Origin of the sequence: uncultured Psychroserpens sp. (genome assembly GCF_947500255.1) — a bacterium.
In the GTDB taxonomy this organism is placed as follows: domain Bacteria; phylum Bacteroidota; class Bacteroidia; order Flavobacteriales; family Flavobacteriaceae; genus Psychroserpens.
Window position 1 is genome coordinate 173014 of sequence record NZ_CANMRL010000005.1, and the last position, 57671, is coordinate 230684.

The 57671-nt window shown below is 32.9% G+C and carries 52 protein-coding genes (2 of these 52 only partly in view); 26 read left to right on the forward strand and 26 right to left on the reverse strand.

Features of this window, described 5'->3' with window-relative positions:
* A protein-coding gene (gene aroB, locus Q0783_RS14430) for a 3-dehydroquinate synthase (RefSeq protein WP_298896275.1) crosses the window boundary here: on the reverse strand, window positions 1-502 show its start. Its footprint begins 575 nt before the window's first position; the window shows 502 of its 1077 coding nt (coding positions 1-502); its start codon is at window positions 500-502; its stop codon lies beyond the left edge, outside the window.
* Between the two features lie 83 nt (window positions 503-585).
* Between aroB and Q0783_RS14435 the strand changes: the two genes are divergently transcribed.
* Window positions 586-1758 carry a proline dehydrogenase family protein gene (locus tag Q0783_RS14435; RefSeq protein WP_298896277.1) on the forward strand — a complete coding sequence of 391 codons (1173 nt, stop codon included), beginning with the start codon at window positions 586-588 and terminating at the stop codon, window positions 1756-1758.
* Window positions 1759-1810: 52 nt separating this feature from the next.
* On the opposite strand, the gene Q0783_RS14440 is transcribed toward Q0783_RS14435, so the two are convergent.
* The 5 genes from Q0783_RS14440 to Q0783_RS14460 form a co-directional block, all read right to left on the reverse strand.
* A complete protein-coding gene (locus tag Q0783_RS14440; RefSeq protein WP_298896279.1) occupies window positions 1811-4153 on the reverse strand; it encodes a polysaccharide biosynthesis tyrosine autokinase in 2343 nt (780 codons plus the stop codon).
* A gap of 18 nt (window positions 4154-4171) precedes the next feature.
* Entirely contained in the window at window positions 4172-4957 is a 786-nt protein-coding gene (locus Q0783_RS14445; RefSeq protein ID WP_298757661.1) for a polysaccharide biosynthesis/export family protein, read from the reverse strand.
* A gap of 33 nt (window positions 4958-4990) precedes the next feature.
* Window positions 4991-6883: a nucleoside-diphosphate sugar epimerase/dehydratase gene (locus Q0783_RS14450; RefSeq protein ID WP_298896281.1), complete on the reverse strand. Its 1893-nt coding sequence runs from the start codon at window positions 6881-6883 to the stop codon at window positions 4991-4993.
* Window positions 6880-8004 (reverse strand): aminotransferase class I/II-fold pyridoxal phosphate-dependent enzyme, encoded by a 1125-nt coding sequence (locus Q0783_RS14455; RefSeq protein ID WP_298896284.1) that lies wholly within the window; start codon window positions 8002-8004, stop codon window positions 6880-6882. The genes Q0783_RS14450 and Q0783_RS14455 overlap by 4 nt, the downstream gene beginning before the upstream one ends.
* Window positions 8005-8220: 216 nt before the next feature.
* On the reverse strand, window positions 8221-9225 hold the full coding sequence (locus Q0783_RS14460) for a polysaccharide deacetylase family protein (protein ID WP_298896285.1): 1005 nt from the start codon (window positions 9223-9225) through the stop codon (window positions 8221-8223).
* Window positions 9226-9338: 113 nt separating this feature from the next.
* On the opposite strand from Q0783_RS14460, the gene Q0783_RS14465 reads away from it, so the two are divergent.
* Complete coding sequence (locus Q0783_RS14465) at window positions 9339-10586, forward strand: GNAT family N-acetyltransferase (protein WP_298896287.1); 1248 nt, start codon at window positions 9339-9341, stop codon at window positions 10584-10586.
* Here the strand turns inward: Q0783_RS14465 and Q0783_RS14470 are convergent.
* From Q0783_RS14470 to Q0783_RS14525, 12 genes are all read right to left on the reverse strand, one after another.
* Entirely contained in the window at window positions 10573-11604 is a 1032-nt protein-coding gene (locus Q0783_RS14470) for an ATP-grasp domain-containing protein (RefSeq protein WP_298896290.1), read from the reverse strand. The two genes, Q0783_RS14465 and Q0783_RS14470, sit on opposite strands and share 14 nt — an antisense overlap.
* Window positions 11594-12232, reverse strand: a complete 639-nt coding sequence (locus Q0783_RS14475) for a sugar transferase (protein WP_298896292.1) — start codon at window positions 12230-12232, stop codon at window positions 11594-11596. The genes Q0783_RS14470 and Q0783_RS14475 overlap by 11 nt, the downstream gene beginning before the upstream one ends.
* A complete protein-coding gene (locus Q0783_RS14480) occupies window positions 12232-13377 on the reverse strand; it encodes a glycosyltransferase family 4 protein (protein WP_298896294.1) in 1146 nt (381 codons plus the stop codon). Before Q0783_RS14480 ends, Q0783_RS14475 begins: the two co-directional genes overlap by 1 nt.
* Before the next feature lies 1 nt (window position 13378).
* On the reverse strand, window positions 13379-14488 hold the full coding sequence (locus tag Q0783_RS14485) for a glycosyltransferase (protein WP_298896296.1): 1110 nt from the start codon (window positions 14486-14488) through the stop codon (window positions 13379-13381).
* Window positions 14488-15564, reverse strand: a complete 1077-nt coding sequence (locus Q0783_RS14490; RefSeq protein WP_298896297.1) for a glycosyltransferase — start codon at window positions 15562-15564, stop codon at window positions 14488-14490. Before Q0783_RS14490 ends, Q0783_RS14485 begins: the two co-directional genes overlap by 1 nt.
* Window positions 15565-15571: 7 nt before the next feature.
* Entirely contained in the window at window positions 15572-17422 is a 1851-nt protein-coding gene (gene asnB / locus Q0783_RS14495; RefSeq protein ID WP_298896298.1) for an asparagine synthase (glutamine-hydrolyzing), read from the reverse strand.
* A 117-nt stretch (window positions 17423-17539) separates the two neighbouring features.
* Window positions 17540-18592 (reverse strand): glycosyltransferase, encoded by a 1053-nt coding sequence (locus Q0783_RS14500; RefSeq protein ID WP_298896299.1) that lies wholly within the window; start codon window positions 18590-18592, stop codon window positions 17540-17542.
* A gap of 15 nt (window positions 18593-18607) precedes the next feature.
* Entirely contained in the window at window positions 18608-19537 is a 930-nt protein-coding gene (locus tag Q0783_RS14505) for a hypothetical protein (protein ID WP_298896300.1), read from the reverse strand.
* Between the two features lie 15 nt (window positions 19538-19552).
* On the reverse strand, window positions 19553-20902 hold the full coding sequence (locus Q0783_RS14510; protein ID WP_298896301.1) for an MBOAT family O-acyltransferase: 1350 nt from the start codon (window positions 20900-20902) through the stop codon (window positions 19553-19555).
* 61 nt (window positions 20903-20963) lie between these two features.
* Window positions 20964-22088 (reverse strand): O-antigen ligase family protein, encoded by a 1125-nt coding sequence (locus tag Q0783_RS14515; RefSeq protein ID WP_298896303.1) that lies wholly within the window; start codon window positions 22086-22088, stop codon window positions 20964-20966.
* Window positions 22085-22966: a glycosyltransferase family 2 protein gene (locus Q0783_RS14520; protein ID WP_298896304.1), complete on the reverse strand. Its 882-nt coding sequence runs from the start codon at window positions 22964-22966 to the stop codon at window positions 22085-22087. The genes Q0783_RS14515 and Q0783_RS14520 overlap by 4 nt, the downstream gene beginning before the upstream one ends.
* Window positions 22959-24296, reverse strand: a complete 1338-nt coding sequence (locus Q0783_RS14525; RefSeq protein ID WP_298896305.1) for a lipid II flippase MurJ — start codon at window positions 24294-24296, stop codon at window positions 22959-22961. The genes Q0783_RS14520 and Q0783_RS14525 overlap by 8 nt, the downstream gene beginning before the upstream one ends.
* A 384-nt stretch (window positions 24297-24680) precedes the next feature.
* On the opposite strand from Q0783_RS14525, the gene Q0783_RS14530 reads away from it, so the two are divergent.
* Complete coding sequence (locus Q0783_RS14530) at window positions 24681-29069, forward strand: T9SS type A sorting domain-containing protein (protein ID WP_298896306.1); 4389 nt, start codon at window positions 24681-24683, stop codon at window positions 29067-29069.
* A 63-nt stretch (window positions 29070-29132) separates the two neighbouring features.
* Here the strand turns inward: Q0783_RS14530 and Q0783_RS14535 are convergent, their stop codons facing one another.
* Both Q0783_RS14535 and Q0783_RS14540 read right to left on the reverse strand, forming a co-directional pair.
* Window positions 29133-29507, reverse strand: coding sequence for a hypothetical protein (locus Q0783_RS14535; RefSeq protein ID WP_298896307.1), 375 nt, complete (start codon window positions 29505-29507; stop codon window positions 29133-29135).
* A gap of 21 nt (window positions 29508-29528) precedes the next feature.
* Entirely contained in the window at window positions 29529-30728 is a 1200-nt protein-coding gene (locus tag Q0783_RS14540; protein ID WP_230935251.1) for an alanine dehydrogenase, read from the reverse strand.
* Between the two features lie 88 nt (window positions 30729-30816).
* Here Q0783_RS14540 and Q0783_RS14545 point away from each other — a divergent pair, with 88 nt between their 5' ends.
* The gene (locus Q0783_RS14545) at window positions 30817-31404 is read left to right on the forward strand and encodes a hypothetical protein (protein WP_298896309.1); all 588 of its coding nucleotides are present in this window, start codon (window positions 30817-30819) and stop codon (window positions 31402-31404) included.
* 41 nt (window positions 31405-31445) lie between these two features.
* Entirely contained in the window at window positions 31446-32027 is a 582-nt protein-coding gene (locus Q0783_RS14550; protein ID WP_298896311.1) for a hypothetical protein, read from the forward strand.
* Here Q0783_RS14550 and Q0783_RS14555 read toward each other — a convergent pair.
* The 5 genes from Q0783_RS14555 to Q0783_RS14575 all read right to left on the reverse strand — a co-directional run bounded on the left by Q0783_RS14555 (window position 32024) and on the right by Q0783_RS14575 (window position 35503).
* Window positions 32024-32383 carry a hypothetical protein gene (locus Q0783_RS14555; protein WP_298896313.1) on the reverse strand — a complete coding sequence of 120 codons (360 nt, stop codon included), beginning with the start codon at window positions 32381-32383 and terminating at the stop codon, window positions 32024-32026. The two genes, Q0783_RS14550 and Q0783_RS14555, sit on opposite strands and share 4 nt — an antisense overlap.
* A gap of 155 nt (window positions 32384-32538) precedes the next feature.
* On the reverse strand, window positions 32539-33090 hold the full coding sequence (locus Q0783_RS14560; protein WP_230935247.1) for a hypothetical protein: 552 nt from the start codon (window positions 33088-33090) through the stop codon (window positions 32539-32541).
* Entirely contained in the window at window positions 33032-33175 is a 144-nt protein-coding gene (locus tag Q0783_RS14565) for a hypothetical protein (RefSeq protein WP_230935246.1), read from the reverse strand. Before Q0783_RS14565 ends, Q0783_RS14560 begins: the two co-directional genes overlap by 59 nt.
* 158 nt (window positions 33176-33333) lie before the next feature.
* Window positions 33334-33798 carry a tRNA (adenosine(37)-N6)-threonylcarbamoyltransferase complex ATPase subunit type 1 TsaE gene (gene tsaE, locus Q0783_RS14570; RefSeq protein WP_298896316.1) on the reverse strand — a complete coding sequence of 155 codons (465 nt, stop codon included), beginning with the start codon at window positions 33796-33798 and terminating at the stop codon, window positions 33334-33336.
* A gap of 151 nt (window positions 33799-33949) precedes the next feature.
* Window positions 33950-35503 (reverse strand): bifunctional response regulator/alkaline phosphatase family protein, encoded by a 1554-nt coding sequence (locus Q0783_RS14575; protein WP_298896318.1) that lies wholly within the window; start codon window positions 35501-35503, stop codon window positions 33950-33952.
* 35 nt (window positions 35504-35538) lie between these two features.
* On the opposite strand from Q0783_RS14575, the gene Q0783_RS14580 reads away from it, so the two are divergent.
* The 21 genes from Q0783_RS14580 to hisIE all read left to right on the forward strand — a co-directional run bounded on the left by Q0783_RS14580 (window position 35539) and on the right by hisIE (window position 57513).
* Window positions 35539-36759: an HD domain-containing protein gene (locus Q0783_RS14580; RefSeq protein ID WP_298896320.1), complete on the forward strand. Its 1221-nt coding sequence runs from the start codon at window positions 35539-35541 to the stop codon at window positions 36757-36759.
* A 31-nt stretch (window positions 36760-36790) separates the two neighbouring features.
* On the forward strand, window positions 36791-37819 hold the full coding sequence (lpxD, locus tag Q0783_RS14585; protein ID WP_298896323.1) for a UDP-3-O-(3-hydroxymyristoyl)glucosamine N-acyltransferase: 1029 nt from the start codon (window positions 36791-36793) through the stop codon (window positions 37817-37819).
* A complete protein-coding gene (locus tag Q0783_RS14590) occupies window positions 37806-39212 on the forward strand; it encodes a bifunctional UDP-3-O-[3-hydroxymyristoyl] N-acetylglucosamine deacetylase/3-hydroxyacyl-ACP dehydratase (RefSeq protein ID WP_298896324.1) in 1407 nt (468 codons plus the stop codon). Before lpxD ends, Q0783_RS14590 begins: the two co-directional genes overlap by 14 nt.
* 1 nt (window position 39213) lies before the next feature.
* Entirely contained in the window at window positions 39214-39999 is a 786-nt protein-coding gene (gene lpxA, locus Q0783_RS14595; protein WP_230935240.1) for an acyl-ACP--UDP-N-acetylglucosamine O-acyltransferase, read from the forward strand.
* A gap of 23 nt (window positions 40000-40022) precedes the next feature.
* Entirely contained in the window at window positions 40023-40589 is a 567-nt protein-coding gene (efp, locus tag Q0783_RS14600; protein ID WP_230935239.1) for an elongation factor P, read from the forward strand.
* 3 nt (window positions 40590-40592) lie between these two features.
* Window positions 40593-41528 carry a UDP-3-O-(3-hydroxymyristoyl)glucosamine N-acyltransferase gene (locus Q0783_RS14605; protein ID WP_298896327.1) on the forward strand — a complete coding sequence of 312 codons (936 nt, stop codon included), beginning with the start codon at window positions 40593-40595 and terminating at the stop codon, window positions 41526-41528.
* A complete protein-coding gene (locus Q0783_RS14610; protein WP_298896329.1) occupies window positions 41529-41933 on the forward strand; it encodes a nuclear transport factor 2 family protein in 405 nt (134 codons plus the stop codon).
* A 104-nt stretch (window positions 41934-42037) separates the two neighbouring features.
* Complete coding sequence (gene sucD / locus Q0783_RS14615; RefSeq protein WP_298896331.1) at window positions 42038-42910, forward strand: succinate--CoA ligase subunit alpha; 873 nt, start codon at window positions 42038-42040, stop codon at window positions 42908-42910.
* A 101-nt stretch (window positions 42911-43011) separates the two neighbouring features.
* Window positions 43012-45981: a M16 family metallopeptidase gene (locus tag Q0783_RS14620; protein WP_298896333.1), complete on the forward strand. Its 2970-nt coding sequence runs from the start codon at window positions 43012-43014 to the stop codon at window positions 45979-45981.
* 107 nt (window positions 45982-46088) lie between these two features.
* Window positions 46089-46835 carry a 3-oxoacyl-[acyl-carrier-protein] reductase gene (gene fabG, locus Q0783_RS14625; protein WP_298757752.1) on the forward strand — a complete coding sequence of 249 codons (747 nt, stop codon included), beginning with the start codon at window positions 46089-46091 and terminating at the stop codon, window positions 46833-46835.
* A gap of 16 nt (window positions 46836-46851) precedes the next feature.
* On the forward strand, window positions 46852-48885 hold the full coding sequence (locus tag Q0783_RS14630; RefSeq protein WP_298896335.1) for a VWA domain-containing protein: 2034 nt from the start codon (window positions 46852-46854) through the stop codon (window positions 48883-48885).
* 11 nt (window positions 48886-48896) lie between these two features.
* The gene (locus tag Q0783_RS14635; RefSeq protein WP_298896337.1) at window positions 48897-49712 is read left to right on the forward strand and encodes a prohibitin family protein; all 816 of its coding nucleotides are present in this window, start codon (window positions 48897-48899) and stop codon (window positions 49710-49712) included.
* Complete coding sequence (locus tag Q0783_RS14640; RefSeq protein ID WP_298896339.1) at window positions 49713-50255, forward strand: hypothetical protein; 543 nt, start codon at window positions 49713-49715, stop codon at window positions 50253-50255.
* 260 nt (window positions 50256-50515) lie between these two features.
* Window positions 50516-51373, forward strand: coding sequence for an ATP phosphoribosyltransferase (gene hisG / locus Q0783_RS14645; RefSeq protein ID WP_298896342.1), 858 nt, complete (start codon window positions 50516-50518; stop codon window positions 51371-51373).
* The gene (gene hisD / locus Q0783_RS14650) at window positions 51373-52659 is read left to right on the forward strand and encodes a histidinol dehydrogenase (protein ID WP_298896344.1); all 1287 of its coding nucleotides are present in this window, start codon (window positions 51373-51375) and stop codon (window positions 52657-52659) included. The genes hisG and hisD overlap by 1 nt, the downstream gene beginning before the upstream one ends.
* Window positions 52656-53690, forward strand: a complete 1035-nt coding sequence (gene hisC, locus Q0783_RS14655; protein ID WP_298896347.1) for a histidinol-phosphate transaminase — start codon at window positions 52656-52658, stop codon at window positions 53688-53690. The genes hisD and hisC overlap by 4 nt, the downstream gene beginning before the upstream one ends.
* On the forward strand, window positions 53690-54823 hold the full coding sequence (hisB, locus tag Q0783_RS14660; protein WP_298896349.1) for a bifunctional histidinol-phosphatase/imidazoleglycerol-phosphate dehydratase HisB: 1134 nt from the start codon (window positions 53690-53692) through the stop codon (window positions 54821-54823). Before hisC ends, hisB begins: the two co-directional genes overlap by 1 nt.
* Window positions 54823-55404 carry an imidazole glycerol phosphate synthase subunit HisH gene (gene hisH, locus Q0783_RS14665; protein WP_298896351.1) on the forward strand — a complete coding sequence of 194 codons (582 nt, stop codon included), beginning with the start codon at window positions 54823-54825 and terminating at the stop codon, window positions 55402-55404. Before hisB ends, hisH begins: the two co-directional genes overlap by 1 nt.
* The gene (gene hisA / locus Q0783_RS14670; RefSeq protein WP_298896353.1) at window positions 55401-56117 is read left to right on the forward strand and encodes a 1-(5-phosphoribosyl)-5-[(5-phosphoribosylamino)methylideneamino]imidazole-4-carboxamide isomerase; all 717 of its coding nucleotides are present in this window, start codon (window positions 55401-55403) and stop codon (window positions 56115-56117) included. Before hisH ends, hisA begins: the two co-directional genes overlap by 4 nt.
* A gap of 1 nt (window position 56118) precedes the next feature.
* Window positions 56119-56874, forward strand: coding sequence for an imidazole glycerol phosphate synthase subunit HisF (gene hisF, locus Q0783_RS14675; RefSeq protein WP_298896355.1), 756 nt, complete (start codon window positions 56119-56121; stop codon window positions 56872-56874).
* A gap of 42 nt (window positions 56875-56916) precedes the next feature.
* Entirely contained in the window at window positions 56917-57513 is a 597-nt protein-coding gene (hisIE, locus tag Q0783_RS14680; RefSeq protein ID WP_298896358.1) for a bifunctional phosphoribosyl-AMP cyclohydrolase/phosphoribosyl-ATP diphosphatase HisIE, read from the forward strand.
* Between the two features lie 87 nt (window positions 57514-57600).
* Here hisIE and Q0783_RS14685 read toward each other — a convergent pair whose 3' ends face one another.
* On the reverse strand, window positions 57601-57671 hold the 3' end of the coding sequence (locus Q0783_RS14685) for a S41 family peptidase (protein ID WP_298896360.1). 1174 nt of this gene lie beyond the right edge of the window; 71 of the gene's 1245 nt are visible here — the last part of the coding sequence; the start codon falls outside the window, past its right edge — the gene reads right to left on this strand; its stop codon occupies window positions 57601-57603.

The window sequence follows — 57671 nt, forward strand, 5'->3', positions numbered from 1 at the left end:
GTGTGTCTAAATAGGACGTATCAATGATCACCATGTCACCAGAACTGATAACGCCAACTTGATTTTTTAAAGTACCAAGATCAACACCTGTTTTTCCGCCAACAGATGCATCAACCATAGCCAGTAATGACGTTGGGATATTAATATATTTAATACCGCGTTTGAATGTGCAGGCTACAAATCCGCCAAGATCCGTCACGACACCACCACCAAGATTGAGTAGTAGGCTTTTACGATCTGCACCAAGTTCAGATAAAGCATTCCATACACCAACACAAGTTTCTATAGTTTTAAATTGTTCGCCAGCATCAATTTCAATAACCTCTATAGTTCTAGATGTATTAAGCTTTGACATAAACTTTGATAGGCAATGTTCATGTGTGTTACTGTCTACAAGGATAAATATCTTCGAGAAATTATGAGTATCAATATAAGCATTGAGCTCTAGGTAAGCCTTGGTATTAAAATGAACAGTATAGGTTTTGGTTGTTATAGAATTCATACATATTTAGAAAGTGGAAAATTAGCGACTTTTACTAACATAATAACTACTGAATAATTATTTTTGTTATATATTTTTTACAAATGGATACAAATACTCTTTTTGATAATACTGAAGTTGCTTTTGCACTCAAAAACGATTCCCAACTAGAACGCGCCTATTTTCTTTTTAAAATGATTTCTCATGAGCCTTTGGTAAGAATTGGTACAGCGGCTACTAATTTTGCTTTAAAAGCCAAATTACCTGTTGAAGGTTTAATTCGTTCAACAGTATTCGATCATTTTTGTGGTGGTGTAAACGAAGAAGATTGTTTGCCTGTAATCGATAAGATGTATACTAAAGGGGTGAGTTCGGTTTTAGATTATTCGGTAGAAGGGAAGGAAGAGGAATCAACCTTTGATGAAGCGAGAGATAAGATTATAAAGATTATCAAATTTGCAGATGAAAAGGAAGCAATGCCAATTGTAGTATTTAAACCAACAGGTTTTGGGCGCTTTTATTTGTATCAAAAGAAAGGAGAAGGACAAATATTTACGCAAGAGGAGCATGAAGAATGGAATAGAATAGTAGACCGATTTGATATGGTTTGCCAATTAGCTAAGGAAAAGGATGTTGAAGTACTGATTGACGGCGAAGAAAGCTGGATGCAAGATGCAGCAGATGAGCTTTGTGAAGATATGATGCGTAAGTATAATATAGAAAAGCCCATTGTGTATAATACCTTACAGACTTATCGATGGGATCGTTTAGAGTATTTAAAAGCAATTCACGAACGTGCAAAAAAAGGCAATTTTAAAGTTGGATTTAAAATCGTTCGAGGCGCTTATATGGAAAAGGAACGTAATCGAGCAGAGGAGAAGGGCTATAAATCTCCAATTTGCGAAACCAAGGAAATTACTGATGAAAATTTCAATACGTGCATGAGATATATTTTAAATAACTTAGCTGATATCTCCTTATTTATAGGAACTCATAACGAAGAGAGTTGTTATATAGCAATGGATCTCATGAGAGATTTGGGTATTGATAAAAAAGATAATAATGTTTGGTTTGGACAACTCTATGGAATGAGTGATCATATTAGTTTTAATTTGGCAAAACATGGTTATAATGTAGCTAAATATGTTCCTTTTGGGCCAGTAAAAGACGTTATGCCTTATTTAATACGTCGTGCCGAAGAGAATACTTCAGTTGCTGGGCAAACAAGTAGAGAGCTTAATTTGTTGAAGCAAGAAAAAAAACGCAGACGGCTTTAAGCATAAAAAAATCCGCAAGTTGTGCGGATCTTTTCGTTAGGTTATTATTAAATTAGAAGGGTTTGTACCATTTTTTCTTTCGTGTAGGGTTATTTCCATAGCCATAACCATAGCCTTTCTTTTTCACTGTTCCATTAAGTAACGTTACCATACGCGGTAAACGCTTTTCTTCATACATGGTTTGTGCGATATGCAATTGGCGCTTGTCAATATTGTTAGCACTAATAACATAAATAAAAATATCTGCATGATCGCTAATCAAAAGGGTATCTGTTACTAATCCAACAGCAGCTGTGTCAACAATAATATAATCGTATTGTTCTTTAACATTTTCGAAGAGATACTTTATGCGATCACTCATTAACAACTCTGCAGGATTTGGAGGTATGGTTCCTGAAGGAATCACATCTAAAAATTCGTTGTCCTTAACACTAACGGTAACATCTTTGATGCTTAATGATTTGTCAGAAATGAAATCGGTAAGTCCTTTATCACTTTTTATTTTCAAATAATCATTAACTCTAGGGACTCTAATATCTGTTTCTATAAGTAATGTCTTTTTCTCAGAAAAAGAGAATGAACTTGCTAGATTGGTCGTAGTATGTGATTTTCCTTCTTGGGCTGTAGTAGAGGTTACAAAAACAGTTTTACATTTTTTGTCTACTTTTTGAAGCATGAAATTAACATTAGTTCTAATAATCCTGAAGGCCTCTGCTTTAGGAGAATAATCAACTTTGTTTACCACTTTAGTTTTGGTGTCAGCCTTGGGTATATCACCAATAAAAGGTGCTTTAACTAATCGTAATACATCTTCTTTACTATGCACTTTAGTGTCAATTAGATCTTTAGCATAAATAAATGACACTGGGATTATAAGACCAATTAATATAGCAGTTAAGTAAATAATTTTCTTTTTAGGCGCTACTGGATCGTCATTTGTGTAGGCATAATCGATAACTTTAGCGTTTGCCGTAGACATACCAAGTGTAATAGCAGTTTCTTCACGCTTTTCCAGTAAATAGAGATAGAGTGATTCTTTGATATCTTGTTGACGTTTTATATCTCTGAACTGACGCTCTTTTCCTGGTGCAGAATAAATTTGCCCACGAATTCTAGAATCCTCTCTGTTTAAGTTATTTAAAGTAATTTGATTGGCATCTTTAATATTGCTTAAACTTTGATTAAGATTGTTTTTTAAGGCATTTATTTGATCATTCAGTTTAATAACCGTTGGGTTTTTGTCACTTGAATTTTTGAGAATACGATCACGTTGAAGTACCAAGTTATTATGATTCTGGGTTATTTGAGCTACATTACTATCGGTTATACCAATGTCTGCAGGTAGTAAATCAGTACCAGAATCGTTGTTGTTTAGTCGGTCACTCATAAATTCAACTAATTGCAATTGATTGCTAGTTTGATTGATCTTTGCTTCTGTTTGACGTTCACTTTCTAGAAAGATATTAGACTGAGATGATAAGGCAGTTAACCTGTTGTCTTTTTGTAATTTTTCAGCTGTAAAATCGACCTGTTCTAATTCGTTTGAAACAACATTTAAACGGTTAGTGATAAAATCTGAAGTGGCTTTTACAATGAGTTCTTTATCATTAATGACATCTGCATTGTATTTCTTAATGACCTCGTCTAATATTAAACGCGCCTTTTCTTTAATGCTTTCGTTTAAGGATAGTTTTATAACATTGGATTTATCTGTGGTTCCTATCTTAACCTTAGATAAATAAGCTTCTACAACACTGTGAATTGGTCTAATATGTATTTCAATAAAGGAACCTGGTTGAGAGCCATATGCATCAATATTTGGTGTAATAACAAAGTCGCCAAAAGACCCTTTGACACGGTCACCAAAACTATGCGTTGTGGTTTCTCCATCATCAAACTCTAAAAGTTTATTCGTATTTACTTTAGACAATTCATATTGTTGAGCAGATATAATTTTTATGTATAGTGATTTGTGCACATCGGCTAGTACAGAATCGCTTAAGAAGAAATTTATATCAACAGGAGGGTTGGAGTAGATTTCTTCTTTTTTTACTTTTCCGCTCACATAGTAGCTAATATTTAGCTTTAGATCTTTAACGACTTGAGTAAGTATAGAGCGTGATTTAATTACTTCTATTTCATCCACAACATTTGGAAGTGTAGATGAAAGTCCACCATTTTGTAAAGAAGATATTTCAGATAAACTTCTTGAGTTTTCATCTTCTTTTAATTTTATTGTAGCATTGGCTTGGTACATAAATGTACTATATCTAATTTTTACAAATGCTGCAGCTAATGCTATTAATAGACAAAAAGCGATGAGTTTCCATTTTGATAAGTATAACTCAACTAAGTTTACTATAGTGTCTTTATTTGTTAGGGAATCTTGAGACATGATACTATAAATCTATTATTAGTTTCTGAAAATGAAAATTGCAGCTACTGTTGCAAGCGTTGAGATTGCAGAAATTAAAACACCTGTATTTGGCGTATAGGAAGAGGTTTTAATTCTTGCATTATTTGGCTCTACATAAATGACATCATTCTGTGTTAAATAATACACAGGAGAATTCACAACGTTTATAGACGTCAAATCATACTTTGCATATTTTTTCTTTCCATCAACTTCACGAATTAAAAAAACGTTATCTCTCTTTCCATAAATCGTTAAATCTCCTGCCAAACCTAATGCTTGTGTCAAAGAAATACGTTCACCTTCAACAGTATATGCTCCAGGTCTGTTAACTTCTCCAAGAACCGTCACTGTAAAATTGATAAGTCGTATATTCACAATAAACTCCTTTACATATTCGCCAATCTTCTCTTTGAGCATAGCCGTTGCTTCTACGCGTGTAAGTCCGCCCATTTTTATAGTTCCAAGTACTGGAAATTCGATATTACCTTCAGGATCTAGTAAATATGTTTGTCTTAAAACGGTTGGTTGATTAGCAGCGCCTCCAGAAGTGTTATAAGCAACTGCAGGTAAATTAAACGCAGCTACAGATTCGGAAATTTCAGCAGACACATCTATGGTTAATATATCATTTGGTTTATATCTAATTTGAAAATTATTATCCAATTCACTCAAACTTACATCTGTAATTGGCTCATCTTGAAAATATACAAGCTCTTTTCTTGTTCCGCAAGATGATAGTATTACAAAAGAAAATAAAAGAAATAATTTTAAAGTGTTACTCATATTTTGATGCATAATATTTTGATTTGGTCAGATTTATTTTTTTGAATCTAAGACTTCGTATTTAGAGTTGTTAGAAATGTATTCTGGAATAATTTCTTTGATTAAAGAAACAATTTCAAGATTTTGAGACTTAGAATTTAAAGTACATAAAGTTGCAATCTTATCACTTATGGTCAAAGTGTCGATCGCTTTAGTTTTAGCAATCATAATCTTTTCATGATAAGTTGGTCTTGTGTTTTCACCATCGGCTAGTAATTCTTCATAAATTTTTTCACCAGGACGTAAGCCCGTTATTTTAATCTTAATATCTTCAGGATATCTCAACCCAGAAAGGATAACCATATTTTTGGCGAGGTCATAAATTTTCACAGACTCTCCCATGTCAAACACAAAAATCTCTCCACCATTACCCATGGTTGCAGCCTCTAATACTAACTGACAAGCTTCTGAAATGGTCATGAAATAACGAGTAATGTCTTTATGTGTTACAGTTAATGGTCCTCCATTTTCTATTTGCTTTTTGAACAATGGAATCACAGAACCATTAGAGCCTAATACGTTACCAAATCGAGTTGTTATAAATTTTGTCTTTCCTTTTCCTTGTAAGCAATTAACATAGAGCTCAGCAATACGTTTGGTCGCTCCCATAACGTTTGTTGGGTTTACAGCTTTATCAGTAGAAATGAGTACAAATTTGTTTACGCCATGTTTTACAGATAAACTAGCGATGTGTCTTGTGCCACCAATATTTACGCTTACAGCTTCGTAAGGATTATTTTCCATTAAAGGCACATGTTTGTAAGCTGCGGCATGAAATACAATTTTAGGTTTATGAATCTGAAATAGTTGTTCCATACGTCTAAAATCTCTCACATCTGCAACAATAGCTGTAAATTTCTTTACGTCTTTTTGAACAAATTCCTGTTGCAATTCATAAAGCGGTGATTCTGCAGTATCTATAAGAATCAGTTTTTTATAATTATAATTTGTCGCTTTTCTAGCTATTTCACTACCAATAGAACCTGCTGCTCCTGTGATTAAAATAATCTGATTTTCATATTCATCTAAAAGGGCTGGATTAGTTATCGAAATAGGATCGCGCCCTAGGAGATCTTCAATATTTACCTCTTTTATTTGACCAACACTTAAGTCGCCATCAATCCAGTTTTGAACAGGAGGTACGATTTTTACTTTTAAGCCAAGCTCAAATAAAAGCCCTGATATTTGCAACAATCTAGCCGACTCAATATTTTGGATAGAAATAATAACTTCCTCAACTCTATATTTTTCAATAAACTTTGGAGTGATCTTATCTAAACTATACACAGATAGTGTATTTATCTTTTTACCTATTTTTCGTTCATTATCATCAATAAAACCTATAATGACGTGACTATTCTTTGGATCATTCGTTATGGCGTCATAAGTAATCATACCAGAATTTCCTGCTCCAAAAATTAAAACACGTTTTTGTGTTTTAATATCTTGCATCAACTTATTGTACATGGATTTTATAAACAGTTTAAATCCAACGAGAAATAGAATGTTGAGAAGTAAATGAATATAGATTATAGATCCTGAAATATTAAAAATGCTTTCATAATTTAATCGTCTGCTGAAAAAGGTAGATACAATTAAAATGGTCGCTAAAATATTGACACCTATAATTATATTGATGACATCTTTAAAACCAGTAAATCTTACAACACCTTTGTAAGATCCAACAAGTAAAAAGCTAATAAGAGCAGCTAAAAATACAAACGGAATTTGTTTAAACATGACTACAAAATCAAAATCTAGATTGAAATTGAATCTTATAATATAGGCAGCAATAAAGGTAAACGCTACGATATTTAAATCGAAAAGCATTACCAACCATTTGGATGCATATCTATGTGAAATATTTTGTAGTAGACTTTTAATCATGCTCTAAAATACGTTTTTATTGCTGATGTTACTCTATTTATTTCATTTTCAGTCAAGTTAGAGCCGCTAGGTAAGCACAATCCTTTTTCAAATAAATCGTCAGAAATACCATTAAGATATTTTGGAGCATCTTTAAAAATGGGCTGTTGATGCATTGGTTTCCAAAGCGGTCTGGTTTCTATATTTACTTTTTCTAGTGCTAATCTGATTGATTCTCTCATGGTTTCAGAGGACGTTAAAAGACATGATAACCAGCGATTAGAAAAACACCCTTCAGGTTCATCAAAAAACTGAAGTTCAGCTATATCTTTTAGGTGTTCTTTATATGTATTAAAGTTTTGTCTGCGTGCCTCTACACGACTATCTAAAACTTCCATTTGACCTCTTCCTATACCAGCTAAAACATTAGATAATCTATAATTATAGCCTATAGATGAATGTAAATATTCTACAGCCTTATCTCTGGCTTGAGTAGCTAAAAAAACAGCTTTCTCTTTTAGTTCAACATTTTTGGTAACAATAGCGCCTCCACCAGAAGTTGTAATAATCTTGTTTCCATTAAATGATAACACTGCGATATCACCAAATGTGCCACACTTAACCGATTTATAAGTACTGCCAAGAGCCTCGGCACTATCCTCTAAAACTGGAATATTATAACTATTGGCTACACGATGAATTTCTTCAACATTGTAAGGCATACCATATAGATGTACAGCAATTATGGCTTTTGGTTTTTTTCCTTTATCAATACGATCTTTAATAGCTATTTCCAATTGTTCGGGGCACATATTCCATGTGTCACGTTCACTATCAATAAAAATTGGTGTAGCACCTTGATAGACTATTGGATTTGCTGAAGCAGAAAATGTCTTTGTTTGACAAATGACTTCATCACCTTGACCAACTTCTAATAAAATAAGACCGATATGAATTGCAGCTGTGCCAGAACTTAGGGCAGCAACATGACTATCTTCTTTGAGATAGTTTTGAATATCGTTTTCAAAACCATTAACATTAGGCCCTAAAGGGGCTATCCAATTAGTTTCAAAAGCATTGTTAATATAAGATTGTTCTTTTCCGCTCATATGAGGGGATGACAACCAAATTTTTGATTCCATAATCAACTTGTTAAGTAAGTTTATTACTATACAGCGTCTTGTTTAGCGAGGGATTTGGGTGAAATTTTATTGAATTACTACCTAGTTTATAGGTAAGAATCAGAAAAATTTCATGTTAAATATGCATTAATACCATAAAACCAACCAAATAAACACGATAAAAAACAATTTTTCACGTTAACTTAGAATTGTAGCTTTTGTAAGAAAAGTTTAATTTTAAGAAGTAGACTTTATTTTAGTGGCTAAACCAGTCATAGTCTCACTCTCAAAACCATACTTCTTATTGAGCTTTCGATAAGTTTTAAAGACCTCTTCGAGGTTTTTAAAATTGTCATCCATTTGAGCTCCAAAGTTATGGGGATGCCACCATAAGTGATACAGTTCATTTTTCTTAGCAGCATGAGTCATAGCTTTTTTAATTCGTCTAACTTTTAGTGGTTCTAAAAATTTGAGTTTGCTACTGTACGCTCTAAATAATCTACTAGATGGAAGGTTAAGTACATCTTTGTTTTGGTTAATCTCTTTTGTGTTATAAGTATTAGCTCCTGTTACATTGACATAGGAGTCTAAGAGTCTTAAAAATTTAAATATGTACCAACCATGATAGGATTTGGTTGTATGAATATTATAGATATATGCTTTTTCTTTACCTCTAAATGATGTTATACCATGTTTGTGGCACACATCTAAATATGGTTTATCTATTGGCTTGTCGGCCTCAATCATATTTCTAGGAAATACAATACTCTTAAGATCGATACCTAAGGGTTGGGCAATAGCTATTGCCGCTTTCAGATCTTCATCAAATTGTTCAACAGTTTGACCGTGTTCATGACAATAGAAATGGCAAAATGTATGAGTGCCTATTTCATGATTACCGTTATCTCTAATTTTTTTGATTCCAGAAATTGCATAATGGAAGGGATCATTGTCTTCATTATCACCAATAGAATCAATAAGTGGATACGGGCTAAATTTTTTATGAAGGTATGTAGGTTTATGCTTTGGGAGGTGATTTAATAAATCATTTTTGTCTTTGGCAAATAAAAAACCAACGGTAGAGAACGTGATTTTTACACCATAAGCATCGCTCATCTCTAAAAGTCTGTCTATCACTTTTCCAACATTAGCGAGATTTTCTCTGTATTCATCAACAGATTTCTTATCAAAAACTCCCCAATGAATTTCATAATCTAAAGAAATAACAAAATGACCGTTCATAGCATGATTTAAATTCGCATCAAATGTAAATAAAATTAACAGTATTTTTTAATTCTCTTAATTGATTATAACTTTATAAAAATGTTACTTTTGCATCTCGTATTTGTAATTCAATGAAAACCAACCCGTTTACATCTTCGATTTTTGAAAACACTTGGTCCAAGCACTTTAATAGAGGAAAGGATTTAGTGGCTTTTGAATTTATTAAAGGTTTGAAGTTTGTAAAGAATTCACCTAATGGGATTTATGTAAATGCTGGTAGAAATTTGACTAAGGGTTTATATTACGACTTAGATTTGACTAAGGGTGATTATAAAGGCAAGACATTTTTAATTTATGATGTGCCGTCTTATTTTGATCTGGAAGAATTTAATACGGCTTCTAATTCGTCATTACGACTTAAGACAGTATTTCAGTATCGAGGGTTTTTAATGGATATTACTTCATTTAATTCCCAAGATGAATATATAAATTCTCAATTCAGTTCGAAAAACAGAAGAGAATTTCGTTCTAATCAGCGCCGATTGGAGACCTGTTTTGATATTGATTATTCGTTTATACATGGTGCAATTTCTCAAGCAGAATTTGATGCGATTTTCAAGCATTTTTATGCTTTGCTAAGTAAGCGTTTTGCTGATAAACAAACAAACTACCACCATTTGGGCGAAAGAAAATGGAGTTATTACAAAGACCTAGTATTTAGAATGTTGCAAGAAAAGAAAGCCTCGTTGTTAGTCATAAGTAATACTAATACTCCCATAGGAATTACGCTTAATTTTCACGCTGAAGATATTCTTTTTGAGACCATTACTGTCTTTGACCCAGATTATTACAAATTCAGTATAGGTAAAACATCTATCATAAAATTGTTGGAATGGTGTTTTGAAAATAATTATAGAATTTCCGATTTTTCAAAAGGAGATTTTAGCTATAAGCACAAGTGGAGTAACCTTGTTTATGATTTTCATTATCATATTTTGTACGATTCTAAATCTATAATGTCCAGACTGAGGGCCCAATATGCTGTTTCATATTATAAATTGAAATTGTATTTAAGAGAAAAGAAGGTTAATGAATTGTATAGAAAGTATAAGTTTTTTATCACAGGAGGTCACAAGGAAAAAGACGATAAAGCCTATGAAAACTACAGGTTTGAAAAAATGAATGATTTTAATCCTTCAGAAGACTATGAGTCTTTAGATTTTGAATTAGAAATGTATCGCTTTTTACGACAATTTGTATATACGTTTATGTTTGCAAACCCTGAATCTATTAAAAACATAAAGATTTTCAAGAATAAGGTTAAAAATGAATTTGTTATTTCAGGGTCTAAAAGGTCTCAAAAAATTATTTTTGATTAGAGCTTTTTATTTCTAGCATTCTATCACATTTTGAAAATGTTACACCAGCTTTGTAATTATTAAATTGTTCCACATTTTTATTCCCTTTTAGCCATTCAATATAAATTGAAGCTGTATTAATTCCTGCTTCATGTGAAAAAGGGTAACCTCCTCCAAATCTTGGATTTAACTCTAATGTGTAAAGTTGATTGTTGGCAATAAATACGTCGCAATCCAAACTTCCTATATGTTTGAGATGTTCAGATATTTTTTTCCCAATAGCTTCAAATTTTTTATCGATTACAGATACAGCCTTATCGGTTTCTCCAGATCGCATATTTAGTTTTTCTCTTACAAAGGTTCCATAGTATTCACCACCAAAATCATTCACGATATCCATTCCAAACTCTCTACCATCCAATTTCTCTTGAATGAGAATAGCATTATCAATATCTTGCTCGCTTGCTGTATTTAATATAGACTTTTTTAGTTTTATATGTTGAAGTTTAAATGCCAATTCTAATTCTTCTCTTGATTCAGGAAAATCGATGCCTATTGAGGCACTTCCCCAACGTGGCTTAACCACTAAAGGATAATCTAACACACCATCTTTAATTGCCGTTAATGCTTGTTTAAGGTTGGTATATGTTTGTGGTGTTTGTAGTCCAATAGATTTTAAAAAATTAAATGTTTCAATTTTGTCAAATGCTATGTCAATTACTTTTGCATTAGAGACAATAATTTTTGCTCCAGTGGCTTCTAATTCTTTTTTATGCTTTGAAAGCAACGGAAGTTCTAGGTCATTTAATGATATAACAGCAGTAATATGATGATCTACAATTATCTTTTTGAGTTCGTCCAAATAGGTGTTGTCATAAATACTTGGCACTAAAATCGCCAAATCTGCATCTACCATTGCAGGCGCGGTCAGACTCATATCGGCAGCTATTACGCGACCTTCATCTTTAATTGCTTCTTTAAAGTAATTGATGAGATAATTGCGTCGACCTGCACAAGTAAATAATAGGTTAATTGCCATGAGTTGAATTTTGATTGGTTTCTGTTCCCATAAAATCAGGAACGATATCATTTTCTACACTGTAAATTCCATCTTTTTTAAACACTTTATATACTGTTAAAAATAGAATTTTTATATCTAATACAAACGACATGTGTTTTACATACCACACATCATATTCAAATTTTTGTTCCCAACTAATTGCATTTCTGCCATTTACTTGAGCCCAGCCAGTAATTCCAGGTTTAATATCATGTCGTTGTTTTTGAAAATCATTGTATCGCGATAAATATCTAATCAATAATGGTCTAGGACCAATAATACTCATATCGCCTTTAATGACATTTAATAACTGAGGTATTTCATCTAAAGAGTATTTGCGAACAAAAATCCCGGCCTTAGTTAAGCGTTGAGAAGGAGGAAGGAGTTGACCATTAGCATCAGTTTTATCGTTCATTGTCTTAAACTTGATAATTTTAAAGATGCGTTCATTTTTACCAGGTCGTTCTTGATAGAAAAAAGCTTTTCCATTATTTTTAATCATAAGGGTCAACCAGGTAATAGAAAATATTGGAAGCAGTAAAATAAACCCAATACTTGCCGATATAATATCAAAAAATGGCTTGACAATATGTTTGTATAGTCCCATTAACCTAAACTATTATAATATTTTAAAATTTCATTCCACACAAATTCTTGCTCATAACGCTCCAAAATTCTAGATCTTGTATGATTGATCATGTCCTTTCTTTTTTTAGGATTGTCAATCATGAACTGCATTGCATTTTCTAAAGCCAATTCATCTTTTACAGGTATGACTAATCCATTGACTTTGTCCTCAATGACCTCATTGCACCCATTAATATCTGAAACAATACAAGGCAAATGCATACAGCTACATTGCAGTACTACGTTAGGAAAACCTTCTCTATAGCTAGGAAATGTTAATACATCTGAAATAGCTACATACGGTCTAATATCCTTCTGCATACCAACTGCTAATATTTGATTGTTTTCTTTAATAAGTGCTTCGGTTTCTGGTAATAAAGGATCTAAATGATTCTCTCTAGGTCCAACCAGAATCAATTTACATTTGAGTTGTTTTTTTGAGAGTCGGTTAAAGGCATTCACTAACTCATTAATGCCTTTATCTCTAACTATTCGTCCGATAAATATAAAAACTATATCATCTTTAGAAATGCCAAGTTCTTCTCTAAGCTCTGTTTTGGTTTTTTCTGAAACATGCGCTGTATCATAGTGCTTTGTGTCAATACCATTAGAGCTTCCATTAGCAATAACCAATAATTTTTCTGGTGTTGTGTATTTATTTTCAATAATGATTTTTTCTAATCCGAATGAATTTGGTAGAATTTTAGTAGCACAACTATAAGTGAATTTTTCAACGGCATCTAACAACGTTCTCTTAGTGCCTGTAGTTTCCAATAAAGGCAGGCCAGCAATAGTGTGGAGTCTATGTGGTACACGAGCTAGTTTTGCAGCTAGCATACCTAATGTTCCAGCTTTAGGCGTATGCGTATGGACAATAAAGGGTTTTTCAGATTTAAAAAATTTATAGAGTTTATATGTTGCTTTTAGATCTTTTAATGGTGTAATAGTCCTAGTCATCTCTACGACATGCGTTTTGATACCTTCATTTTGTCTTACCTCTGCTAAAGCGTCACCGTCTCCTGAAACACCAATAACGTCATAATGATCACTCATAAAGCGCGATTGACCTTTTAAAAGCGTTCTCAATGACGAAGGAACTGTTGTGATGCGAATAATCTTTTGCATACTAATTGTTAATTTGATTTAGCATGGTGTTAATAAAACTATCTATTGATCTAGATCTTATATAATCATTAAAATACAATTCTCTTTGGTTATCCGAATTAATCAAACCTTTATTTAGTGCTTCTTTTAAGGCATCTACACTATGCGTTTCACAGGTTATTATCCCTTTTATATTAGAAATTTCACCAGCGCATTTTGTACTTACAACACTATCATTTTGGGACATCATTTGTAATAATACATTAGGGAAACCTTCAATTCTAGAGGATACCACACACAAACGTGCCTTATTAAAAATAGGATATACATTATTTACATAACCATATAAAATAACACGTTCCTGCAAATTTAGATGTTCAATTTGATTAATAAGTTTTCGCTCTTCCTCAGTTGTGCCAACACCAAGAATCACCAATTTCAATGTTATATCTTCAAGTAAATTGAAGGCATCAATAAGAATATCAAAACCTTTTTCGGGAATGAAACGTCCAGCAGCTACCAAGAAATTATCAATTTCAAAATCTAAGGTTTCCTGTGCCTTTGTTGAGATTTCATCTAAATTGACTGGATTTGGTATTACAACCACTTTGTCATTTTTCTTTAACCAAGGTAATGCTTCTAAGAGTTGTTCTTTCATCAATGGTGTTTGACAGATAATAAGGTTAGCTTGCTTGTAGCCCATTCGATAAGCCGTTTTGTAGAGTAGGAGTTTAAATCCTTTAAATCTTAGAAAAATAGAAGTTGATTCTCTTAAAACTAGTTTAGTGTGTTTTAGAATGTTAACATATTTCAAAAAACCAAGTAAACCGTTTATGAGTGCTTGCGAACTAATGGCATGTTCAATATGAATCGTTTTTTTTAGCCTTCTAATATATTTTGCAGCACTAAAAAAACCTCTGTAAACAGAGTTATTATCTAAATATACGATAGAGCACTTGTCTTCGAGGGATTCCCAGCCATGATGCTTTTTATTTACTAAAAAAACAACCATACAGTTTTTTCCTTGTGCTATAAAAAAGTTGATAATTGTAAATAACACTTGTTGTGCACCACCACCAATTAAATCATCTGGAAGTACAAAGAGCCAATCTATGGTTTCTTTCTTTTTCATCAGCTTTTAATTAAGTTAGTGAACACCTTTTCGTATTGCCCAATAATTTGTTCTTTGCTGAATTTGTCGGTCACAGATTTGATGATTTGTAATCTATCCAAAGGTTGCTTTTTAAGCTGATTTAGCTTTTCTTTTAATTCATTTTCAGAATCCACTAAAAACCCATTAATGCTGTCTACTACAATTTCTGATGTGCCACCAGGAGCATTAAAAGCAATAACTGGTGTTCCAACCGCACAACTTTCTAAAAGCGCATTAGGGAACCCTTCTGCATAAGAACCTTGAATAAATACAGTACTCTGTCTAAGGTGATTTTCTACAGCATTTGTAAAATCTATCCATTTCACTTTTTCAGTGAGGTTTAATTCTTCTACTTTATCCTTAATAAGTTGTTTATGAGGTCCACTCCCAATTATAGTATACATAAAATCAAAATCCAATACACTCAAGGCATCTAAAATTCTATTATGACCTTTTTCATTGTGTAATCGTCCAACAGTAATATATTGAGGAAATGGATTGTCATTTGTTTCTATTTCCGAAGACAACACCTTTGTGATAGGATTGTTGATAATATGAACTTTATGTGTAGTTTTTGGACGCAACTCTATCAATTCATCTGCCATATCTTTTGATTGACAAATAATTGCGTCTAAAAGTTTATAGCTTATTTTACTTAGTGTTTTGCCAAAAGGTAAAGTCGTATTATTATGATAAATTTTAGTAATCTTTTTGATATTGGCCTCACGAGCTACAAACTTTGTTTTTCTAAAATATAAAGCTTGTATGGCAGTAACCGAAGTCAAGTGCGCAATGGAGGTCATTACAATTTGAGGTTTTATGGATCTTAATTTAGAGAAAATTCCAGTAACGCCTTGCAACACGCGATTTTTATTTAAAAAATGTGTTTCGATACCTGTCACTGAAAATGCTGCATCCTTCTCAAAACCAATGATTAGCAGAATAGGTTCAAATTTAGTTTTGTCGAGATTTTGAGCAATGAACGATACAACACGTTCTGCTCCTCCAGCTTTTAATGATGGTAGAATGAATAAGATTTTGATTGTTTTCTCCATCGCGTTATTATACAATAGACAGTCCTTTACCGTTGTTATTAAGCCATTGCTTTAATACTAACAATTTCCATATTAGGGGATATCTATTCCAGCTCCCATCCATATGTTGCATAATCATAAATTGCACTTTTTCAATATCAATACAAGGTATGGATTTCAAGGCATCATCATTAAGTTCACTTAATACAAAATCTTTGAGGTCTTCTTTAAACCAACGTGCAAATGGCATTGTAAACCCAGATTTTGGTCTATCGAAAATCTCTTTAGGAACAGATTGATATAATACATCTTTGAGAATACGTTTCATGTTTCCTTTTTGGAATTTGAATTCAGTTGGAAGAGAATTAGCAAATTCAACAACACGATGGTCTAAGAGAGGTGCGCGCGCTTCTAACGAAAATGCCATGGTCGCTCTGTCTACTTTAGTGTTAATATCGAAATTAAGATACGTTTTGGTGTCAAAGTTTGAAATACGCTCCATCAAATTTTTATGGTCGTGCATTAAATACTTAAGTTCATCTACCTCTCGATTGTTGTAATCTGTTTTGATAAATGATTGATCTACTCCAGTCATGGCACTCAAATAAGCTTCATTAGAATCTTTATATTGGATAGCTTTAGCGATTACCTTGAGTTTGTAATACGGAATTAGATTTAATCCCATAGCCGATAATTTTCTAAATGACTGTGGGAGTTTATAAATTTTACTGCCTTTTCGAGTCCAATTATACCGATGATACCCAATAAAACTCTCATCGCCTGCATCGCCAGAAAGTGCTACTGTTACATGTTTTCTGGTATATTTTGCCAATAGCATTGATGGGATAGCTGACGAATCTGAGAATGGCTCATCATAAAACTCGTTGAAGTTTTGGATAAGATCAATACCTTCATCATAATTACATTCTATGATATGATGATCGGTTTGTAAATGATCAGCAACCTGCTGCGCATATGCACTCTCATCAAACCCTTTTTCATTGAATTTAACAGAAAACGTTTTAATTTTTGAAGAAGATGTTTGTGTTGCTTTTGCTGTAATTAATGAGGAATCGACACCTCCTGAAAGAAATACGCCAACTGGTACATCGGCAAATAATCGTGTAGATACAGCATCTTTCAATATGTCATCAAGTTCTTGCTTTGCATCTTCATATGAACCTTTAAATGGTCTTTCGTTTTTATAATCTATATCCCAATAGGGTGTAGAATTAAAATTTCCAGTGTTTAAATCAAATGTAAATAAATGACCGGCTTTTAGTTTCTTTACTTCGTTAAAAATAGATTGCGGATCTGGAATATTTCCCCATGCTAGGTAATATGAGATTGCTTTTTCAGAAATAGTAAGGCCGTCCATATGAAGTTGAATAGACGAAATCTGACTTGCAAATTCAAAGTCTTTTCCGTTGTGATAATAATAGAACGGTTTTTGTCCTAGACGATCTCTAGCTCCAAAAAAGAGCTGTTTTTTCTCATCATAAATCACAAAGGCAAACATGCCATTGAAATGTTTAACACAATCTTGACCATATTCTAGATAAGCCGCACATAACACTTCTGTATCGCTGGTCGTTCTAAATGTATATCCTTTTTGAGAAAGCGTTTCCTTTATAGACTGGAAATTATATACTTCACCATTAAATACAATATGGATATGTTCATTATAAGTAAATGGTTGATCTGATCTTGGGTCAAGATCGATAATAGATAACCTGTTATGACCAAATGTGATATTATGGTCACTATGATTATAAAATTGCCAACCCATTTTGTCTGGACCTCTAAACGCTGTACGTTTTAGTTTGTCCTTAACTTGTGATTCATTATACTTTAAGGTTGTTCCGTATATTCCACACATAAATTTATGCTTGTTTTTGGGTGTTTTATGTTCTGAACAAAAATAGATATTAAATCCACTTCTACTTAAAAAAGACTATTAAAAGTCGTTTTAGACTACGAAATGAAAACCTATTTTCTAGAGTACTGATTTATATATGTTTAAATGCGCTTTGTAAACGGCATCTATATCATAACTTGATCTTAGTTCGGTATATAATAATTCGGCTTTTTGTAAGGCTTGCTCATAGTTTTTAAAGCAGTCAATCATAGCATTATGAAATTCATCTAAACTAGATACATATGCGTTATTATTATTAAGAAAATCAGGAATACTACCAACAGGAGTGGAGATGATAGGTAATTTAGCTGCAGCAGCTTCAATAAGTACCATCGGCATACCTTCCCAGTTAGAAGGTAATATCAAGCTATTTGCTGATTGTAAATAAGGCTTGATATTACTTTTAAACCCTAAGAGATTAAAATGCTTTTCTAAATTCTCAGACTTTATGTTGGCAACTAATTCGTCTTTGAGTCGTCCTTCACCTACAACATCAAAACTAAAATTTGTGACTCCGTTATCAATTAGCTTCTTTGCGGCACTAATCATATAGAGTGGATTCTTTTCATCACTCAATCGTCCGAGATATAGAAACTTAAATGTTTGATTTGGACCTATTTCTCTAGAGGAAACCATAGCAAGTTCGTCAAAATCTACACCATTAGGAATTATAGCGCTATTCTTTAAATACCATTGTTTGGCATTAGAACTAAATACAATATCTTTTCTTCGGAAGGTTCTAGTAGCAAAAAGAATTAGTTTTCTTCTATATAGTTCAATAGTACTTGAGTGCAAAGTAAATACAATAGGTGTTCTTTTATAAAATATGCTGTAGAGTGTAGCAAGAATTGCACTGTGGTATTGGTGACAGTGAAATACAACAGCATCAAGATCTTTGATAATTGTATGAAGTTTACCAATTCCTTTTTTTAAGCTTAAATTTTTGAAAGAGGTAATATTCAAAAAGTGATATTCAATCTGATGTTCTTGAAATTTAGGTTCGAGTGTATTATCATCAGAAATCGAAATGACCATTGTTTTTAAGTGAGGATTAGAACACTTTGCTAATTGTAGGACCATTTGTTCGGCACCACCACCACCTAGACTACTTGATATATGAATGATTGTCACTAACTTGTTATTGTTCTAATTAATAATATTATCTCTTTGTAATTCTTTTTTCAGAAATTCAGTAAAAATGTCGGCCCCTTTAGATGACATGTGTGTTTTATCTCTCCAATAGCTTAAATCATTACGTTCTAAAAAGAATCCCGAATAGTCTTTATAAGCAACACCTATAGTTTTTAATTCGGTTTCTAAGGTTGTGTACTGAACTTTACATTCAGGAGCATACGTTGGTGTAGTAAGCATAACCAATGTCTTGTTATTAGCTTTACAAAAATCATTTATTTGATTAAGGTATTTCCAAACTGTAGGATTTATTTTTTTAGTAGCATCACAATTGTAATTTGATTTTTTTAGTAGCGACTTCTTAAATAATTCTGTTTGAGCATCTGTAATGTGTAAAGGATCAAATCCATAATATAATTTATGATCATATTTTGGTGATATGTAATTTTTTACGATACCTAAGGCTTTACTATTATAATCTAATGACCACAAAAAGTGTTGAAGACTATTATCTTGGTTTGCTTCAGAAATAGCTTCTTTTATAATTGGATTACGATTGTATTTTGTAATTAGCCCTTTAATATCTGAAGCATCGTAGTCATCTACAAAAACTTTGTTTGGGTCGATATTAAAAACAATCACTTGAGCTTTATCTTTTGGTAATAACTGAATTAACGTTGCCGCATAGGCTATAGCACTACCATCCATACCCACATTATAACTTGCGGACTTCAATTTTTTCACATCTATATGATGGTTTGATCTAGAAGTCCCAAAGGCAATAAGATCTATTGAGTCTTTAACAGTTATAAACTGATTCAATTTTCCAATGGATTGTCCAGACATTACTTTATCGCTAATTGTATTCAATACCAAATAGACGACCTTGTCTATGCCATAGGTAAGGAGTAAAATAATTAGAACAAGTTTTAGTGACGATTTCATTGGTTTAGCATGCTTTTAAAATTGAAAGTAAATAAAATTATTAGACGTTGAGTAAAATAAAGTGATAATCATTATAAGAATAGATACAAAAACGGCTAGAGATCCAGTTTTAAGTGAGCTTCCATAATATTCTAATGCTACTTTTTTTCTGAAAATGAACACATCAAAACTTAGTCCTAAAAACAGCATGAGAATCGCAATAATAACTGTATTCATATTTCCTATGAAAGGCGCTCCAAAATCGAAACTCAAGATACGTTTGATAATCAACATTGAAGATGATAAGTCTTGTGCTCTAAAAAACACCCATGATAAAAGCACCACAGTAAAAGTCCATATGCCTCCTAGAACATTAAAGTTTTTAATGTTCAGTTTTGAAAATGTAAATTTTTCGATGGCTAGAGCAATTCCATGTATAGCTCCCCAAATCACAAAATTCCAGGAACTTCCATGCCATAATCCTCCGAGTAACATAGTTATCAATAGATTTCGATACGTGATCTTAATACCTTTTCTATTTCCACCTAAAGAGATGTATAGATAATCTTTAAGCCATGATGATAATGATATATGCCAACGTCTCCAGAATTCTGTAATTGATTTAGAGAAGTAAGGGAAATTAAAATTTTGGTTAAAATTGAACCCTAATAGTTTAGCACTACCAATAGCAATATCTGAATACCCAGAAAAATCATAATAAATTTGAAATGCATAAAATAGCGTTGCAATCAACAGCGAAGATCCATTGTGTAGGTCTGGATTTTCGTATACCGTGTCGACATAAATTGCTAGGTTATCTGCAATCACGATTTTTCTAAACAACCCAACAATGATTTGAAAAATTCCATCATTAAACTGAGACGCTTTAAATATCCGTTTGTTTTTTATCTGTGGAATTAAATTAGAAGCACGTTCGATTGGTCCTGCAACAAGTTGCGGAAATAAGCTTACATATGTAAAAAAGACGACAATGTCTTTAGTAGGTTTTAATTTATCTCTATAGATATCAATAGTATAGCTCAATGTTTGAAACGTATAAAAGCTAATACCTACAGGTAATATGATGTTTAAGGTGAGATCATCAACTTGCCATCCTAAACTTGCCATAGATTGTGCAAATGAATCTGCAAAAAAGTTATAATACTTAAAGACTGCTAATAGTCCTAAATTAGAGATAAGACTTACTAACAGCCATCTTTTTTTAAGTGTCTTAGAAGGAGAATTTTCAATTTTTAATCCAGTTAAATAATCAATAAAAGAGCTATATACAATAAGAGAAAGAAATCGCCAATCCCACCATCCGTAGAACACGTAGCTAGAAATTAACAACAGTATGTTTTGCTTGGAAACACTGTTCTTTAGCATCCAATAGATTGCAAAGACTACTGGAAAAAATATTAAAAATTCAATGGAGTTGAACAGCATTTTATAGTGGTCTTATTAATGTCGTATCTGTATCTACTTCTTCATTCATTATGGTTTGGGTTGAAGTACCTAATTTAACAAGTAACCACATTGAAATAAAGATTAAGAAATCGTTTGAAAAATAATTATGAATTACCATGAGCATTCCCACTAAAGAGATTGCCATTAAAGTAAGATGGATTTCAGATTTAAAAAAAGGCAAACTTTTAAAAAACATAGAGACATAAATCGCGATGAGCAATAAAAATGGAACGATACCAGATTCACCTATCACCATTAAATAAGTGTTATGTACGCCTTGTCTTCCAGAAGATCCCATAAAACTCTTATATCCATTTCCAAATATTGGATTATCATATATATCATCGAGATAGGACGTCCATTGTTTTGTTCTAGAGTCTTCGGTAAATGCGGTGGTTTGAATTTCACTTTCGAATAAACTTTCTATAATTGAAAAACGAGCTGTATTTACTTGAAGAATAGCTGCAACACTAACAAGAAGTAGCAATGCTCCAAAACCAATGAGAAGGCCTTGTGCATTTTTCCGGTTCGAAAACACGGAAAGAATACTTATAAACAACCACATTATTAAGAAAAACCTTGAAAAAGTGATAACACCAGTAAAGGTAAAAGCAAATAATAAAATTAATCTAAGTTGTCTATTTTGAAGTTTATAAGTTAAGCAATAACCAATTAAACTTACAAAAGCTGCAGCATTTGGATCCAAATAAAAGCCGCTATACCTACCATAGCCATCTACAAAGAAGAGTGAATGCACCAATATACTTAGAGATCCAATTAGGAGAATAAAACACAAATCTTTTAAGCCTGTATCTCGAGCGATTTCAGCACCACCAACGATTAAGATAAGGTATTTAATAAATTCATTAATAAAAGCCTTAGCATCAGGAACTTCAACCAAACCAGAGATCATGAAATATAAAAGCCCTAAGATGAGAAAAGGAAATAGTAATTTTCGTTTTTTACTAAGGAAATAATAACCAATAAGTAAGATGTTGGCAAGGTGACTGGTATAACTTCCAGCAGTTTCACCAAAGACCTCTAGTGAGAAACTTGAAATTTCCCACAGTAAAAGCATAAGTATAATGTATCGTAGTAACTTCATATGAGTTTTTTCACTATACGTTTAGGAAGGCGTGCCAAAAATATGAATCCGCTTGCTATAGATTTCAAGCTGCCAAGTTTTAAATTTTTATCAGAGAACAAGAGCCTTGATTTAAAATAATCAAATGCTAAATTACGGTAGTATTTGTGCTTTAAGATTTCAGATACTGAAACATCTTTTAGGCCATAATATCCACCATAATAGTAAACCATAGCTAGATCTTTTTTTGATTTTTTAGACGCAATCAAACCGTCTTCAGAGCTAAAATAACATCTGTGAGCTATATTCACACACAAAAAGTCAAAATTCTTATTTATTGTATTCCAGGTATGACTCTCCTGAATATGACATGTGTCACTAGTATACATTTTTTGCTTTGATAGAATAGAAGTTCTCCAACATGCCCATTTTTCACCATCTATATGATGATTTAATACACGTTCTTTAAAGCTAACTTGCCAGTGGTCTTTAGGGAATTTGTCTCCAACTATAGTTCCGTTTTCATCCTTAGTTAATGTCCAAATAGAGGCTACTTTACTTTCGTTGTCACTAATTGATTCCCATAGTTTTTTTAGATCAGATAATGTATTGTCACTAAACGAATCGTCACTATCTGCAATAATGGTGTATGGTTGGTTACAATACTCCAATCCAAAATTCACTGCAGCAGATTTACCTTGATTCTTGTTTAACTTGTGATATGCAATGTTTATGCTACCAGAACTCATCCATTGATGCACTAATTCTTGAGTATTATCTGTACTACAATCATCAATAATAATCCAATAAAAATCTTTGAAATCTTGATTTTTAAGAGATTCATAGACTCTGTTTAGTGTGTGTTCTCTATTATATGTAGGTGTAATAATACTAAACATTCTTTTTATCTAGATGATTGATGTAGGTATATAAAATGATACCATTAATTGTGGCAACTATTGAAGTTGCAAGTGCTAATCCATATACACCCATACTTTTAATAAGGATGTAGTTAAGTACAATATTAAAAATTAGATTTATTATGGACGTTAAAACCATAAAATTATTCTTATTGATAGAGGTTAAAAACTTCACCATAATAAGACCAGCAATATATGATGGGATTTGAAGTAAATACATTTGCTGAATTCGAGAAACAATAAGAGTATCATCACTTTCAAAAGCATTACCTTCAAATATAAGTGTTATTATAGGCTTGGATAGAAGAATAACTATAACCATTACAGTACCACTACCAATAATTACAAATTTTAAAATCTTTTTTAGCTTTTTAAACGTTTCTATCTTGTTGTCAACAGCATTTTTCGAAAAATAGGGCAGAAGCACATTACCAATGGCAATACCAACAATACTTATCGTAAAAGCAGGGATTTTTATTCCATAATTAAGAGCAGCAATAGAGCCAACAATAAGTTGAGCCGAAAAGTACTGATCAATTAAAGGGTTTACTCCACTTAATAAACTGGCTGATAGTTTAGCAGGTAGCTGTCCGAATAATGTTTTTATGTTTTCAGATTTAAAATCTGGACGATTCAAAAAGATAACGCCTCTTTTAAGCGCAATAGATAGTACAAATAAGAACCCGAGAACACTACCGATTAAAGTTCCAACGGCTAATACCAATGTATTAAGCTGTTCTCTAAAGAATACGACACAAACTATAATCGAGATAGGTGTAAATATGGCACTCATCGATGAGTATCTAAACTCGTTATCAATAGTAAGCAACCCATTAATTACTGAGGTAAAGCCCCAAAATAAAATACATGGCGCTACATAATAAAATTGTGTTTTTACTAATGTATAGTAGTTTTCGGTGTGACCTTTATATAGTGTTTCAAGATAGACGTCTGTGAATAAAAACGCTATAATCAAAAACACCAGAGCTACACCAATGGTGACTATAAAACTGGTGCTTTGAAAAGCACCAATACGCTTACCAGTTTTTAATTCACTAACATAATTAGGAATAAATACACTATGAAAAGATCCTAAAAAGACACCGCTAATAAAAGCTGGTACTAGTACAGCAATTAAAAATGTATCTATGAGTTCAGATAAACCAAATCTATCTGCAATAACCATTTCCTTAAAGAATCCCATTCCTGAGACAAGAAATGTTGAGAAACCAGCAACTAGAACATTAACTATGGTAGCATTACCTAATAGTTTGTGTAGAGCTGTCTTTAAATTAAATTTTGGTTGCAAAGGAAAAAATTTATGATCTAGTATGATTTGGTATAAGGCAATAGTACAAATAAATTATATAAAGAAATCAATCAAACGATGTTATGCTTTTTTTTTGGATGACTTGATATTTCATTTGTAAGTAAATCTGACAAATCTAAGGCAGTAAGTTCCTACAAACGTTAAAGTTTCATAATTAAACATCTTTTATTTGCTATTCAACCGTATATAAAGAAAAAAATTGCATTTCATCTAACAAAACATACATATTATAGGAATTTTCTGTTTGTTGTAAGTAAATATTTACTTTGAAAAGCGTTTTAACGAAAAATTAATACTTTAAACGGTTGTACTCAAAAAAAATTATAGATTGCTCTAGCAATTAAGCCCCAAAATTAATAGCAAATGATATCCCCAACTTTTAAATGGGATTCCTATGGAATCTCAACAAAACATTTTTATAGCCTATTTACAACACTACTTTTTATCCTCTCTTTTAATAGTTTTGCCCAAACTAAAGCATTTCCAACTGCAGAAGGTTTTGGTAAATACGCATCTGGTGGACGAGGTGGTGCAGTGATTAAAGTCACAAATTTAAACAATACTGGGCCAGGAAGTTTAAGAAACGCCTTGCTAGCGTCTGGACCTAGAACTATTGTTTTCGAAGTAGGTGGTACTATCAATCTTACGAGTAACATTTATGTTACTAACGGTAATTTCACCTTAGCTGGACAAACAGCTCCTGGTGACGGAATCTTGATTAGAGGAGGAATGGTAGAAATCGAAGCATCCAATGCAATCATTAGATACATTAGGTTTAGACCAGGACCATCAGCACCTAATGGAGCAGATGCATTAAACATTACGGCTTGGAGTGGTCAACATCATGAAGACTTAATTATAGATCATTGTTCTTTGAGTTGGGCTTCAGATGAGAATTTTGATATTAGAGCTTTACCAAATGGAAGTGTAACCAATGTTACTATTCAAAACTCAATCATGGCAGAATGTGGTTACGGGTCATTAGCTGCTGAGAGAACAACCAACTTAACATACTATAGAAATTTATACGCTCACAACAGTGAAAGAAATACAAGAAAAGGATATCCACTACCTAATACATTTGATTTTGAATTAATCAATAATTTAATATATGGATTCCGTTATGCAACTGTACCAAGTATGGGAGCAAAATTTACAGTGCTTAACAATAAGTACAAAAAATCAAGTCAAACAACTATTAATGGTGGTGCTGTTGTAGAAGGAACAACTGCAGGAGCTGGTCAGACATCACAAACTTATGCTTACATAAGTGGTAATATATTGGCACAAGGTACGTCGCTAAATAATTCAGCACTATCCTCTTACCTTCAATCTACACCTTATGCGACGTCTGGTATTCAAGCAATACCTGCTGATCAATTAGAATCAGAATTGTTAAATAACGTAGGTGCAAGCTTTCCTGCCAGAGATGATGTAGATACGAGATTAATTAATCAATATATCAATGGTAATGGAGGATTGGCAACTTCTGGTGCTTATCCTACAATTCAAGGAGGTACAGCGCCTTCCGATAGTGATAATGACGGAATGCCAGATTTTTGGGAAAACGACAATGGATTAAATCCAAATAATGCATCTGATAGAAATATTGTACAGCCAGATGGTTATACAAATCTTGAATACTACTTAAATGGAATGACTTTAGATGTTCAAGGTAGTCAAGTGACAGTTAGTGCAAATAACGATACTATATGTGAAGGTGAAGATGTAATATTAACGGCATCTGGAGCAGATTCATATGTATGGAGCGTTAACGGTGAGACTTCGGCTAGTATTACAGTTACTCCAACTCAAACGACAACTTACACAGTTACAGGTTCACATTCTGATGGAAGTACAACTCAAGCCGACATTACAATTACCGTAAATAATATTCCAACAGCAAATGCTGGTAATGATGTAGAAACATGCGAAGGTACAGCTGTAACCTTAACGGCATCAGGCGGAACATCTTATCAATGGAATACAGGAGCTACTAGTGCTTCAATTACTGTAAATCCTAATGTAACCACAACCTATTCAGTAGAAGTTACTCAAAATGGATGTTCTAGTACTGATACAGTGGTTGTAACTGTAAATCAAGTTCCGAATGTAGATGCAGGAACAGATGAAACCATTTTTATGGGTGAAAGCGTTACATTAACAGCAACTGGAGCCGACTCTTATTTATGGAGTACAGGAGAAACAACACAATCAATAACAGTTACGCCTACATTGGATACCTCATATTCAGTTACTGGTACTACTAATACTTGTGAAAGTACAGATACAGTTACTGTTTTTTTGCAAGATGACAGTGTCGATGCCAATGCTGGAAACGACATGGAGATTTGTAATGGAGAATCTGTTACACTTACAGCAACGGGAGGAACAACTTATTTATGGAATACAGGTGCTACTACTGCTAGTATAGATGTATCACCAACGACTACTACAACATATACAGTAACAGCATACAGTGCTTCTGGAAATAATACAAGTGACGATAGTGTCGTTGTTACAGTTAATGATTTACCAGTTGCAAATGCTGGAAATGATACTGCAATTTGCTTCGGAAATGCAACAACATTAACCGCTTCGGGCGGAACATCATACTTGTGGAATACAGGAGCAACGACTTCAAGCATTACTGTAAGTCCAAATGCAACAACAACATATTCAGTAGAAGTATTTGAAAATAATTGTTCTAGTACAGATGAAGTTATTGTAACTGTTAATCCGTTACCAAACGTAGATGCAGGAAACAATGTAACAATAAATGAAGGAGAGACAACAACATTAACAGCTACAGGAGCAGACACCTATTTATGGGAGACAGGAGAAACGACTTCAAGTATTGATGTAACTCCTAATGTGACTACAACTTATACTGTGACAGGTTATTCTAACGGATGTGAAGCCTCTGCAAATGTTACTGTATCTGTGCAATCTGAGACAGTTACAGCTAATGCCGGAAATGATATAGAGATTTGTAATGGCGAAACGACTACCTTAACAGCCTCTGGAGGTACGTCATATCTTTGGAATACAGGTGAAACTACAGCTAGTATTGATGTGTCTCCAAATACGACAACAGTGTATACTGTAACTGCTTATAATGATGCAGGAACAATTTCAGATGATGATAGTGTTATTGTAACTGTTAATCCGTTACCAAACGTAGATGCAGGAAACAATGTAGTGATAAATGAAGGAGAAACAACAACATTAACAGCTACAGGAGCAGACACCTATTTATGGAGTACAGGAGAAACGACATCAAGTATTGATGTAACTCCTAATGTGACCACAACTTATACTGTGACAGGTTATTCTAATGGATGTGAAGCCTCTGCAAATGTCACTGTATCTGTACAATCTGAGACAGTTACAGCTAACGCCGGAAATGATATAGAGATTTGTAATGGTGAAACGACTACATTAACGGCCTCTGGAGGTACGACATATCTTTGGAATACGGGTGAAAGCACTGCTAGTATTGATGTGTCTCCAAATGCGACAACAGTGTATACTGTAACAGCTTATAATGTGAATCAAACTGTATCAGATGATGATAGTGTTATAGTTACGGTAAATGAGTTGCCAAACACTAATGCTGGAAATGATAGTACGATAATAGAAGGTGAATCTACTACATTAACTGCTTCAGGAGCAGAAACATATGTATGGAGTACAGGAGAAACTACTGCAAGTATTTCGGTTTCGCCTATACTTACAACAACCTATTCAGTTACAGGGTTTTCTAATGGATGTGAATTTACAGATGAGGTAATCGTTACGGTTGAGCCTTTCGAATTTATAGCAAGTGCAGGAGCCGATCAATCTATTTGTCAAGGTTATGAAACAACCTTAACAGCCTCTGAAGGTGATAGTTATTTATGGAGTACTGGTGAAACTACACAAAGTATTACAGTTAACCCTGCAAATACGCAAACATATACAGTAACTGTTTTTATTGGTAATTATTCTGATGAAGCAGATGTAATGGTGTCTGTAAACCCAAATCCGAATGTAGTGATATCAAATGGTGATGATGTAACAATTCTAGAAGGCGAATTTATTACACTTTCAGCTTCAGGAGCTAATTCTTATCTATGGAATAACGGAGCAACACAACCTAATATTGCCGTTAGTCCAACAGTGACAACCACTTATGAAGTAACAGGTTTTATTAATAATTGTGAAGACACAAAAGCTGTTGTAGTGAACGTGGTAGAAACAGTGGAAGCCTTTGCTGGTGAAGACTTAACAATTTGTTCAGAAGAAACAGTAACGTTAACAGCTAGTGGTGGAGATGAATACTTATGGAGTACAGGAGAAACAACGCAAAGTATAGAAGTATCTCCAACTGAAGATACAGAGTATTCTGTTTTGGTGTATAATGTATTGGATAGTGATGAAGCCACAGTCATGGTTTTTGTTGAAGAGTGTAATACCACTATCGAAATACCTGGAGAATCTGATGATTTCGAATTTATAGTATTTCAAGATCCAATAAATGATATATTAAAAGTTAAAATTGATGGTTTAAATTCTGTTAATGCTACAGGTATTCTATTATATGATTTATCAGGTAAAGTGCTTTACAATGAAACATTTAATGCGTCAGAATTACAAAATCAATCTCAAATGACAAGAGGAATTAATACGGCCTCTTATGCAAGAGGTATATATATAGTTAAATTGATTTATGATGATACTAGCTTGACAAAGAAAGTACCAATCAGATAAATCAGTTAGTTTTTTGAATTTAATTAATAGCAACCATTGTTAGTATTTACTGGCAATGGTTTTTTATTTGATTATTAACGATTGGATGGTTGCAGAAGAATCACAATTTTTAATCATTAACTCTACAGTTTTATCTTCTAATTCGTTTTCGATGAGATAGGTTTTACAACCTTTTGCTTTGGTATCGCTTTCAGAAAAATTGACATCTCCAGTTTTTATCAAATTAGAAATATCAAGTGAGTCAAGATCATGACTTTTCATGACACTTTTAGTAGTTTCTGAGTAGAGCCGGTACTTTTTCTCACTAATATTCTTTATGGTTCTTGCATTAGGACCATAAGCACAAGATGTTTTCTTTCCGCTTAAAAAGAAAGCTAATAAAATAAGACCAATTGAGAAACCTCCCAAATAGTAGCCTATTCGATGAATTAATTTCATAAGTAACTAACTGAATTGTTTTTAGAAAATTAGCAAGTTTACATCGCTGCAGTCAAGGTCAAACCAATCTGCAACTGATTTATTGGTTAAAATTCCGTGGTAAAAATACAACCCATTTTTTAATCCACGGTCAAAACGGATAGCATTTTCTATTCCACCATCTTCAGCAATCTTTAAAAGGTAAGGTGTAAAGATGTTACTAATTGATACTGAGGCCGATCGTGAATATCTTGCAGGAATGTTTGGTACGCAATAATGTATAACACCATTATGCACAAATGTTGGCTTATCGTGGTTCGTGACCTCACTGGTCTCAAAACATCCACCCATATCGATACTTACATCAATAACAACGGCACCAGCTTTCATAGTATTCACCATAGCTTCAGTAACGATAATAGGAGATCTATTTTTTCCTCTAATAGCGCCAATAGCCACATCACAACGTTTTAGGGCCTTAACTAGATTCTTGGGTTGCATAGTAGAGGTATAGATGGTTCGCCCCAAATTAGATTGTACACAACGTAATTTTGTAATTGAATTATCAAATATTTTTACATTAGCGCCGAGTCCAATAGCAGATCTAGCTGCAAACTCACCAACAGTACCTGCACCAATAATAAGCACTTCAGTAGGAGGGACGCCACTGATGTTTCCAAACATGAGTCCGTTACCTCCATTCACATTAGATAATAGCTCAGAAGCTATTAAAATGGATGCTGTTCCAGCAATTTCACTAAGTGAGCGAACAGCAGGATAAGCGCCATCATCATCTTTTATAAATTCAAAGGCTAAAGCTGTAATTCGCTTGGAAGCTAGTGCTTCAAAATATTTTTTGTTTTGTGTTTTTAATTGTAGTGCAGAGATTAAAATGGTCTGCGGATTTATTAGTTTTATTTCATCTAGAGAAGGTGGTTCTACTTTTAGCAAAATAGGGCAGGAGAACACCTTTGCAGTATCGTTAGTAACTTCTGCACCAGCATCACTATAGGTTTTGTCTTTAAAATTGGCACCTTCACCTGCACCAGATTCGATCATAACACGATGACCATTAGATACCAAAGCAGAGACTGCATCTGGTGTTAAACACACTCGTTTTTCTTGAAAATGGGTTTCTTTTGGGATTCCTATAAATAAATCGCCTTTCTTTTTGAAGACTTCAAGGGTTTCTTCTTGAGGTAATAATTGGGCCTTTGTAAAAGGAGATAATGATTTGCTCATTGTGTTTATTAAGTTGGAAATTCAAATTACAAATAAAAATCGATTTTTTACAAAATTAGTTTTATATTCGTTATAGATAATTTTCTATATGATAAATCGTTTTAAAAATTTTAAATTAAAAGAACTCCTAATTATAGTACTCATTTTAGGTTTTACTTTTGGATATTATTTAGATTCTTTTGTTTTTGATTTGGATGATGGTGAAGAGCTAGATTTCTATAGTATAGAAGGGATATTTCATTATTCGAAAATGAAGATCTTAATTATTGCGTTTTGTTTGATATGGTATTTTACATCAAAAAACTGGTGGAGATATTCTATATTGGTAATTATTACAATTGAGCTTATGAAGCTGTTTAGTACATTTAATCCAAATCAAAGTAATGTAGATGATTTTGAATACTTTATAACTTTACCAATTACACTTCCAATTATTCTTATAATGATTTTTATTTCTCATAAAATAAATCAATATAACTTAGCCAAGCAGGTTAGATCTGAAATAGATAATGAGATTAATGAAGCGTTTTTTACTATGAATAAAGGCAAAAAGCAAGAGTTAGATAATTTACAGAAGAAATTTATTGAACTAAAAAGTGAAAATTTTTCAGAAGAAGAATCAATAGAATATTTAAGAAACCTTATTAAGTTAAGAGACGAATTTTATGAAATTTAATTAGTGTAATTTTGAAAAGCATATCAACAAACAAATTATATTTGAGGGATATAGTAGTACTTTTTACTATTATAATTTTACCATTTTTGTTTTTTACATATAAGTTGGTTCCATTAGATTACAATATTTGGTCTTCAGAGTTTTTGTCATTGGATGCTGAAGTCATAATGGATGTTGATTATTGTATTTGGATATTTTATATTAAAGTCCTAACACTTTTAATTTTATCTATTTGGTTTGTTACTAATCCGTACGAATGGCGTTTCATTATTGTTTTGCCTATTATCATTGAGATGTATAAAGTTTATGTACTAATAGTAAGCCTGAAATGGGGATATGATTATGAAATATTTTTTTTTGAAAGCTTACTTTTATCATTTCCTTACATACTCATTTTGTATTTTTTTTCTAGATGGACTGGTTTCTATATAAAAAAAGAAACATTTAAAATAAAGATTAATGAGGAGATTAATGCTGAACTAAATAAAATATCATCATTCAATTCGGAAAGTTATAAAGCAGTTAAGAAAGATTTGTCGTTAATAGTAAAGCAAAAAGAAATGATGAATAATAAAGAATATCTTACTAAGCTTATAGAATTAAGGGATAAATTGACTCTTTAATTCTTTTTAGCGTTTTCAATTTCCAATAATATTTCATCTAAAAGCGCTTTCTTTTCATCTGACCATTGCGCTTTAAGCTTTGTATCTATGTATGCTTCAATTTCTTTTTTGCTGCGCACTTTTGGTTTGGGTTGCTCCTCAATAAACATATCACCTTTACCAGTAATCAACCAAATCAAATTTACTTGAGGGTATTCTTTAACAATACGCTCAATGACGTCGCTGCCAACCGAGGCATTATTTTTTTCCATACGTAATATGTAGCCATTTGCAGTGCCAATTGAAATATCAAATTGCCTCGCACTCATGTTTAAAGCAGAAATTACTTTCATGATGCGGTGTATAGTTTTACTCATAATTATAAAGGGGTTAGAGTAGTTAGATATTGTTTACACAAATGTAATTTTTTTTATTTAAATATTTCAATTATCGAATTTTTTCTATATTAAGTTGTAAACAAAAAAACATAAGTGAGTTGCTCAAATATGCTTTAAATTATATAATATGCAAATTAAAAATATTGTTTGACTTTTCCCCAAAGCCCTTTAGGTTTTATCATAAACTCTTCTTCTAGTTCTTGCATGGTTTTGCCCGCATCATTAATTTTATTAAACATTTTAGCTCTAATTAAATAAATTGAAGGAATGACAATAGCCATTATTGGAAGCATATATACAATTTGGAATTCATCAAAATATTTAACGTCTGCACTTAGTGTTACAATTATTTGAAAAATATACATAGCGATAGGAACAAGTAAAGCGTGATACCACCAATTTCTATTTGTGAAGAACCAAATAAATAATAACATTAGCGGAATAAATTTTCCAGTAAAGACCCACATAGCATACTGAGCACTCTCCCAAAGACTACTATCGTATGTAAACAAAAAAGTGCTCCAGATTTTTTCATCTGGAACACTTTCGTGTAAAGAAAATAATATAGGAGTCGATGCTATTAAGGTACCAATAATAGTTCCCGTAACAGCACTCCTAGATATACTTCTATCCGTTTTTAACGAGTTTTCGCTTTTTCTTTTCCATTTCGGTTTTAACTTGTCCATCTAAGTTGATTAAATCAGTTGCTTGAGCTGTGAACAACATTCCACCGAAAATTGCGATTGCTAGTACGTACTTTTTAGTCTTCATAATATAAGGGATTAAATTAATTAATTACTCAAATATAAGCAGCACTTACATTTTGAATAGTTAAACCGACTGTTAAAAACAGCTCTAATAATCACCTATAGTTACGGTTTTTCCGTAATATCTAACAATAACGTGGTGTTAGGTTGTCAATTTATTTTCTAAATTTTGTACTGCTCCATAGCGTTTTTCTGGGTTAAAGTTGTGTTTTGGCTCAATTTGAGGGATCTTGAGGTCTTGTTTTTATGTGTAATTTCAATACTATTTACATCTTCTGGTAACAAATTTTTAGCGTTCTCTGGCCATTCAATTAACACCCAATTTTGGGTATATAAATAATCTTCAAAACCAAAATTTAAGGCCTCTTCTTCATCATTAATTCTGTACAAATCAAAATGATAAATGGAACAACCTTTAGCGGCATATTCGTTAACAATCGAAAATGTTGGGCTGCTTACTTCATCTTCACTACCTATGGCTTTTACCAAAGCTTTTATAAGAGTAGTTTTGCCAACACCCATATCACCATAAAACAGAATAGTCTTAGAACTGCATTGCTCTAAAATTTGCCGCGCTACAGCGTTAATGTCTTCAATTTGATATGTTATTTCTAATAGTTTTGACATGATAAAAGGGTGTCAAAAAAGTATTCAGCCTAATTTGATGAGCAATAATAAGAAATATTAATGAAAAAAACTAGAAAAAAGTGTATTTCATCGGATTTTTATGCAATACATGGATTTATTAACATATGTACTACTTCAAAAAAACTTACGCCTATTTTGGATTCATTACCACAAACGGGATTATCATTTCCTCCAAGGAAACACCACCATGTTGGTACGTATTTCTATAATAACTTACATAGTGATTATAGTTATTTGGGTAAGCTAAAAAGTAATCACTTTTAGCAAAAATAAATGAACTACTCATAGTAATTGCAGGTAAATGAATAGCTTTGGGATCTTTTGCAACCAAGACTTCTCTGTCTTCATAAGTTAAACTACGTCCAGTTTTATAGCGCAAGTTCAAACTCGTATCTCGATCGCCAATTACCTTTGAAGGGTTCTTCACATTTATGGTACCATGATCTGTAGTTAAAATAAGCTTGAACCCCAAATTTTGAGCTTGTTGTATCATTTCTAATAAAGGGGAATTTTTAAACCAACTCACAGTAAGAGAGCGGTAAGCTTTATCATTTGAAGCCAATTCTTTTACCACATCCATCTCTGTTTTAGAATGTGATAGCATGTCTACAAAGTTGTATACTATAACCGATAAATCATTATCCTTTAAAGTTTTGAAATTCTCAACAAGCTTTTTACCCGATTTGAGATTGGTAATTTTATGATATTCAGTTTTGAGATGTTGCAAGCCTAAACGTTTTAATTGTCCTTCGAGGAATTCGGCTTCATGCATGTTTTTTCCACCTTCATCAATGTCATTTTTCCACAAATTCGGATGTAGTTTTTCCATATCAGCAGGCATTAAACCTGAAAAAATTGCATTTCTTGCATATTGTGTAGCTGTTGGCAGTATACTATAAAATGGGACTTCAGAATCTTTCTTATAGTAATTATTTACTATAGGTTCAAAGGCTTTCCATTGGTCATAACGCAAATTATCAATAACAATTAAAAGTGTTGGTTGGTTCTTACTTAATTCAGGAACAACTTTATCTTTAAAGAGGTTGTGTGATAATGTAGGAGCATCAGCTTTATGATCAAACCAAGTTGGATAATTTTTATCAATGAACTTTCCAAACTGAACATTGGCCTCATTTTTTTGAGATTCTAGTATTTCTGTCATTCCTACATCTTCAATGTCTTCCAGTTGTAATTCCCAGTATATCAACTTTTGATATAGATCACTCCATTCTTCAAAAGTATTTACCATAGATAGATCCATAGCAATCTTTCTAAACTCTTGCTGATAATTAGATGTCGTTTTTTCCGAAATAAGTCTTGAGTGGTCTAGATTCTTTTTTAAACTCAGTAAGATTTGATTCGGATTTACTGGCTTAATTAGATAATCGGCAATTTTATTTCCAATAGCCTCTTCCATAATATATTCTTCCTCACTTTTAGTAATCATTACCACAGGAAGGTTGGCACGCTTTTCTTTAATCTCATTTAGTGTTTCAAGACCTGTTAACCCAGGCATGTTTTCATCTAGAAAGACAATATCAAAGTTGGTATCATCAATAATCTCGATAGCTTCGGTACCGCTTTGACAGGTCGTAACTTTATATTGTTTTTGTTCTAAAAAGATGATATGAGGTTTTAGAAGATCAATTTCGTCATCAACCCAAAGAATATTTATAGTGTTCATGTATATTTGTTTAATATTAATGTAAAAGTCACAGTTTGAAGACAAACAACAAACTCAAAATCTTTAACGACCCAATTTACGGATTTATTACTATTCCGAACTCGGATATTTTCGATTTAATTGAACATAAATATTTTCAGAGGCTCAGACGAATTTCTCAAATGGGTTTGTCATATTTGGTATATCCAGGAGCTCACCATACACGTTTTCATCATGCTATGGGTTGCATGCATCTAATGCAAAAAGCGGTTAATGTACTTCGTTTTAAGGGAGTTGTGATTTCTGAAGAAGAAGAAAAAGCGCTTTATATAGCTATTCTATTGCACGATATTGGTCATGGACCATTCTCGCATGCTATGGAACATAGTATAGTAAATGGGATTTCACATGAAGATATTTCGAAACATTTTATGCGAAAACTCAATGAAGAATTTAACGGAAGTTTAACGCTGGCGATTAAAATATTTGAAGGAAAGCATCATCGTCCATTTTTATGTGAATTGATTTCTAGCCAATTTGATATGGATAGGGCAGATTATTTAAAACGGGATAGTTTTTATACTGGAGTTGCAGAAGGGAATATAAATAGTGAACGCCTTATCACGATGCTTAATGTTGTTGATGATAGACTTGTTGTTGAAGAAAAAGGAATCTATAGCGTTGAGAAATTTTTGGTTGCTAGACGTTTTATGTATTGGCAAGTATATCTCCATAAAACCGGCTTGGTAGCCGAACAATTGTTGGTACGTGTTTTAAAGCGGGCGAAAGAACTTAGCAATTCTGGAGTACAACTTAAGTCAAGTGAAGCTTTGTCTTATTTTCTTAATAATGAAATAACAGCTAAAAACTTTACTGATGATACATTGGAAACATTCTCTCATTTAGATGATTCAGATATCGTTTGGGCAATGAAACAATGGCAGTATCATGATGATTTTATCTTAAAAAACCTCTGTGACATGATTATTAATAGAGACTTGCTAAAGATTAAATTAAAGAACAAGCCAATTAAACCATCTACATTAAATAAGCATATTGATGATTTAATTAAAAAGTATAATATATCTAGGGATGATGCTAAATACTTTGTTTTTATTGATGAAATATCTAACCAAGCATATCAGTCAGAAAACCAAAATATAAAGATTTTGCAAAAGACTGGTAAAGTTGTAGATATCACAAAAGCTTCAGATCAATTTAGCATTAAAGCTTTATCAAAACCAGTAACTAAATATTATATCTGTTATCCTAAATAAACTTTGAGACATTTTTCATATTTTTGCGAGAATGAACTTTACAGCACAACAAATAGCTGGAATTTTAGAAGGTGATATCGTAGGAGATCCTGAGGTAGAAGTTTCTAAACTTTCAAAAATTGAAGAAGGCACAGAAGGCTCTTTGACCTTTTTGGCAAACCCTAAGTATAAATCGTATATATATTCTACTAAAGCGTCAATTACTATTGTAAATAAAACGTTTGAGCCAGAAAATGATATTACGACAACACTTATAAAGGTTGAAGATGCCTATAAATCTTTTTCAAAACTTTTAGAATACTATAATCAGGTAAAACTCAATAAGCATGGAATTGAACAACCATCATTTATATCTGAATCAGCAACATTAGGTGAAGATATATATGTTGGAGCATTCACTTACATAGGTGATAATGTTAGTATTGGAAAAAATGTAAAGATTTTTCCAAATACTTATATAGGCGATAATGTTACTATTGGAGACAATACGGTTATATTTTCTGGCGCTAAAATCTATTCAGAATCCGTAATCGGTAATCATTGCGTGATTAATGCAGGCGTTATTATTGGCGCAGATGGTTTTGGTTTTGTTCCTGATGAAAATGGTGAATACAGCAAAGTACCACAAACAGGAAATGTTATTATCGAAGATCATGTTGATGTTGGAGCAGCCACAACTATAGATAGAGCTACTCTAGGTTCTACAATAATTCGAAGAGGTGTAAAATTGGATAACCAAATCCAAATTGCTCATAATGTAGAAATAGGAAAAAATACTGTAATAGCTGCTCAAACAGGTATTGCTGGTTCATCTAAGATTGGAGAAAATTGTCAAATAGGTGGTCAAGTTGGTATTGCTGGTCATATAACTATAGGTAATAATGTAAAAGTTCAAGCGCAATCCGGAATAGGAAGACATGTAAAGGATAATGAAGTCCTTCAAGGATCTCCGTCATTCAATTATGGCGATTGGAACAAGTCTTATGTGTACTTCAAAAATTTACCTAAGATCGTTAAAACTATAAATGAAATAGAAAAAAAAGTAGATGGCAATTATTAAAACAGACGTTAAGCAAAGAACTATAGAGAAAGAGGTGTCTCTTAAAGGAGTTGGCTTACATACTGGAAAAGATGTAACACTAACCTTTTCTCCAGCACCTGTAAATAACGGATTTTCATTTAAAAGAGTAGACCTTGAAGGTGCTCCAGTTATTGAAGCAGATGCTAATTATGTAACAAATACACAGCGAGGAACTTGCTTAGAAAAAAATGGTGTGACTATCCAAACTTCAGAGCATGTGCTAGCTGCTTTGGTAGGTTTAGATATTGACAATGCAATTATTGAACTCAACGCATCTGAACCACCTATTATGGATGGCTCATCCAAATTTTTTGTTGAAGCACTAGAAAAAGCAGGTATTACAGAACAAGATGATTTTAGAGAAGAGTACGTAGTGTCTGACGTTATATCTTATTCAGATGAAGAATCTGGAAGTGAAGTCATTGTTATGCCAGCTAAAGAATATCAAGTGACAACTATGGTTGACTTTGGTACTAAAGTTCTAGGAACTCAAAATGCCACGCTTAATCATATTTCAGATTTTAAAGAAGATATCTCAGATTCAAGAACTTTTAGTTTCTTACATGAATTGGAAATGCTGTTAGAGCACGGACTTATAAAAGGAGGCGATCTCAATAATGCTATTGTGTATGTAGATAAAGAATTATCTGCGGAAACAACCGAAAAACTAAAAGTTGCGTTTAATAAAGATTCTTTATCCATCAAACCTAATGGGATATTAGATAATCTTACACTTCATCATCCTAATGAGGCTGCTAGACATAAACTTCTTGATGTTGTAGGAGATTTAGCACTAGTAGGAACAAGAATAAGAGGAAAAGTTATCGCTAATAAGCCTGGTCATTTTATCAATACCCAGTTCGCAAAGAAGTTATCTAAAATTATAAAGAATGAACGTCGTAATAATGTTCCACAAATAGATTTGAATCAAGAGCCATTAATGGATGTGATTCAAATTATGGACATGCTACCTCACAGACAACCATTTTTATTATTAGATAAGGTTTTTGAATTGTCAGATTCTCACGTGATTGGTATGAAAAATGTAACCATGAACGAAGAATTCTTTAAAGGTCATTTTCCTGGAGCTCCAGTAATGCCTGGTGTTTTGATTGTTGAAGCCATGGCTCAAACAGGAGGGATTTTAGTGCTGAGTACTGTTCCTGATCCTGAAAATTATCTAACATTCTTTATGAAAATAGATAAAGTAAAATTTAAGCAAAAAGTAGTTCCTGGCGATACTTTAATTTTTAAATGTGACCTAATCACACCTATACGTCGTGGGATATGTCATATGCAAGGATATGCCTATGCCAATGGTAAACTCTGTGCAGAAGCAGAATTAATGGCGCAAATTTCAAAAGTAAAATAAAATGAACCAACCTTTAGCATACGTACATCCTGGAGCAAAAATTGCCAAGAATGTAGTTATCGAACCTTTTACAACCATTTATAGTAATGTTACTATTGGTGAAGGAACCTGGATTGGAAGTAATGTGACCATTATGGAAGGTGCTCGTATCGGAAAGAACTGTAATATTTTCCCAGGTTCTGTGATTTCAGCAGTGCCTCAAGATCTAAAATATAACGATGAAGATACACTTACAATAATAGGTGATAATGTTACTATAAGAGAGTGTGTTACAATTAATAGAGGAACTACAGATAGAATGAAAACGGTTATTGGTAATAACTGTTTGATTATGGCGTATTGCCATGTAGCACATGATTGTGTAGTTGGAAATAATTGTATCTTTTCAAACAATAGCACATTAGCTGGCCATATTACTGTTGGAGACTATGTGGTACTCGCTGGAATGACAGCTGTACATCAATTTTGTTCTATAGGAAATCACGCTTTTGTAACTGGAGGTTCTTTAGTTAGAAAAGATGTACCACCATTTGTAAAAGCTGCACGAGAACCTTTATCTTATGTAGGTATTAACTCTGTAGGTTTGCGTAGACGTGGTTTTTCAACTGAAAAAATTAGAGAGATTCAAGATATTTATCGTATTCTTTATCAAAAAAATTATAACAACTCGCAGGCATCAGACTTAATTGAGGCCGAAATGCAAGCAACACCCGAAAGAGATGAAATTCTTCAGTTTATTAAGAATTCGCATCGCGGAATTATGAAAGGGTATTTCAAATCAAATTAATATAAAATTATACAACATAAATTATGGCAAGTACATCAGATATACGAAACGGATTATGCATTAGATATAATCACGATATCTTCAAAATTATAGAGTTCTTACATGTGAAACCTGGAAAAGGACCTGCATTTGTTAGAACAAAGCTTAAAAGTGTGACTACAGGAAAAGTGATAGATAACACGTTTTCAGCAGGACATAAAATTGATGATGTACGTGTTGAAACACATAAATTTCAGTACCTCTACAATGATGGTGAGTTTTATCATTTTATGAATGAATCAGATTATACGCAAATACGTTTGCTAGAAGCTGCGCTTGATAGACCAGATCTAATGAAAGAAGGTGAAGTTGTAACGGTATTAATTAATACCGAAGATAATTTGCCGCTCTCAGTTGATATGCCAGCAAGTGTGATTTTAGAGGTGACTCATACAGAGCCTGGTGTTAAAGGTAATACAGCAACAAACGCAACAAAACCAGCAACAGTAGAAACTGGAGCCATAGTTAATGTACCTTTATTTATCAATGAAGGTGATAAAATTAAAGTTGAAACTGAAAAAGGGACTTATAAAGAACGTATCAAGGAATAACGAATGAAATTTCCTAAACCGTATACACTTAAAGAAATTGCCAATATTATAACATCAGAATATGTTGGCGCAGATGATTTTCCAGTTTTGGGAATGAACGAAATTCATGTGGTTGAATCTGGTGATATTGTTTTTGTCGATCATCCAAAATATTACGACAAAGCACTAGAGTCTGCAGCAACAGTTGTTTTAATTAATAAAAAGGTAGAATGCCCTGAAGGTAAAGCGCTTCTCATTAGTGATGACCCGTTTAGAGATTTTAACGCCTTGACATCGCATTTTAAACCATTCAAATCGGCTAATGTCTTAATTTCTGAAACAGCTAAGATTGGTGAGAATACAGTGATTCAACCCAATTGCTTTATTGGCCATAATGTAACTATTGGTAATAACTGTACCATTCATTCTAATGTGAGTATCTACGATGATACAGTTATTGGAAATAATGTTACAATTCACGCGGGAGCTATACTTGGAGCAAGTGCATTCTACTACAAAAACCGCCCTGAAGGCTTTGATAAGTTGCGTTCTGGCGGTAGAGTTGTTATAGAAGATAATGTCGATATAGGTGCATTGTGTACAATAGATAAAGGTGTAACAGCAGACACTACTATAGGTGAAGGTTCAAAATTGGATAATCAAATTCAGGTTGGACATGATACTGTTATTGGTAAAAAATGCCTTATTGCATCTCAAGTTGGTATCGCTGGTTGTGTGGTTATTGAAGATGAAGTGACTATTTGGGGACAAGTAGGTATTACTAGTGGAATTACCATAGGTACAAAAGCGGTTATTTCTGCAAAAGCAGGTGTAAGTAAATCATTAGAAGGACATAAAAGTTATTTTGGAGTGCCAGCTGATGACTTTAGAAGCAAGTATAAGGAAATTGCTGCAATAAGAAAGATTCCTGAAATTTTAGAAAAATTAAAAAACATATAAATGACTGCAAAAGAAATCGTCAAATCATTTTACGATTTGGATTTAGCAAAATCTGAAAATGCAATAGATTTAATTCATAAAGACTGCAAATTGCTTTGGAATAGTAGTAACGGATTTACATCATTGGATTACGACGGAATTAAAAACATGATTGATGGTTTAAGAAAAGCATTTATATCGTTCAATTATAGAGTGAGTCACTTACTTGAGGATCAAAACACGATTACTGCACGATATACGATATATGTAACTTCTATTGAAAGACCAGAAAAAGAAGATGCTTTAGCGCATTTTATTTCTATTTGGGAAGTTAAAGATGGTAAACTCTTTAAGGGGTATGAAATTAGTCAACTGGCCGACGATAGTTCTGATAGTTTAAATTCATATGCTGAAATAAAAGTTTAAAAAGGTTTAATAATCATAAGCAAAAACTTATTTTTGCACTGCGAATTTTTCTTTTTAAAATTCATTAAGAAATAACAAACACAAATCATATAAAACAAACACAAATGAGCGTTTTAGTTAATAAAGATTCAAAAATAATTGTACAAGGTTTTACTGGTAGTGAAGGAACTTTTCACGCTGGTCAAATGATTGAATACGGAACAAATGTTGTAGGAGGCGTAACTCCAGGTAAAGGAGGTCAAACTCATTTAGATAAACCTGTATTTAATACAGTTGAAGAAGCTGTTACTAAAGTAGGAGCAGATACTACTATCATTTTTGTACCGCCTGCATTTGCTGCCGATGCTATTATGGAAGCTGCTGATGCCGGAATTAAAGTAATCATTACAATTACTGAAGGTATTCCAGTGGCAGATATGATTAAAGCCTCAAATTATATTAAAGATAGAGATTGCAGATTAGTTGGTCCTAATTGTCCTGGTGTAATTACTCCAGACGAAGCTAAAGTTGGTATCATGCCAGGATTTGTTTTCAAAAAAGGAAAAGTTGGCATCGTGTCTAAATCTGGTACCTTAACATATGAAGCTGCAGATCAAGTGGTGAAACAAGGTTTGGGTATAACAACAGCTATTGGTATTGGTGGAGATCCAATTATAGGAACAACAACTAAGGAAGCTGTAGAATTATTAATCAACGATCCAGAAACTGAATGTGTTGTAATGATTGGAGAAATTGGTGGTCAGTTAGAAGCAGATGCTGCTAAATGGTATCAAAATAGTAAAAGCAAAAAGCCAGTTGTTGGATTTATTGCTGGTGAAACTGCTCCAGCCGGACGTACAATGGGTCATGCAGGTGCTATTGTTGGAGGAAGTGATGATACAGCTCAAGCAAAAAAGGCAATCATGAGAGATTGTGGTATTCATGTCGTAGACTCTCCTGCCGAAATTGGTAAAAAAGTAGCAGAAGTTATTGGATAATAGTCCGTAACTTGTTAAAATAAATATAAAACACAATCGTTATTATTCCGTTGACTTTAACTTAGTCAACGGAATTTTTTTTTAAACTAATCTATATAAAAATGAAAAAGATCAAACTATGCATAATGCTTTTTGTAATTGCATTAGCTTACAATTGCAAAACTGAAAGCAAAACAGACTTGGCCTACGCAGTCGAATCTAAAACAGACACCAATGGACTTTCTTATGAGTCTGTAGTAAATGACCCAACTGGTCTGCGCCTATATACATTGGACAATGGCTTAAAAGTATATTTAAGTAAAAATATTGATGAGCCTAAAATTCAAACTTATATAGCAGTTAGAGCTGGCTCAAATTATGACCCAAAAGAATCTACAGGGTTAGCACATTATTTAGAGCATATGGTTTTTAAAGGTACTGACGAAATTGGTACTGCCGATTGGGATAAAGAAAAAGCATATTTAGATCAAATTTCAGATTTATATGAGCAGCATAGAGCTGAAACTGATCCAGAAAAGAAAAAAGAGATTTATAAAAAAATAGATGAAGTGTCTTTAGAGGCTTCTAACTTTAGTATTGCAAACGAATATGATAAGATGTTATCTTCTCTTGGTGCTACTGGAACAAATGCTTATACATGGTTTGAGCAAACGGTCTATGTGAATAAGATACCAGCAAACGAATTAAATAAATGGTTAAAAGTTGAAAGCGAACGTTTTAGCCAATTAGTTTTACGATTATTCCATACAGAATTAGAAGCTGTATTTGAAGAATTTAATAGAGGTCAGGATAATGATTTTAGAAAACGCTATGCAGCAATGTTAGATGGCTTATTTCCAAATCATCCTTATGGACAACAAACTACTATTGGAACAGGAGAGCATTTAAAAAACCCATCTATGGTAGATATTCATAATTATTTCGATAAATATTATGTGCCAAATAATATGGCAATGGTTTTAGTTGGTGATATAGATTTTGAAGAAACAATTAAAGAAGTAAATGATGCCTTTGGTAAGTTTGAACGAAAAGAATTATCTCACCCAAAACTTCCAAAAGAAGATCCTATTACATCTCCTGTAATTAAAGAGGTATTTGGACCAACTGCTGAAAATATTTCTTTGGCATTTAGAACAGATGCTATAGGTACTAAAGAAGAGAAATTTGTTACAATGGCTGATATGATACTAGCAAATGGTACTGCTGGATTAATTGATTTAAATCTAAACCAACAACAATTGGTTCAAAATGCTGGTTGTACAACAACATTCTTAAAAGAATATGGATATCATACATTTACAGGTACACCAAAGGAAGGTCAAACTTTGGATGAAGTTAAATTATTATTATTAGCTCAAATTGAAAAACTGAAAAATGGTGAGTTTGATGAATGGATGATGGATGCCGTAATTAATGATTTAAAGCTTAGCCAAACACAGACTTATGAAAACAATTCTGGTTTAGCAAATATGTATGTTGATGCATTTATTAAGAATCAAGATTGGAAAAACAGAGTACAGTTTTTAGAAGATCTAAGAGGAATAACTAAGCAAGATTTAGTCGATTTTGCCAATTCATTTTATAAAGATAATTACGTGGTTACTTATAAAAGACAAGGCGAAGATAAATCAATAGTTAAAGTTGAAAACCCGGGAATAACTCCTGTGAATCTTAATAGAGACAAAACCTCAGATTATTTGGCAAGTTTTAATGAAATAGAGTCAAAACCGTTACAGCCTAAGTTTATTGATTATAAAAAAGCTATAAAAGAAACCAAAACAGATAATGGTATTAAAGTCTCTTATATTGTAAATGAACAAAATGATCTATTTAATATGAATATCATTTTTGATATGGGAAGTGATAATGATAAGAAATTAGGTCTTGCTGCTGGCTATATGGAATACTTAGGTACAGATAAATATTCTGCTGAAGAACTAAAAAAGGAATTCTACAAGTTAGGTGTTAATTACTATGTGAGTGCTGGAGCAGAAACCACCTATGTAGGTCTAAGCGGGATTAAAGAAAATTTACCTAAAGGACTTGAGTTGTTAGAGCATTTATGGAATAATGCGGTTCCAGATCAAGAGGCCTATGACAAATATGTAGAGTCAATCGCTAAAGGAAGAAAAGATAACAAAACACAAAAAGGAAGTATTCTATGGAATGGTTTGATGAATTATGGAAAATATGGTGAAAATTCTCGTTTAAGAAATATTTTTCAAGTTAGCGAACTCCAAGACATGGATCCAGCAGAATTAGTTGAGATTGTCAAAGGAATGAAAAACTATGAACAACGAGTATTTTATTATGGTAAAGATGTTGAAGCTGCAGTTGTTGCATTAAATGAAAATCATAAAGTAGCAGATGAACTAAATCAATATCCAGAAGCTATGGCATATTTAGAAAAGGAAACTGGCGGAAATGTATACTTCGTCGATTTTGATATGGTACAATCTGAAATGTTGTTTTTAGCAAAAGGAGATCCTTTTAAAGCTGAAAATATGGCTGCTTCGACCTTGTTTAATACGTACTTTGGAAGTGGGTTATCTTCTATTGTTTTTCAAGAAATTAGAGAATCAAAATCATTAGCGTATTCAGCATTTTCTGGTTATAGTAATGCCAATAAAAAAGATGATTCTAATTATATCATGGCTTATATTGGAACACAAGCCAATAAAATGCCACAAGCTGTTGATGCTATGATGGAATTGATGACCAATATGCCAGAAGCCGAAAAACAGTTTAATGCGGCCAAAGAGTCTACACTTAAAAAACTAGCGGCACAACGCATTACGAAATCTAATGTATTTTGGAGTTATGAGCGTCTCAAAAAATTAGGAATCGATAATGATAATCGTGAAGAGATCTATAACACTATTAAAAATATGACTATGGATGATCTTCGTGATTTCTTTAATAAAAATATTAAAGGAGAGCACTATAACGTTATGGTGATTGGTAATAAAAAAGACATAGACTTCAAGGCATTAAGTAAATTAGGTAAGCTTCATGAGATGGATATTGATTATCTATTTAATTATGAACAACCTGAAGAATTAAAGATGTAATTACTACCTCAAATATTGTTAAAAACCTCACAAGATTTTGTGAGGTTTTTTTATTTCTTGCAACTTGTAATTGCTATATTTGACTACCAACTATTAAAAATTTAAATATGAAGTTACTCGAAGGAAAAACAGCAATTATTACTGGCGCTAGTCGAGGTATTGGTAAGGGAATTGCAGAAGTTTTTGCACAACATGGAGCCAATGTGGCATTTACATACAGTTCTTCGGTTGAAGCAGCAAATGCTTTAGAAAAAGAATTAAACACCCAGGGCATTAAGGCTAAAGGGTACCAAAGTAATGCAGCTAATTTTGAAGACGCTCAAAAACTAGCCGAAGATGTGCTAGCCGAATTTGGAAGTATAGATATTTTAGTAAACAATGCAGGAATCACAAAAGATAATCTGCTCATGAGAATGGGAGAGGATGACTTTGATAAAGTGATTGAAGTGAATTTGAAGTCAGTTTTTAACATGACCAAAGCAGTTCAGCGCACAATGCTAAAACAACGTAAAGGATCTATTATAAATATGAGTTCTGTTGTTGGCGTTAAAGGTAATGCAGGACAAACAAATTATGCAGCCTCAAAAGCTGGTATCATTGGGTTCTCAAAATCTGTCGCTTTAGAGTTAGGTTCTAGAAATATTAGAAGTAATGTCATCGCTCCAGGTTTTATTGAAACAGAAATGACGGCAAAATTAGATGAAGAAACAGTAAAAGGGTGGAGAGCTGCTATACCTCTAAAACGTGGTGGTAATCCAGAAGATATAGCTAATGCTTGTGTGTTTTTAGCAAGTGATATGAGTGCTTATGTTACTGGACAAACCTTAAATGTTGATGGTGGAATGCTTACTTAATATAGATGTGTAATACTTGCAAACAGAAACAATAACTTATATCATCATATCTGGAATTATAGCGCTATTACTAGCGCTATTTCAGTATGCTTATAAATCCAAGATCAAAGGACCTCGTTCTTGGTTATTATCAGCCTTGAGATTTATAACATTGTTCTCTGTTTTTTTGTTACTTATTAATCCAAAATTTGATCAGGTTAGTTATTACAACGAAAAACCAAATCTTGTTGTAGCTGTTGATAATTCTGAATCTGTGAGCTATCTTGAACAGTCACAAAATACTTCGCAACTCATAAATTCGTTAAAAGCGAATGAGGCCTTAAATGAAAATTTTAATATTGAATTTTATAGCTTCGGAAAAGAAGTAAACGCAACAGATTCGTTGTCATTTGATGAAAAACAATCTAATCTAGCTTTAGTGTTTGAACGTTTAGCTGAAGTATATAATAGTTCCATATCACCAACGCTTCTTATTTCCGATGGAAACCAAACCTACGGAAACGATTATGCCTATCTGACAAAGCGTTATAAACAAGCTGTATTTCCTATTATTTTAGGTGATACAACAACATATACAGATGTCAAAATTCAGCAATTAAATGTGAATCGCTATGCGTATTTGAAAAATAAATTTCCTGTTGAAGTCATAGCAACATATAATGGCAATTCAACTGTAAATACCCAACTCAAAATTACATCTGGTGCAACTACAGTATTTTCAAAGCCTATCACGTTTAGTAAAACGATAACCTCACAAATTGTAAATTTGACGCTACCAGCAAATAGAGTAGGAGTCACAAGTTATAGAGCACAAGTTGTACCGTTAAATAACGAGAAGAATACCATAAATAATGTAAAGAATTTTGCTGTTGAAGTTATAGATCAAAAGACAAATGTGGCTATTGTTTCTGATGTGTTGCATCCAGATCTTGGTGCACTTAAAAAATCGATAGAAAGTAACGAACAACGAAATGCGGAGATTTTATCAACGACTGAGTTTTTAAATAAAGCAAATGATTTTCAACTCGTAATTGTATATCAGCCCACCAATAATTTTAGAGCGCTATTCAAAGAAATTGATCGCTTGAAACTAAACAAGATTGTTGTAGCTGGAACCAAAACCAACTGGTCGCTTTTAAATCAATTGCAGGCTAATTATAAACAACAACTCACCAATCAAACTGAAGAATATCAGCCTACACTAAATCAGAATTATGCCACATTTATAGTTGATAATTTAAATTTTGGTGAATTTCCGCCTTTAAAAGCAGAGTTTGGTGAAACGATATTTTCGATTCCATTTGAAACCATTTTGTACAAGACTATAAACGGGACACAAATAGAAGAGCCTCTTATTTCTACGTTTGAAATTAATGATAGACGCGAGGCTCTAATTTTAGGTGAAGGTATTTGGAGGTGGAGAGCTCAGGCTTTTCTCAATGAAAATTCATTTAATTCGTTTGATAATTTTATAGGAAAATTGGTTCAATACCTTAGTACAAGTCAGCGTCGTACAAGATTGAATGTAAATTATGAATCATTTTATAACGGAAATGATAATGTCAAAATCACAGCGCAATTCTTTAATAAGAATTATGAATTTGAAGACAATGCCAGTTTAAATATTACGCTTAAAAGTAAAGACACAGACAGCACTAGATCGTTTCCATTTGTACTAAAGAATACAAATTATGAAGTGGATTTAAGTGGATTAGAAGCTGGAAATTATTCATTTATAGTAAGCGTTAATAACGAAAATATTTCTAAATCCGGTGAACTCAAAATATTAGATTATAACGTCGAGCAACAGTTTTTAAATGCCAATGTAACAAAGCTTCAAAGTCTGGCAAATAGTAGTGATGGCCAATCCTATTTTATTGATAATACTGCTGCAATAGCAAATGACTTGCTAAACGATTCTAGATTTGCAACCATTCAAAAAAGCACCAAAAAAGTCGTACCTTTGATTGATTGGAAATATCTTCTCGCACTCATTGCATTAAGTCTAGCAGCTGAGTGGTTTATTAGAAAATATAACGGACTTATTTAAAAACTATAATTATGGAAAAATTACCAAAAGTTGCACTACCAGTTATGTTTGGTATTGTGGTGCTTATCATACTTTTTGCAAAATCTGCAGTCACAATCGATTCAGGAGAAGGTGGTGTATTATACAAACAATTTTCTGGAGGTGTTGACTTAGAAAACACTTATGGTGAAGGGTTTCACATTGTAGCACCTTGGAATAGTATGATTAAATATGAAGTAAGAGATCAGTCTGTGCAAGAACAATTACCTGCATTACTGTCTGTTGATGGTTTACCTATTGAAGTGGATTTGACTATTCAATACAAACCTAATTATTCAAATCTAGGTCGACTACATCAAACTGTAGGTGTTGATTACTACATCAGAAAAGTTAAGCCAGCTATAAATTCTGTTGCAAGAAGTATTATTGGTCAGTATACTGCAGAAGAACTGTATTCGTCTAAAAAGAATTCTATTCAAAATGAAATTCAAGAACAGACCAAAAAGGATTTATCTGCTGTTTATATAGATTTACTTCAAGTCCTTGTTGAGAAAATAGAATTACCAGAAAAGATTACGGCAGCAATTGAAGATAAAAAAACGAAAGAACAAGAATTGGAAAAGTATAAATACCTATTGCAAACTGCTGAAAAAGAAGCCGAAAGACAACGTGTTGAAGCCGATGGAAAAGCGATTGCCAATAAAATCTTAAGTGCTTCTCTAACTGATAAAATATTACAAGAAAAAGGTATTGAAGCGACATTAAAACTCTCCGAATCGCCTAATAGTAAAGTTATTGTAATTGGTTCTGGAGATTCTGGGATGCCTATAATTTTAGGAAATCAATAAATGAAAACGATTATCATCTCTTTATTATGTTGCTTGAGTTTCCTAATTCATGGTGACAACAACTTACTATCAAATAGTTATGTAGAATGCTATTATGATAAAGAGGTGAAACGACCAATATTAGTATATGATAGTATCAATGGAAAGATTGTTGACTCACTTTATAATATTGATGATAAATACGCATGGTATAAATTAACCATTTTAGAGAGTGAGTATGGCTGGTTTAAAATTAAAAAGATTTCACGTTTGCCGTCTTCTCATATAGATTATAATTATGAGAATTATTGGGTAAAGAATATTGGTTTTTTAATTAATGCAGATAATTATAGTGATAAACATCATGTGTATTTATACGATTTACCATCAGTAACATCTAATAAGATTCACAGGTTAGATAACTTTCAAAAAGTAAATGTGATTGAAGTTGATGACCTATGGGCAAAAGTAAAATTTACCGTTGGTAAAAAGCAAATCGAGGGTTGGTTAGGATATAACGACCAATGTGGATTGCCATGGACAACATGCCCAAAATCGGATTAGTATTAAATAAATCATAATAATTAAAAAAGGATTTGGAATTGTAGATAAAAATTTGCAACCTTTGTTCAAACAAAACAACAAATGACTTTTATTCAACTACATCATCATCATTTTCACTCTAGCACTCAAGCGAGCTGAAGATGTATTGAATAAAATCAACATATTTAAAAACCGTTTGAGTAAGTCAAACGGTTTTTTTTATTTCCATAATTTAAATTACCAAAAGCGATTTACTCAAACTGAAACATTAAAATCAAAAAATGAGTAAATTAAAAATTGCAGTACAAAAATCAGGTAGACTTCACGACGATTCTATGAAGCTATTGAAAGACGTTGGAATCTCTATTGATAATGGAAAAGACCAACTCAAGGCATCTGCCAAGAATTTCCCTTTGGAAGTTTTTTATTTAAGAAATGGTGATATACCTCAATATTTAAAAGATGGTGTAGTAGATGCAGCAATCATAGGAGAAAATGTTTTAGTAGAAAAAGGCAATGGTATTTCGATTTTAGAAAAACTTGGGTTCTCATCATGTAAAGTGTCTATAGCTATCCCGAAGTCTAAAAACTATAACTCAATTAAAGATCTTGAAGGCAAGCGCATTGCAACATCGTATCCAAATACGGTGAACCTGTTCTTAGAACGAAATAATGTCAATGCCAACTTACACATTATTAACGGTTCTGTTGAAATTGCTCCAAATATTGGATTGGCAGATGCAATTGTTGATATTGTCTCTAGTGGAAGTACATTGTTTAAAAACGGACTAAAAGAAGCAGAAATCCTATTGAAATCTGAAGCTGTACTTGCAGTTTCACCTTTAATTACCTCGGAAAATGAGAGTACTTTAAATAAACTTCGGTTTCGCTTACAATCAGTTCTAAAAGGAAGACAGAGTAAATATGTATTGCTTAACGCACCTAATGATAAGTTAGAAGCTATTGTCAATATTTTACCTGGTATGAATAGTCCAACTATTTTGCCGTTAGCAAAAGAGGGATGGAGCTCTCTACACTCAGTGATTAATAAAAATGAATTTTGGGAAATTATTGATGAACTTAAGCAGAATGGTGCAGAAGGAATTTTAGTGTGTCCAATCGAAAATATGGTACTGTAATGAAAACGATAATAAACCCAAAACGATCAGATTGGTCTAGTATTTTAAAGCGACCAACACAAACTGTAGAGACTATTGAAAATACGGTTAATGAGATATTTAATGATGTACAACGTAATGGTGATAAGGCTATTTCTAAATACACAGAATTATTTGATGGTGCAAAATTTGAGTCGGCAATTGTATCTAAAAAAGAAATAGAAGGGGCTTCTGAGTTCATTTCTGAAGACTTAAAAGCTGCTATAAAAACAGCAAAGCTTAACATAGAGATTTTTCATAAAGCTCAAAAAACAGAACGCATTACTGTAGAAACCAGTCAAGGTATAAATTGTTGGCAAGAAAAGCGCCCAATTCAAAAAGTTGGATTATATATTCCAGGAGGAACTGCTCCTTTGTTTTCTACAGTTTTGATGCTAGCTGTTCCAGCTCAAATTGCTGGGTGTAATGATGTTGTATTGTGTTCACCACCAAATAGTAAAGGAAAAATTGCTAATGAAATTTTATATACCGCTCAGTTATGTGGTGTTACCAAGATCATTAAAGTTGGTGGTATACAGGCTATTGCTGGATTAACATTTGGCACAGAACACATTCCACAGGTTTATAAGATCTTCGGTCCTGGAAATCAATTCGTGACAGTAGCGAAACAATTAGCAACAAAATATGGTGTTGCTATTGATATGCCTGCTGGTCCAAGTGAATTGTTAGTGGTCGCAGATGATACTGCAAAAGCAAATTATGTGGCCTCAGATTTATTGAGTCAAGCCGAACATGGTGCAGATAGCCAAGTGATTTTAGTATCTACATCTAAAGGGTTTATTAACGAGGTTAAATTTGAGATAGAGCAACAGATGCTAAAGCTTCCTCGTAGAGATATGGCACAAAAAGCTATCGATAATTCTAAACTAATATATGTTGAAACTCATGAAGTAGCTTTGGATGTTATCAATGAATATGCACCAGAACACTTTATCATATGTACATCTAATGAGGATTTTTATATTGATAATATTTCTAATGCTGGCTCTGTATTTATTGGAAATTATACGCCAGAAAGCGCAGGTGATTATGCTTCTGGAACTAACCATACGTTGCCTACAAATGGATTTAGTAAAGCGTATTCTGGTGTCAACCTAGACAGTTTTACCAAGAGTATTACATTTCAGAAGATATCAAAAGAAGGGATTCTAAACATTGGAAAAACTATCGAACTAATGGCAGAAGCTGAAGGCTTACAAGCACATAAGAATGCCGTAACATTACGATTAAAAGATTTGAAAGAATGAAAATAACTAGCTTAATTAGAAATAATATTAAATCCTTGAAACCTTATTCGTCTGCTCGAGATGAATTTAAGGAACTGTCTAGTGATTTCGTATTTATTGACGCTAATGAAAACCCATTTGAAAATGGTGTTAATCGATATCCTGACCCGCAACAATCGCTAGTTAAAACGCATCTTTCTGATATAAAAAAGATACCTGTAGAAAATATATTGTTAGGAAATGGTAGCGATGAAGTTTTAGACTTAATTTTTAGAGTGTTTTGTGAGCCAAACAAGGACAATATAATTACATTGCCACCAACGTATGGAATGTATGAAGTGCTAGCTCAGACCAATGCAATTGAAGTACAAAAAATTGAGTTAGATCATAACTTTCAGCCTAGAACTAAAGACATTTTAGATGTAGTAAATCCCTTTACAAAGCTACTGTTTTTATGCTCTCCAAATAATCCTACGGCTAATAGTTTTGAATCTAAAACCATAGAACAGTTATTACATAATTTTAATGGTATTGTAGTTATTGACGAGGCGTACATCGATTTTTCTAATACCGAAAGTTGGTTGAGTCGTTTAGATGAGTTTCCAAATTTAATTGTGACACAAACACTCTCTAAAGCCTACGGTATGGCAGGCATTCGATTGGGTGTTTGTTATGCTTCCGTCGAAATTATATCTGTGCTAAATAGAATAAAACCACCATATAATATCAATGAACTTACTCAACGAAAAGCTTTAGAGCGATTGTCAGATTATAAATTGGTTTTTGCCGAAATTCAAAAAATCCTAGAACAGCGCAAGTGGTTAAGAACCGAACTAGAAATGATAGCATTCGTAGATACTATTTATCCATCTGATGCCAATTTCTTATTGGTAAAAGTTGATAATGCAACTATGCGATACAACCAACTAATAGAAAAGGGAATAGTTGTAAGAAATAGAACCAATGAGCCAGGTTGTACCAATTGTCTAAGATTTTCAGTGGGTACACAAATGGAAAATATAAAACTAATTAAAGAACTGAACACATTATAATGAAACGCGTATTATTTATAGATCGAGATGGAACCATTATTAAAGAACCAGCAGATGAACAGATTGATTCATTTGAAAAGTTAGAGTTCTATCCTAAAGTATTTCAATATCTAAGTAAGATTGCGAACGAGTTAGACTTTGAAATTGTTATGATTACCAATCAAGATGGTTTGGGTACAGATGTATATCCTGAGAACACCTTTTGGCCAGTACATAACTTTATTTTAAAAACCTTTGAAGCTGAAGGTGTCATATTTAAAGAGCAATATATCGATCGAACATTCGCAAAAGATAATGCTCCAACACGAAAGCCTAATACAGGTTTATTGACCAAGTATTTTTCTACGGAATACGATTTGGATAACTCTTTTGTTATTGGTGACCGCTTAACAGATATCGAATTAGCTAAGAACCTAGGATCAAAAGGTATTTTTATTAATGATGACACCAATCTTGGAACTGATGAAATTACTGTTAAACGAGAAGCCTTAAATAAATTCATTGCTTTGGAAAGTAATGATTGGGAAAGGATTTACACTTTTTTAAAAGCTGATGCTAGAACTAAAAGTATTGAGCGAAACACCAATGAAACAGAGATTAAAATAGATTTAAACCTTGATGGAACTGGTCAAAGTGACATTGATACTGGAATTGCTTTTTTTGATCATATGCTAGATCAAATTGCGCGTCACGGACAATTAAACCTAACGATTAAAGTTGATGGTGATTTAGAGGTCGATGAGCACCACACAATTGAAGATACTGCCATTGCTCTAGGTGAAGTATTTGCAATTACCTTAGGCAATAAGCTTGGTATTGAACGCTACGGATTTTCATTGCCTATGGATGATTGTTTTGCGCAGGCCGCTATAGACTTTGGTGGACGGAACTGGTTGGTTTGGGAGGCTGAATTCAAACGCGAAATGATAGGAAAAATGCCAACAGAAATGTTCTATCACTTTTTTAAATCGTTTACAGATGGTGCCAAATGCAACTTGAATATAAAGGCTGAAGGCACGAATGAACATCATAAGATTGAGGCGATTTTCAAGGCTTTTGCAAAAGCTATCAAAATGGCCGTTAAACGCGATGTAGAAAAAATGATATTGCCATCAACAAAAGGTCTTTTGTAATGAGTGTAGTTATTGTAGATTATGGCGCAGGAAATATAAAAAGTATACAGTTTGCTTTTAAACGTTTAGGAGTTGAGGCTAAACTTTCTAATGATCCAGCTATCATAAAGGCAGCAGATCGAGTGATCTTTCCTGGAGTAGGAGAAGCAAGCTCTGCAATGAAAATGCTTAAGCAAACTGGTTTGGATGATGTCATACCAAAATTAAAGCAGCCAGTACTTGGAATCTGCTTAGGAATGCAGCTTATGTGTAATGGTTCTGAAGAAGGAGATACTGAAGGACTAGGGATTTTCAATGCTGAAGTTAAGCGTTTTTCTAATAAAGTGAAAGTGCCTCAGATGGGGTGGAATACCATTACTAATTTAAAATCTGAATTATTCAATGGTATAAAAGAGAATGAATTCATGTACCTTGTGCATAGTTATTATGCAGAGCAATGTGAAGAAAGTATCGCCTCTACCTATTATGAATTTAGTTATGCCTCTGCATTACAAAAAGAGAATTTTTATGGTGTTCAATTTCACCCTGAAAAGAGTAGTACAGCAGGAGAACAATTATTAAAAAACTTTTTAGAATTATGAGAATTATACCAGCAATAGATATCATAGATGGCAAATGTGTACGTCTTACTAAAGGTGATTATGATACTAAAAAAGTATATAATGAGAACCCTGTTGAAGTGGCTAAAGAATTTGAATCTTATGGGATTCAATATTTGCATTTAGTAGACTTAGATGGTGCTAAGGCCAAGCATATTGTAAACTATAAAATTTTAGAACAAATTGCTTCAAAAACCAATTTAAAGATTGATTTTGGAGGAGGTTTAAAGTCTAATGAGGATTTACACATTGCTTTTAATTCTGGTGCTAGACAGGTTACAGGTGGAAGTATTGCTGTTAAAGACCCTACAACCTTTGAAGGTTGGCTTAATACCTATGGTGGAATAAAAATTATGCTTGGAGCCGATTGTAATAATGAAAAAATTGCTGTGAGTGGCTGGCAAGAAGAAAGCGATATGAATGTGATTCCTTTTATTAAAGCTTATGAAAGCAAAGGTGTAAAGTATGTCATCTGTACAGATATAGCTAAAGATGGAATGCTTGAAGGTCCGTCATTTGATCTTTATAAACGCATACTTAACGAAACAAAAGAGGTTAGGTTGATAGCCTCTGGAGGTGTGACATCAATTGATGATTTAAACGCCTTGGAAGATTTAGGCTGTGAAGGCGCCATCATAGGAAAAGCTATTTATGAAGGCCATATTTTATTAAGAGACTTAGAAACACACTTATAGTATGCTAACAAAACGAATTATTCCTTGTTTAGATATCAAAAACGGTAGGACAGTTAAAGGTGTCAATTTTGTGGACTTGCGTGATGCTGGCGACCCTGTTGAGTTGGCAAAGCAATATGCAAACCTTGGAGCAGATGAATTGGTGTTTTTAGATATTTCGGCCACATTAGAAAGAAGGAAAACTATGCACGATATGGTATTGAAAGTTGCAGAGCAGGTTAATATTCCATTTACGGTAGGAGGCGGGATTTCTTCTATTGAAGATGTTGATGATTTACTGCACTGTGGAGCAGATAAGATCTCTATAAATTCGAGTGCTGTAAAACGTCCAGAATTAATTAACGAGTTATCTCGAAAGTTTGGTAGCCAATGTGTGGTAGTAGCAATTGATGCGAAGCAAATAGAAGATAAATGGATGGTGCATTTAGCTGGAGGCACTATTCCTACTGATCTCAATTTGTTTGATTGGGCTAAAGAGGTTGAACTGCGAGGTGCTGGAGAAATTTTATTTACATCAATGAATAACGATGGTACTAAAGCCGGTTTTGCAAATGATGCCTTAGCCAAGCTTTCTGAAATTGTAAATATTCCAATTATTGCATCTGGAGGTGCTGGGTCTACACAACATTTTATTGATGCTTTTGAAAATGGAAATGCCGATGCTGCTTTGGCTGCTAGTGTATTTCACTTTGGTGAAATAGATATTTTAGATTTAAAAAGAGAATTGAAGAATAACAATATTGAAGTGCGGCTATGAGTCGCTATGTTGAACTAATTTCAACATCTATAATAAACAACAATGAATATAGATTATAATAAAAACAACGGACTCGTACCTGCAATAATACAAGATGCTGCAACAAACAAAGTGTTGATGTTAGGATACATGAATGATGAAGCTTTAAAGAAAACATTAGAGACGAAACAGGTGACTTTTTTTAGTAGAACCAAACAACGTTTGTGGACTAAAGGAGAAGAGAGTGGAAATGTGCTTAGTCTGGTTGATGTCAAATTGGATTGTGATAATGATACGCTATTAATCAAGGTAAAACCTAAAGGTCCGACATGCCATAAAGGTTCAGATACGTGCTGGAATGAAGATAATACTCAAGACTTTGGATTTCTTTCAGAATTAGAAACGGTTATAGAAAGCAGAAAACATAATGCACAAGAGGATACGTCTTATGTAGCGTCTTTATTTTCTAAAGGGATTAATAAAATAGCACAGAAAGTGGGAGAGGAGGCCGTAGAAACGGTTATTGAAGCCAAAGACTCTAATGATGAGTTGTTTTTAAATGAAAGTGCAGATTTGTTATTTCATTACTTGATCCTTTTACAAGCTAAAGGTTTTAAATTGAATGATATTGTTAATATCCTTAAGAATAGAAAAAAATAAACTGCCGCTAAGCTATTAGCGACAGTTACTCTAATGTATAACAGAAAGTTTAATCGCGCATTAGAAACACTTAAATTGTTGTTACTATTAGCTGTTACTCTCTATAATTTCCAATGTTTGTTCTATCCAATCACGATCAAAATCTAATTTGATATCTG

Bases quoted from the DNA above. Each gene is read 5' to 3' on its own strand.
- Q0783_RS14535 (WP_298896307.1), bottom strand. From the start codon at position 29,507: ATGAAATTAATTCATCGAATAGGCTACTATTTGGGAGGTTTCTCAATT.
- tsaE (WP_298896316.1), bottom strand. From the start codon at position 33,798: ATGTCAAAACTATTAGAAATAACATATCAAATTGAAGACATTAACGCT.
- Q0783_RS14450 (WP_298896281.1), bottom strand. From the start codon at position 6,883: ATGATTAAAAGTCTACTACAAAATATTTCACATAGATATGCATCCAAA.
- Q0783_RS14475 (WP_298896292.1), bottom strand. From the start codon at position 12,232: ATGGGACTATACAAACATATTGTCAAGCCATTTTTTGATATTATATCG.
- Q0783_RS14470 (WP_298896290.1), bottom strand. From the start codon at position 11,604: ATGGCAATTAACCTATTATTTACTTGTGCAGGTCGACGCAATTATCTC.
- Q0783_RS14610 (WP_298896329.1), top strand. From the start codon at position 41,529: ATGACTGCAAAAGAAATCGTCAAATCATTTTACGATTTGGATTTAGCA.
- hisC (WP_298896347.1), top strand. From the start codon at position 52,656: ATGAAAATAACTAGCTTAATTAGAAATAATATTAAATCCTTGAAACCT.
- Q0783_RS14640 (WP_298896339.1), top strand. From the start codon at position 49,713: ATGAAAACGATTATCATCTCTTTATTATGTTGCTTGAGTTTCCTAATT.
- Q0783_RS14480 (WP_298896294.1), bottom strand. From the start codon at position 13,377: ATGCAAAAGATTATTCGCATCACAACAGTTCCTTCGTCATTGAGAACG.
- hisA (WP_298896353.1), top strand. From the start codon at position 55,401: ATGAGAATTATACCAGCAATAGATATCATAGATGGCAAATGTGTACGT.
- Q0783_RS14490 (WP_298896297.1), bottom strand. From the start codon at position 15,564: ATGGAGAAAACAATCAAAATCTTATTCATTCTACCATCATTAAAAGCT.
- Q0783_RS14635 (WP_298896337.1), top strand. From the start codon at position 48,897: ATGGAAAAATTACCAAAAGTTGCACTACCAGTTATGTTTGGTATTGTG.
- Q0783_RS14530 (WP_298896306.1), top strand. From the start codon at position 24,681: ATGATATCCCCAACTTTTAAATGGGATTCCTATGGAATCTCAACAAAA.
- Q0783_RS14520 (WP_298896304.1), bottom strand. From the start codon at position 22,966: ATGTTTAGTATTATTACACCTACATATAATAGAGAACACACACTAAAC.
- Q0783_RS14540 (WP_230935251.1), bottom strand. From the start codon at position 30,728: ATGAGCAAATCATTATCTCCTTTTACAAAGGCCCAATTATTACCTCAA.
- Q0783_RS14620 (WP_298896333.1), top strand. From the start codon at position 43,012: ATGAAAAAGATCAAACTATGCATAATGCTTTTTGTAATTGCATTAGCT.
- hisH (WP_298896351.1), top strand. From the start codon at position 54,823: ATGAGTGTAGTTATTGTAGATTATGGCGCAGGAAATATAAAAAGTATA.
- Q0783_RS14465 (WP_298896287.1), top strand. From the start codon at position 9,339: ATGAAAACCAACCCGTTTACATCTTCGATTTTTGAAAACACTTGGTCC.
- efp (WP_230935239.1), top strand. From the start codon at position 40,023: ATGGCAAGTACATCAGATATACGAAACGGATTATGCATTAGATATAAT.
- lpxA (WP_230935240.1), top strand. From the start codon at position 39,214: ATGAACCAACCTTTAGCATACGTACATCCTGGAGCAAAAATTGCCAAG.
- Q0783_RS14460 (WP_298896285.1), bottom strand. From the start codon at position 9,225: ATGAACGGTCATTTTGTTATTTCTTTAGATTATGAAATTCATTGGGGA.
- Q0783_RS14510 (WP_298896301.1), bottom strand. From the start codon at position 20,902: ATGCTAAAGAACAGTGTTTCCAAGCAAAACATACTGTTGTTAATTTCT.
- Q0783_RS14455 (WP_298896284.1), bottom strand. From the start codon at position 8,004: ATGGAATCAAAAATTTGGTTGTCATCCCCTCATATGAGCGGAAAAGAA.
- Q0783_RS14555 (WP_298896313.1), bottom strand. From the start codon at position 32,383: ATGAGTAAAACTATACACCGCATCATGAAAGTAATTTCTGCTTTAAAC.
- Q0783_RS14605 (WP_298896327.1), top strand. From the start codon at position 40,593: ATGAAATTTCCTAAACCGTATACACTTAAAGAAATTGCCAATATTATA.
- Q0783_RS14560 (WP_230935247.1), bottom strand. From the start codon at position 33,090: ATGGACAAGTTAAAACCGAAATGGAAAAGAAAAAGCGAAAACTCGTTA.
- sucD (WP_298896331.1), top strand. From the start codon at position 42,038: ATGAGCGTTTTAGTTAATAAAGATTCAAAAATAATTGTACAAGGTTTT.
- hisF (WP_298896355.1), top strand. From the start codon at position 56,119: ATGCTAACAAAACGAATTATTCCTTGTTTAGATATCAAAAACGGTAGG.
- Q0783_RS14565 (WP_230935246.1), bottom strand. From the start codon at position 33,175: ATGAAGACTAAAAAGTACGTACTAGCAATCGCAATTTTCGGTGGAATG.
- Q0783_RS14515 (WP_298896303.1), bottom strand. From the start codon at position 22,088: ATGAAGTTACTACGATACATTATACTTATGCTTTTACTGTGGGAAATT.
- Q0783_RS14485 (WP_298896296.1), bottom strand. From the start codon at position 14,488: ATGAAAAAGAAAGAAACCATAGATTGGCTCTTTGTACTTCCAGATGAT.
- lpxD (WP_298896323.1), top strand. From the start codon at position 36,791: ATGAACTTTACAGCACAACAAATAGCTGGAATTTTAGAAGGTGATATC.
- Q0783_RS14435 (WP_298896277.1), top strand. From the start codon at position 586: ATGGATACAAATACTCTTTTTGATAATACTGAAGTTGCTTTTGCACTC.
- Q0783_RS14575 (WP_298896318.1), bottom strand. From the start codon at position 35,503: ATGAACACTATAAATATTCTTTGGGTTGATGACGAAATTGATCTTCTA.
- Q0783_RS14445 (WP_298757661.1), bottom strand. From the start codon at position 4,957: ATGAGTAACACTTTAAAATTATTTCTTTTATTTTCTTTTGTAATACTA.
- fabG (WP_298757752.1), top strand. From the start codon at position 46,089: ATGAAGTTACTCGAAGGAAAAACAGCAATTATTACTGGCGCTAGTCGA.
- Q0783_RS14545 (WP_298896309.1), top strand. From the start codon at position 30,817: ATGATAAATCGTTTTAAAAATTTTAAATTAAAAGAACTCCTAATTATA.
- Q0783_RS14505 (WP_298896300.1), bottom strand. From the start codon at position 19,537: ATGAAATCGTCACTAAAACTTGTTCTAATTATTTTACTCCTTACCTAT.
- hisIE (WP_298896358.1), top strand. From the start codon at position 56,917: ATGAATATAGATTATAATAAAAACAACGGACTCGTACCTGCAATAATA.
- asnB (WP_298896298.1), bottom strand. From the start codon at position 17,422: ATGTGTGGAATATACGGAACAACCTTAAAGTATAATGAATCACAAGTT.
- hisG (WP_298896342.1), top strand. From the start codon at position 50,516: ATGAGTAAATTAAAAATTGCAGTACAAAAATCAGGTAGACTTCACGAC.
- Q0783_RS14440 (WP_298896279.1), bottom strand. From the start codon at position 4,153: ATGTCTCAAGATTCCCTAACAAATAAAGACACTATAGTAAACTTAGTT.
- hisD (WP_298896344.1), top strand. From the start codon at position 51,373: ATGAAAACGATAATAAACCCAAAACGATCAGATTGGTCTAGTATTTTA.
- hisB (WP_298896349.1), top strand. From the start codon at position 53,690: ATGAAACGCGTATTATTTATAGATCGAGATGGAACCATTATTAAAGAA.
- Q0783_RS14590 (WP_298896324.1), top strand. From the start codon at position 37,806: ATGGCAATTATTAAAACAGACGTTAAGCAAAGAACTATAGAGAAAGAG.